Here is a 57,434-nt window from a genome sequence, read left to right as displayed (position 1 = left end):
CGCAATTATCTCTCATATGTAATTGATTGCGTGATTGAATAGATAACGGGAGCTTAATGGTTCCCGTTATTTTATTATAACGATCGATATGGTTATCAAAACCTATCAAATTTTGTGCACTTCAAACTTATTTTTTAGCTGATAGTTTTGGGCTTATGCAATGCGAACTTTTTAGAAGAAGCCATCCAAAGTAAAGGTCAAGATGGCTTCTATTTTCATTCACTAAGATTTTTTTCTGAAGTTTTCGTCATTCTTTGCGTACTCGAACGAATCCAAAACAATCCCTGTAACACGTAAAATGTCTTCTGGAACTTCAATAAAAATTCGTGATCCATTAACTTCTAATCCAGCTCTACATATTTCATTGATGAGTATATCTGTTAATTCTATTGGTGTTTGAATATACGATTTATTTTTCTTATCAAAATATCTAACAATCCATCTATTAGATTTACCTTGATAAAGTATCCCAAAATAAGACTCAGTATCTTTATATTGTAAATCAATATCTTCACCTATGATTGATTTAACTTTTTCGAATAGAGATAACTCATTTTTTGTTGTTATTATATTTGGATTATCTGGGTCTACGATTGCATCTGCCTCGAAATTTTCTGTGGAAATTTCCTTATTGTTAGGAATTTCATCAATTGGAGTATGTTTGTTTGATAATCCTGACACAACCATTGCACTAACTGATTTTTCAACCGCCTGCTTCACCAATGGTGTTATTGACTCTATAAATCTCTGATTAAGCTGTCTTTCTACATTAGATCTATTTGCAACATACCTGACGAATTCGCTATCCACTTCCCGTAAACTTGAACTGATGGTTTTTGTAAATGCAGAAAGATATACACTTTCTTCTGCAAGAGTACGCAATGCTTCCGGTTTAAACTTATCGTGTCTAAATCTGTACAGTTGGCTGGCATCTGCATCGCTGGTTTCGTCCATTCTAATACGTAAGAATGGAGTAGGATCCATAACATTTTTTTGTTTTAAATCTGTAAAAAAACGCCATTCTTGCCCGTTAGTTATAGCAGAGATTGTCACTTCTGGTGTTGAGTTAAAATAACGGGATAATTGAGGACAATGATTTTCTATTTTTTCTTTATATCCCTTGGCTTCTATAAACATGACCGGTACACCTTGACAGAATAGGGCGTAATCAACCCGCTCATTAGCTTTTGCGCCGGGGAAATCTGCGCCATATTCAGCTTTCACTTTTTGTGGGTCGTATGGACTAAAACCAAGTATATCTAAAAATGGCAATATCAGAGCTTGCTTGGTTGTTTCTTCAGTAGAACAATGTTCCCCTACATTTTTGACATGTTCAACGTGATGCTTAAGTTTTTGTTTAAAATTTTCCATTTCAAGACCTTAATAATCTATCATTGAATACCAAAACATTTTACCTATGACATTAGCGCCACTTTCGTGGGCTATTTAATCTTCATATTCTTTTCGATTATGACTCCTTATAAGTAATTTGATTTTTCTTTTAGCGTCATACACGCTTCCGAGGATAGACGATAAACATTTTGTGAATCGACGCAATCATCTTGCTGTTAACCTTATTCAATATTTCCATATACATCAAATATACTTAATACACAAAGAGTTTTTTATGAGGCAATTATAGACACTATTATAAAAAATTGTTGATGTTGTAGGAGGCAAGAAATCTTGGCGGAAATTTACTGAGAATGAAAATTGTTGAGTTTCTGAGGGTTACTGGTTTGCCATTAGAAGTTCTTTACCTTGAGGAATAGTTGACCACCAAGCAGAAGAAGTGCTGTAGGAACCAAAATTGGCATTTTTTCTGATACTCAATAAACTGAGAAATCGCATAAATTTAAGCTTTCCCATGAGTATATTCCCCGCTGAGAAAAAAAGTTACAGCTAATGGTACTAGAAGAGATGTTCAACAAATGGCGAGAGCATTGCATCGTGTAAGAGAGATATTGATTAGCGATAAAGTGAAAACAATCAAGTGGCAATGGTTTTATAATCATGAACGATCTAATATGGCATTAGGAGGTTATACACCCAAACAACATGCATAACGAACTACCTGAACTCTATTACTGGCCTCCGTTAAAAGCGGAGGATTACCTCCTTTAATACGTGAAACGTAATATTATACTAAGCAATGAGGGAAAGATGAGAAAAATAATAATGTTTTCTGCGTTATTACTAGTATTAGTTAATGTTAGCGCCCAAGTGTTAAATGATAATAATCCAGATAAGTATAAAAATTTTAGATTAGGTTATGCGGAGATGGTAGAACTTGCTAACCCACAAAGATTGCCCCATCGAGTTTTTTATGAAAAACCATCAACAGGGGAAAACAGTAAATGGTTTGATGCGGTTAAACGAGGGGATTTAGATACTGTAAAAAAAATGGTTGAGAGTGGTCAAGATATCGAAGTTAAAGACACAGGAAGTTTGGAACAAACTGCATTAGGCTGGGCGGCTTTTATTGGCTATGAAGATATTGTGGATTATTTAATATCAGAGAAAGCTAATTTGTGGGCTACGGATAAAGCCGATGTTAATCATGTGTTGAAATCAGCAGTTTTGGGTAAAAACACTAATATAGTGAAGAAAATACATAATCTGATGAAAGATGAGCTTGATTTAAATGATCAAACTATTGAGGCTGATGGTGAAACACCAGTGATGATTGCGGCAAGTAATAATCGTATTGATACCGTAAATTATTTGATTGGGCAGGGTGCAAATCTGAATTTATTTACGGTAACAAATGACGTAAATATGCCATCTTATGATCAAAGTGCATTATCATATGCTTGTCATCGTAATTTAAAAGAGATGCAAAAATTATTGATTGATAACGGAGCTGTACATCATAAGACTCAGAAGCCATCATGTGATTAATGTCGTAAATCTCATAAATTAATTATTCACGCTAGTGCTAATGTACTGGAGCCAATCTGGAATTGGTATTCAATAATAGGTTATACTGCTTAATAAATCATCTGATTATGGTGTACTTATGTGGAATAGCTATCCCCAAAGAGGAAATATGCAGTTATTGGCAAATTTTCTATCACCGATAGATGCTCACATTATCTTAGGCAGAATGCTATCAGAAGGTATTTATGCAGTAGTGATAGATGAAGGGATTGTGTGGAACAACTACATGTATTCTCAAGCATTTGGCGGCGTGAAACTCCTTGTTCATCGTGCTGATATAGAACGGGCAAAAGAAATACTTTGCCAAATTGAAGATAATCAGTATTCATTGGATTTGGGTAAATCAGCCTCCAATTTAGAAAATCTGAAACCATCTCTATCCCAATATCGTTTTAATGCGTTTATAAATACTTTTTTAGTGCTTTTATTATTTTTAGCAACCGGTATAGCATTACCGTTAAAAATTGACTTTCACTCTTCGCTGTAATTCAGATTTTGGTTCCATTTACCTCTTTTTATAGTGAACTAAAAAATATTTAGCGGTATGAAAGAGCAGGCTCTCATGGTGTTCAAGTTTCTCAGTATCATGTGGTTACTTTATATATATCAGGGGCTAAAGTAATATTTCAATTAATCACAAATTGTAATTAAAAACAAAGGCAATTAAAACATCTTCGGATGGTTTAATAAATATAAATAAAATACTGGCAATGATCATAAAACTTGAAGTATGATGCAGCGCCTGCGAAATGCAGCTATTCACTAAACCCCACTAACGACTGAAAAGGAGAAATTCATCATGATGACAATAACAATGACTCTTTTCAGGCCAGCCCAAAGCTAATTACTAAATCAAATTTTTCAGTATTGCTTGGCTAGGAAGGCCTGACCACACCTTTATTTTTTCATTGATCATAAGGTTGATCTATGGGCAATACTTTGTATTCGGTTGCACCGAACGTACAGCTTATCGTAACAGAAAATACTTGGCTGGAAGGCAAGGCCATCCAGCAACTTGAAATAACAGCACAGCTTCCTGACATGGTACGTACTGTTGGGCTGCCTGATCTCCATCCTGGCAGAGGATATCCAGTTGGTGCTGCATTTTTCTCACAGTCACGTTTCTATCCGGCTCTTATTGGCAATGATATTGGTTGCGGTATGGCATTATGGCGGACAGATTGAGCATTAAATAAATGGTTATTGGATAAGCTGGAAAAACGGCTTGGCTCCATTGATGCCCCTTTGGAAGCAGGGGATTTACCTAGTGATATACCTGAGCATTTTTGTTATCCGCCGGGAACGATTGGCGGTGGCAACCATTTTGCTGAATTACAGCAATTGGATGAAATTTATCAACCGGATATGCTTGAAGCGTGGCAATTGAATAAACAGCAGCTTTTGCTGTTGGTACACAGTGGTTCACGTGGCATGGGACAAATGATTCTTGAACAGCATGTTTGTGAACATGGGCATCATGGATTGATAGCCTCCAGTCTAGAGGCACAGGATTATCTTCAGCAGCATCAACAAGCATTGGATTATGCTTGTTTCAATCGTCAATTAATTGCAGAAAGGATGCTAAGACGCTGGCGAGTCAATGGAGATCGTCTGCTTGATGTCTCACATAATTTGCTCGCCCCTTGTACTATTGACGGTATTGATGGTTGGTTGCACCGTAAGGGGGCAACTCCCGCGGATCAAGGGCCAGTGATTATTCCGGGATCTCGTGGAGATTACAGCTATTTGGTTCAACCGCTGGCCAGTGAACGCAGTCTGTTTTCCCTTGCTCATGGTGCGGGAAGGAAGTGGATTCGTGGTGAGTGCAAGGAGCGTTTGAGCGGACGTTACAACACTGTACAACTTTCTCGCACAGCATTGGGCAGTCGAGTCATTTGCTTAGATAAGCAATTGATTTTTCAAGAGGCTCCAGAAGCTTACAAGCCTATTGGTGGCGTGATGGATGCTATGTTACAGGCGGGTTTGGTGAAGTTGATAGCACGACTTAAACCTGTTTTGACATATAAGACACGAGGAGGCAATGAATGATACTGTTGCAGATCTCCTCGGCTCAGGGGCCTGAAGAATGTACGCTAGCTGTCAAAAAAGCGCTGGAGCGATTGATTCAAGAAGCCGAAGAATTGAGCGTGATAGCAGATATTTTGGAAGAAGAGCGAGGGCAACGTTCCGGTACATTGCGCTCTGTGTTAGTTGCCATTCAAGGGGAAAATGAACAGCAACTATTTGAGCGCTGGAACGGTACTATTAAATGGATTTGCGAGAGCCCGTGGCGAAAAGGAGTTGGCCGCAAAAACTGGTTTATTGGTATTGCACAATTTGAACCGATACAGGAAATGATGGAAAGCGAAATTCGGTTTGAAACATTGAAAGCTTCCGGGCCTGGTGGGCAGCATGTCAATAAAACAGAATCAGCGGTGCGGGCAGTGCATATTGCCAGTGGTATCAGTATCAAAGTACAGACAGAACGCAGCCAACATGCCAATCGCCGACTTGCCTGTTTGTTGATGGGGCATCGGCTTAGACAGCAGCAAAATATGCATCAGGCACAGTTCAAGGCCGAACGGCGTTTATTTCATTGTCAGCTTGAAAGAGGGAATGCGGTGCGCATTTTTATCGGAATGAAATTTATTCCACAGAATTGATATTAGAGCGATGACGTTAGCCAGTCGCTCTACAGGAATTTATTTCGTACCTTGAGATAAGGCATGCTTTGTTTGCACTTTGCATGCCTTAACAGATTTATCCAATGATTCGTCAAAATGACGGTGACTTGGGAATGATTGTTTATTTTTTCTGACTTCTGTGACGGTCTGTTTGATAGATGTAATAAATTCATCCTTGTTGCTATGGATTTCTTTAAGATCGAATCCCTTACTACTTAATTCACTGAAAACTTTTTTGGCTATGGCATCGGGTGAATCATTAGTTTTGAATGCTTCTACGGAGGCTTTTCCAAACAAATCACAATAGGCTTCCGCTGTTTTGTCTACATTCGCATGTGCGGCATAAGAGAAGAGTGGGGCAAGGAAAATTGGCAGTAAAAGACGTTTCATAATTTCCTCTTGATCGATTACACCATGATAGTGGTGACAGCATGAACAGTAATAACAACATTAACAATAGTACATAATTCTCCCGTTTGCGCTGGATCGCAATGGAATGGGAATGCCTTATTGAAGATGAGATTATTGGTGTTTCTGCTCTACACACTGGCCTCGTTTGCATAGTGCTCGAAGTAACTTAACGGGATCATGTTTACTGTTTGTATTGATGCGGGTAAGAAGTTTGACGTTTCTGTCAGTAATTTTGAGCGCATCAACTTCAAGATAATTTCCAGAACCTGCTGTGAGTTTGTAGACAATTAATTCTTTGGAACCGTCACCGTTAATGTCGGCAAATGTAATCCTCGGTTTATGGTTATCTTCGAACACTGAACCGTCACGAGAAAAGACTGCCCCAGTTTCAAATTCTATGAGCTCTTTATCCTTGAAAATGGCAATGGAATAGCTGCCAATTGAAGAACTTTCCAAATCTCCGACTGATATAACGGCGAATCTTTTATCAGGTAAATGAATCAATTTTCCATCTCTTGCGATGGCAGGTGTTGATAACAATAGGGTGATTAGCGTGGGAATGACAATAGTTTTCATGATCTTACTTATACACATAAGCAATACTCCACTGTTTACTATCTTATTCAACATACTCACAGGATGAGATTTATAGAGTAGCACGAATTTTGGAAGACCATGTTTCTAATAGCAGGCGCAATTCAAAATTTATTCGGTATTGGTTATATCGTGTTTAATTTTCTTCAAAATAAAACATTAGTATATCTTATTATTTTTTGAATTTCTTAAAGTGGCATTCTTTACTCTAAAAAATAGAAAAATATTTTGTGATATAGATTATTTTTGATGTATTTACTGAATTTTAATCTAGCAACGACACATTATTAGAATCAACGGGAGTGGTGACTCCCGCTTTTTTATTAATTTCAACATATTAAGCTCTATGTGCTGTTTTTTTCTATTTTTTCGACAATCTTATTGTACTCTTTCCAAACAACGGATAACGGTGAATTTAAACAGCAGATAGAGATTGAGCCACCTGTTGGAGGATGATACTCGTACTTTGATTTTCCTCTATAAACTCGCTTGGGCAGTATGTTGTCTGCGGGATTCTTTCTTTTTCGCTCTAACATCAATTATAACCTCACTTGCAGATTATCTGATGGCCAGATAGTGGAACATTAACATCTTACTAACCTGTTATTGTTGTTTCCTATCGTAAAAATAACAATCAAAAATTTTAATATGGGATGGTAGCTTTTTCCAACTATCACAGTATTAAAATTTAATAATCTCATTTGAAGAAAGATATTGCTATATGTTTTTGTAAATATTGGAAACTTCAATATTAAATTTTGTAACTATTTTCCTGTTCTTAATGAATTAGGTTATTGCCACTAAAGTGATATAGCAGAACGTCACTAATCTAAATTTGTTCTGTGTATTTTATATGGCATGACATCAATAACTTTCAATTAACACATGTTTTTTATATGGTTATTGTATTGGTGTTGTTTTCTATTGGTTATATTTTGGTTATTAACTGGTTTTTTGTTTTTATGGTAATTGTTAATTTGTTTATGTTTCTTGCTTATGTATAGGAAAGGAATTAACTCGTATCTGTTGTTCGTGAAATGCGCTTAATAGGCTTGGGATGGGGAATGAAGCGTTTATTGATATCAATATGAATGTTCAACAACGCTAAAGTAAATGTAAAAAATTCATTAAAAGTTACCCATTGAAATCGATATTGTGTTACATTCTTTTCGTTTTACTGGCTAGTATCTCTGTGTTTTTTGTATACAGAATTGTGTTACTTGTTACTTGTTACTTGTTACTTGTTAATTATAAAGGAAATTAAGCACAATAAAATTTCGCAGGATACTGCATTATAGTCAGCTAACGTTTGCTAATTAGTAAGGGGAAAATATCTTGACGGATCTGATTAACTTCATTAATAACATTCTTTGGGACTACGTACTAATATATCTGCTTCTTGGCGTTGGCCTTTACTTCACACTGCGTTCTGGTCTTATACAGATTTGTCATTTTGGTCACATGTTTTCAGTTCTGAAAAATAGTAAGAAATCAGATGACTCTGGCATTTCATCTTTTCAGGCTTTATGTACCAGCCTTGCTGCTCGTGTAGGAACTGGTAACTTAGCAGGGGTTGCCATTGCAATTACTGCTGGTGGGCCTGGAGCTATTTTCTGGATGTGGGTAGTGGCATTTATTGGTATGGCAACTTCCTTTGTGGAAAGCACGCTTGCCCAGTTGTACAAGACGAAAGACGATCAAGGAAATTATCGCGGTGGCCCTGCCTACTATATGGAGAAAGGGTTGAAGAAGCGATGGATGGGGGTGCTATTTTCATTCTTCCTTATTATCGCGTTTGGTCTTGTATTTAATGCTGTTCAGGCAAACTCAATTGCGAAAGCGGCTGCCGTTGCCTTTGATATCAAACCAATTTATGTCGGTATTGTATTAGTCATTATTAGTGGCACGATTATTTTCGGCGGGTTACGTTCTATCGCTCGGGTTGCCGAATTGGTTGTACCATTTATGGCGGCTGCTTATCTGATACTGGCATTTTGGGTAGTTGGTCATAATATTGAACGTATTCCAGAAGTATTTGCATTAATTATCAAGAGTGCCTTCGGTCTTCAGGAAGCAATAGCAGGAACGTTAGGCTATGGTATTTCTCAGGCGATGACTCAGGGTGTTCAACGCGGATTGTTTTCGAATGAAGCGGGGATGGGGTCTGCACCAAACGCAGCAGCTTCAGCTTCTCCATATCCACCGCATCCAGCCTCTCAGGGTTATGTACAGATGTTGGGGGTATTTATGGATACAATCGTTATCTGTAGTGCAACGGCTGTTATCATCCTCTCTTCTGGAATTCTCAACGAAAATGTCACTGCCATCAGCGGAATTGAATTGACTCAACGAGCATTGTCATCGGCTGTTGGGCATTGGGGAGCGACATTCATTGCAATTGCTATCTTCTTCTTCGCCTTTACATCGATCATAGCCAATTACGCTTATGCTGAAAGTAATATGATATTCCTGGAACGTAACCACACAGCGGGCTTATTTATCCTGCGTTTGGCTGCGTTGGGCATGGTGATGTTTGGTACATTGGCAGAAGTACCTCTGGTTTGGAATATGGCTAATTTATCAATGGCATGTATGGCCATTGTTAACTTGATTGCCATACTTATGTTGTCGGGTATCGCAATGAAGCTGGCGAAAGACTATAATCAACAGAGAAAATCGGGGCAGTTGCCGACATTCAATATCAACAATTACCCAGAGATCCAACAGCAAGTTGAAAAAGGCATCTGGGATAATGATGCTTCGTATAACAGAAAAAAGAGTAATCGCTGATACTGAGGGTTAAACTCCTACTTATATAGGGTATATCAGTAACAGAATCTTACTCATATGATATGATATGATCAGCCGGACACTCGACCATTCTGCGAATGTCCGGCTTTTATTTGTTCTTAAGAGCATGCTTAAAAGTAAAAAACATCACATCTATTTTAGTTTCATCTACTATATAGTCATTACCATGTTATCTTTTCCTTTAAATTAGCTGACCGATCATGACAAGAAGATTACTAGTATGCGTGTTTATCACACTGTTGATTGGTTGTTCTTATTCCCCTAAGCGAGAAGATAGAAACGGTTATATTATTGACCATTCCTATCCTTATTCGACTAAGCAGGATATTGACTCGGTTAGGTTCCTTGTTTTGCATTACACTGCGCTAGATGACAGAAGATCTTTACGGGCATTAACGGGAGGTCATGTCAGCGCTCATTACCTCATTCCCTCGCAACTAAAATATGAAAATAAAGAACCGATTATTTTTCAATTGGTTTCGGAAAAGGAAAGGGCATGGCATGCGGGAAAGAGTGAATGGCATGGATACCAAAGCTTAAATCGTTATTCTATTGGGATTGAAATTGTTAATTGTGGATTTAAACGACATTTTATCAAAAAAGAATGGTGCTTATATCATCCGTCACAAATTGATGCAGTGATTCGATTGGCAAAAGACATTATTCAGCGATATCAAATTAAGGCTGTAAATGTTGTTGGTCATAGCGATATAGCACCGCTTAGAAAAGAAGACCCAGGGTCTTTTTTTCCGTGGCAAGCGCTTTATGAACAAGGAATCGGAGCTTGGCCTGATCATTTGACAGTTAATAAATATTTGGCTGGCAGGGCTCTTGATATGCCCGCATCAGTGATTTCAATACAGAAAGCACTGGCTCTTTACGGTTATAGTATTCCTCAAACAGGTTTGCTGGATCATGCGACTCGTAAGACCATTCAAGCATTTCAAATGCATTTCCGCCCGTCAAATATTAGTGGTATTCCCGATGCGGAAACAGAAGCGATTGCTTTGGCGTTGGTCGAAAAATACCAATAATAACTTATGATTAATATATAGAAATAGAATGCTGTCATTCAGTGGGATAAGAGGGATATATGGTGAGGCATGGCGGCCGCGATGAATGGCCGCTGATGATGCCAAGCTTTATGGTTCGCAGTTGTAAGTCAGATGCAATGGAAGTTTAACTTCAAGTTCAATGTCTATACTCTGGCGAAAATCATAAGGTGTAATGCCATATTCTTTACGGAACATGTATGTGAAATGAGATTGAGAGCCGAAGCCGAAATCCAAAGCAATGTCAAAAATAGGCAAAGAACTGTTCCTCAGAAGAGAAACAGCACCAGCCAGGCGTCGCTGGCGGATGTACTTTCCAAGTGATATCCCTGTGACTTCTTTGAATATTTTCTGCATGTGCCAAAGCGAATAGCCAGAGTAAGCAGCAAGCTCTTCAAGATGAATGACACGGCCAAGATGGTTTTCTATCCATTTACTCAGTGCGCATACAAGTGCTAAGTGGTTATCTAGTGGCATTACAATTTTAAATTGGTTGAAGGTTGGGGAAGTATACACAACTTCTTTTCAAGATGACAAAACCCATTATTATAGGAGCCGATAATGATTAAACAGAAAATCTCAGTGTTTTTCCATATAAAACTCACCATAATATTTTATTATAATGTCAACTACAATGAAATTATTCTGAGGTAACCTAATTGGATACTAAAAAAATGCTCTTTACTTTGTGCTTGATATTGCTAAGTCTGTTTTTGTATTTGCTGGCATTGGATGTACAGTGCGGTCAAGGTAATGCAGAATTCGAATTAGGTGTTTGTTCCATTACCCGATACTTACGTTTTTGATATTCACCTCAATCATTATCCTGCTTGTATGTGTGTTAACATACATTCGTGGTATTCATTCTCTGGAAATGATGTTTTAATATCCACTTGATTCGAATCAACAGACTAAATATCGCGTAAAATCAGAACATAACCCAATCCCTACAATAGTTGAGATAAGTTGAGCTCGACAAATTTTGTGAAAATTGGGAGAGTAGGGAGGTTTCTCGCATTATTCAGGTTTAAAACAACACTCAGGTTTAAAATAACAAATAGAATAGCTTTTAATGAGACGGATTCTAAGCATCGTAAGAAGAGGACTAGATGGCAGGACAACAAGAACAACAATCTACGCTTAAGCGTGGTTTAAAGAATAGGCATATTCAGCTTATTGCCCTCGGTGGTGCAGTAGGAACAGGATTATTTTTGGGCATTGCTCAAACCATTAAAATGGCTGGGCCTTCTGTGCTTCTCGGATATGCGATTGGTGGGTTTATTGCATTTTTGATTATGCGCCAATTGGGTGAGATGGTTGTTGAGGAGCCAGTAGCAGGGTCATTTAGCCACTTTGCTTATAAATATTGGGGAAGTTTTGCCGGTTTTCTATCAGGATGGAATTACTGGGCAATGTTCATTTTGGTCGGAATGGCAGAGTTAACGGCTGTTGGTATGTATATCCAATATTGGTGGCCGGAAGTTCCAACATGGGTTTCTGCTGCAATATTCTTTGTACTGATCAATCTTGTTAATCTGATCAATGTTCGGTTATATGGTGAAACCGAATTTTGGTTCTCTATCATTAAAGTTACTGCGATCATCGGCATGATTATCTTTGGGTGCTATTTACTGATTAGCGGTAATGGTGGTCCACAGGCAAGCATCACCAATTTATGGCAGCAGGGTGGCTTTATGCCAAATGGGATCTCCGGCCTGATTATGGCGATGGCGGTGATCATGTTTTCATTTGGTGGGTTGGAAACAGTCGGTATCACCGCAGCAGAAGCAGAAAACCCTGAAAAAAATATCCCCAAAGCAACCAACCAAGTTGTTTATCGAATCCTGCTATTTTACATCGGTTCGTTGGCTATCCTGCTTTCGCTTTATCCGTGGATAAATGTGGTAGAAGGCGGTAGCCCTTTTGTTCTGATTTTCCATAATCTAGATAGTTTCTGGGTGGCGAACGCCCTGAATGTAGTAGTATTAACGGCGGCATTGTCTGTTTACAACAGTGGTGTGTATTGCAATAGCCGGATGCTGTATGGTTTAGCTAAACAAGGTAACGCGCCTCAAATCCTGACAAAAGTAAATAAGCGTAGTGTACCTGTCTTGTCTATTGGGTTATCGGCACTGGCAACATCGGTTGGTGTGTTGATTAACTATGTTATGCCTGGTAAAGCATTTGAACTGTTGATGGCATTGGTTGTGACAACCCTGGTCATTAACTGGATTATGATTTGTTTAGCTCACCTGAAATTCCGTGCTGTTAAAAATAAAGAAGGCGTTAAGACAAAGTTCCAGGCATTGTGGTATCCATTTGGAAACTATTTATGCTTGGTATTTCTGGCGTTCATTCTCGTCATTATTCTGATGATGCCACCAATTCGTATTTCAGTTATCCTGATGCCATTCTGGATTGGCGTATTATGGATGGGTTATTTAGTTGCCAAAGCAAAAAAGCAAAAAAGCAAAAAAGCAAATAAACAAATAGACTAGTTGTTAATCCATGCAGCTCTTTTTTTCAGCCGGGCATAATACCCGGCTGATTATTATTGTTAATACCAATTCCAACCCCAATCCCGTTAACACTTTAGCATACGATAACCAACCGCATACATCGTTTTTATTCATGGGGGTTTGATTGGATAATTACCATTGCCAGCGTAGCCAACTGAACAGCACATTGCCATTATTGTATGTGCCAGGAATATAGGTTGTTTGAAAAGAGAATCGATTATATTCGACGGAAAAAATCGGTAATGGTAAAGGTACGGGAATATAATGATAATCATGGCGTGCTGTAACGCTGAATGTAAATCCACCACCCATTCTGAAACCATTAAGATCATTAGGTACCCACATTTTTTGAAACCCGTAGCCAATAATAGGTTCAAGACGATTATGTGAGTCCATAAAAATCATCGCATAAAGTGAATGCCAATCGTTATCCTTATCGTAACGATGCTTACCGTAACCCAACCCCCAAGGCATTTCGTTATACCTATCTGTTTTTTCTTTATCATAGGTCAAACGGTTATGCCATGTGATTACGGGTAAATAAAGGTCATTATCTGGTGAATTCCATGTTAATAAAATATTACTCTTAAAATTTCCCCATAATCCAGCATAAGAGTATTTGTAATCCATTTTTGATTTTTCTGACAGCGTAATCTCATTCGTTTGAATAGCCTCCGCGTAGACCAGCTTCGATAATATAAATAGTGTCATTGGTAGAACACATGATATGGCTAAATGAAACTTCATTTTAAACTCCAACTACTCTAATACCATAAGCTTTATGGAATCAGTTTATCGTATAGATAGAATAGTAGACGTTAGGCTGGTAATATTATAATTGAACAATATTTAATAAATGATAAACAAAAAGTAAGCTGGTTATATACAAAATAACTATATTGTATATTAAGAAAAGCTGGGCGAAATTAGTTATAAAATTATAGTTATCCAAAATCCATTTTGGATAACTATAATTCTCTGAACCACCCCATAATAGGCGTGGGAAACAGCATTATATATTAGATTGGTTAAAGTTGTTTCTTTGGGTTAAAATTTCATTTTTGTATTAATTTAGATGGTTATGTGAATAAAATATTATTTATTAATTTAAAATAGGAATGGATATTAAGTATTATAAATATGTGCGTTGGCTCCAGCACCTGAAAAAAATGGCTTGCGATTATATAAAGAGTATGTGATAAAACACATGGGTAAACGAAGTACTGTTCTGTTGATAAATAACAGCAACGAATACGGGTCTGTTTATTTTTATGTCAATCGGCTAATAAAGTGATTCAAAGGAAATTTTTGAAATGGCAAAAATCACTGGTACTGTGAAGTGGTTCAATGAGTCTAAAGGTTTTGGTTTTATTACTCCAGCTGATGGTAGCAAAGATGTATTTGTACATTTTTCTGCAATTACGAAAGATGGGTTTAAAACATTGTCTGAAGGCCAACAAGTTGAGTTTGAAATTCAGGATGGTCCTAAAGGCCCTGCTGCTGCAAACGTCACAGCTTTATAGTAATAAATTTATTTTGGCTGGTTTTTGATTACTAGCTAAATATATATATCGTTAGTCTAGTTTTATTATCTGATGATAACCTATTGCAAAAGTCACTCTATTGGGATACTAATAGAGTGATTTTTATTTTGACTCGGGGCGTTCTTTACTGAACTGAGAAGTACCCGTAATACCTGATCTGGATAATGCCAGCGTAGGGAAGTCATGGTATCTCCTATTTTGATACCCGCTTTTCTTTGGCTGGTGGTAGGAGTGACCATCATGAGAATTAACGCACTGACTATCGCAGGAACAGATCCTAGCGGTGGTGCCGGCATTCAAGCCGATTTAAAAACTTTCTCCGCACTTGGTGCTTATGGTACGACCGTCATAACCGCGCTGGTTGCCCAAAATACAACGGGCGTACAATCGGTTTATGATCTTGATCCCCTCTTTGTTACTGCTCAACTAGAATCCGTGCTTTCAGATGTCAGAATAGATAGCGCCAAAATTGGCATGTTATCGAATGCTGCCAATATTGCTGTAATTGCAGAATCACTGCATCGTTATCCTATCTCTCACATTGTCTTGGATACTGTCATGGTAGCAAAAAGTGGCGACCCCTTGTTATTACCGGAAGCCATTACGGCAATGATAGAGCAGCTATTGCCAATCGTTTCTTTGATCACGCCAAATTTGCCGGAAGCGGCCGCTATACTGAAATGTGCTCTTGCCAGGACAGAAGATGAGATGTTGCAGCAGGGACGTGAATTACTTTCAATGGGATGTCAGGCGGTTTTATTGAAAGGAGGGCATTTGATCGATGAGGAAAGCCCTGATTGGCTTTTTACCCTTGAAGGTGAGTGGCGTTTTACTGCACCCAGAGTAAATACGCAAAATACGCATGGAACCGGTTGTACTTTATCTGCTGCACTTGCAGCATTACGTCCGCGTTATTCTGATTGGCAAAGCACGCTGTCTGTTGCAAAAACATATTTGCAAAATGCGTTGGCACAGGCGGATACCCTTGAAGTTGGTCAGGGAATTGGGCCAGTGCATCATTTTCATCAATGGTGGTAATTAATCGTGGTGAATTAGGATGATAGTCTGTCATTGAACACTGTCGTCATTGGATAATGGGGATACGTGTATCCCCATCTTGAAAAATGGTGAGTTAAATAAGTTTGATTAAGCGATGGTGATTTTCTTGTCGAGATAAACATCCTGAACGGAATGGATTAACTCAACCCCTTCTTTCATTGACTTCTTGAACGCTTTGCGACCAAGAATCAATCCCATCCCACCGGCACGCTTGTTGATGACAGCAGTGCGGACTGAATCACTCAAGTCGTTGTTTCCAGAAGCGCCACCAGAATTGATTAACCCAGCGCGACCCATGTAACAGTTGGCAAGTTGATAGCGAACCAAATCAATCGGATGTTCAGTGGTCAAATTGCTATAGACACGTTTATCAGTATGTCCAAATCCAATAGCAGTATAGCCACCATTAGTTTCAGCCATCTTCTGCTTAACAATATCGGCACCGATCGTTGCTGCTAAATGATTTGCCTGACCTGTTAAGTCGGCACTGGCATGGTAATCAACCCCATCTTTCTTGAAAGCTGAATTACGCAGATAGGCCCATAGTACAGTAACCATGCCCAGCTCGTGTGCTCGTTCGAAGGCGGCTGAAATTTCTTCTATTTGGCGGTGAGATTCGGGAGAGCCGTAATAGATTGTCGCACCAACCGCAACTGCCCCCATGTTAAATGCTTGCTCGACGCTGGCATACAAAGTTTGGTCATATTGGGCTGGATAGGTCAAAGTTTCATTATGATTGAGCTTCATTAGAAACGGAATCTTATGGGCATAACGACGAGAAACCGATGCCAAAACACCGTAAGTCGAAGCAACACAGTTACAACCCGCTTCGATCGCTAATTCAACGATATTTTTGGGATCAAAATAGAGGGGGTTGGCGGAAAAAGAAGCACTGGCGGAATGTTCGACACCCTGATCTACCGGCAAAATTGATAGGTAACCTGTACCTGCCAGACGGCCATGATTCAGCAAGGTTTGCATGGAACGCAGGACATTATTGGGGCGGTTATTTTCGATCATTACTCTATCGACGAAATCCGTACCAGGGAGATAGAGATTTTCATGTGGAATGGTACTGCATTGATGTTGCAATAAATTCTCTGCGTCTTTTCCTAATAAATTAGCGATATCAGTCATGATTAACTCCAGTTTGCAAAAGGCGCTATTGATTGTTGTTGATATTCATCTTGATCACAAGGCAAGTAGAGAGGGAAGCAGCAGTGGATCGCTTCAGTTAATACAAAGGTTGTTAAAATCTGACCAATTTGGATGATGGTAAAGTGAAATAATATTTATCTGGAATGGTGATAAATAAATATTGAGTCATTCTATAATTGAATAATTAACGTGGTGTTTTCTTAAAATTTCCTTCATTAAACTGAATGAATCCTAATGATATTTATTTTGATATGGTTCTCTTATGTATAATAAATATAGTTACTAATTTATGGTCAAGATATATCCAGCATGGAATCGCTAATCATTAAATTAGTTTATCCTTTTTGAGTGGTGTGGTTATTTTTAACACTTTGAATTTATTGTTATTTTTATTTTAAAGTATAAAAGAAAAGGCCAGCCCAAGGGAGATTGAGCTAGCCAAGGAGGTGGTTCCTAGTCTTACAGTAAAACTTTTTTAGTTCTTCATTTTTCAGGGATGATAATACGAGAAATAAAATAGCATTGATGTGATCTGTTTCTAAAAAAACAGAACAATTTCTTTAAAATCTTATTTCGAATTATTTCACTTGTAATTTTTGTGAATGGGGTGCTCTGGTATTGCTTCCCTTTAATTTTCGGACAAGTAAGGCATAATTCAGATCAATTTCCTCAGGAATAGGGAGATAAACGATATGCCCATCACCCGGTGCAACTTCCACTGCCTGACCCTTTTTATTTGTCATGGATTCTAACGTAAAGTTAATATTACCTGATGGTGTCATAAGTTCCAGATGATCCCCAACAAGAAATTTATTCTTCACAGCAACTTCAGCCAGGCCATTGACTCGGTTGCCAGTAAGCTCCCCAACGAATTGTTGAGTGTCTGACACCGAATAACCGTACTCATAAGTTTGGTAGGCATCGTGAGTATGGCGGCGTAAGAAGCCTTCTGTATAACCACGGTGTGCCAGACCTTCCAGTGTCGTCAGCAGGGTCGGGTCGAAAGGTTTTCCGGCAACAGTGTCATCAATGGCACGGCGATATACCTGAGCAGTACGGGCACAATAATAGAAAGATTTTGTACGGCCTTCAATTTTCAGTGAATGAACACCCATTTCTGTTAATTTTTCCACATGCTCAATCGCACGTAAATCTTTGGAGTTCATGATGTACGTGCCATGCTCATCTTCAAATGCTGACATATATTCGCCAGGGCGTTTGGCTTCTTCAATCATGAATACCTTATCTGTTGGAGCGCCTTGACCCAATGTTGGCTCAACGTTTTTAACAGGAATGGGATCGTGCATATGGACGATATTACCGACAGCATCTTCCTTACCTTCCTGCACATTGTATTCCCAGCGGCAGGCATTAGTGCATGTTCCCTGATTGGGGTCGCGTTTATTGATATAACCCGATAACAGGCAGCGACCAGAATAAGCCATACAGAGTGCACCGTGGACAAAAACCTCAAGTTCCATATCAGGTACTTGCTGGCGGATCTCAGCAATTTCTTCCAATGAGAGTTCACGGGAGAGAATGACGCGAGTCAGTCCCATTTGCTTCCAGAATTTGACAGTAGCCCAGTTAACCGCATTGGCTTGAACGGAAAGGTGAATATCTATTTCAGGAAATGCTTCACGCACCATCATAATCAAGCCCGGATCGGACATAATCAGTGCATCAGGCCCCATTTCCACGACAGGTTTTAAGTCACGGATAAACGTTTTCAGTTTTGCATTATGTGGTGCGATATTGACGACCACATAAAAACGCTTACCTAACTCATGTGCTTCCTTAATGCCCTGAGCCAGCGTCTCATGGTTAAATTCATTGTTACGGACACGCAGGCTATAGCGGGGCTGTCCAGCATAGATGGCATCTGCGCCGTAAGCGAATGCGTAACGCATGTTTTTCAAGGAGCCGGCAGGAGAAAGTAATTCTGGAGTAAACATATTCTTAACGTTCTCGGTCTGAGTTCAAATCAGCCCTTACCCTCTCATCGTTATCATTACTAAGGGTAAGGTTAAAGGGAGGGGGATTTTAGCGCTTATTCCATCATTAGCACAAATATATTATTGTCGCCGGAAGAAAGCGCGCCGTTGATGTGGCGCGCATCATTTCATTAATTATGCTTGGTCAAATCACGAATACTTTCTGTCGGGCCGATTTTCATGACAGATTGCATACACTTCTTCATGCTTGTTTCATTGGCATAAGATTCACTGACACCAATAATCTGATGATTGCGGGCTTTCAGGATAAAATAAGACTTACCTGACTTATTTTTCCTCACCTCATGGCGGGCTTTGTCGGGAGAATTGACCCGTACTGAATGGATGCCTTTATTGGCAGCGGCTTTGGTGGTGTACATTTCGCTGTTCAAAATAATGTCACCGTTTGCTGCCACCAGATTGAAATAAAATTGCCCGTTCTTTGCTTTCTTAAGATCATAATGCCCAGTAGACATAAGAAATTCTCCTGATTGGGTAATTATCAGCTTAAGTTTAGCTTGAATTTTGTACAGTGAAGTAATTTGGTAAAAAAATTTATCCGTAGCGTCGTAAAACTCTGTACTTCAGGGCACAAATATTTACACATTTCTAAATTGACCCAAAGTATGCCCAGTAAGCTTTCCAGACTCTATTTTATAGAGCACTATTACTATTTTGTGTTTATCCGATTAATTTAAAATCACTTTCAAGTTGGGTTCTGTACGAATATATTACAATAGAGTATTATCCAGAGATAAATACACTCTGTTTCAATAAGATAATAGCCTGATTAATTTACCCTCTCATTAGGAACTCCACCATGCCAGCAGCTATTTGGGCTCTAGCCATAGCAACATTTGGGATCGCTACAACCGAATTCATTGTCGCTGGTTTACTCCCTGAAATTGCAACCGAATTTAGTATTTCAATACCAACAGCAGGGTATATGGTAACCAGTTATGCGCTTGGTGTATTTGTTGGAGCACCTGTTTTAATTATATTGGGGGGGCGTATCGAGAGAAAAAAGATGCTTTCTATGCTAATGATATTATTTATCATCGGAAATGCTCTGACCACTTTTTCTCCGACATTTTATCTGGCAATTATGGGTCGCATCGTTGCCTCTCTTACCCACGGTGCTTTTATGGGAATAGGCGCTATTATTGCCTCTGAGCTGGTGCCAAAAAATAAAAAAACAACGGCAATCGCATTTATGTTTAGTGGAATGACGCTTGCCAATTTGGTCGGAATACCTCTTGGGACATGGATAGGGAAAGAGATTTCCTGGCGTGTTACTTTTGCAATAATTACTGTTATTGGCATTATCGCATTATTTGGGATTTTAAAATTATTACCTAAATTTAATCAGGAAACGCCTGCCAGTATCAGAAAGGAATTGTTGGCTTTTACAAATATCCATGTCTTGCTGGCTATGGGGATCACAGTCCTAGGCCCTGCTGCATTTTTTACGACTATTACCTATATTGCTCCATTCATGATCAATATTGCAGGATTCTCTGAGAGCGCAATCACATGGATTCTTCTGGTTTTGGGGCTAGGGTTTTTCTTTGGCAATATCGTTGGTGGAAAACTGGCAGATAAGGCAATGATGCTATTGCTATATTGGACTTTGGGATTACAAGCCTTAGTTCTGTTTATTTTTTGGCTTTATGGCGATAATCCAGTCATTGCCTGTTTGAGTTTATTTTTAATGGCTGCGTTTGGCTTTGCCACAGTCTCGCCAATCCAGCGTCTGGTGATGGATAAAGCTCAAGAAGCCAGCGCACCTAATCTTGTTTCCTCAGTCAATATTGGATTTTTTAATTTGGGCAATGCCATCGGCGCATGGTTAGGTGGTGTGATTATCGCCTCTAATTATGGTTACTCTTCCCTCAATCTGGCTGGCGGTTTATTAGCCTCTATGGCACTGCTATTAGCTGTAATTTCAGGTCGCCTCGATCATAAAAGAACTCGTGTAAGGACGTTGAAAAAAGGACTTCACGATGTGTGACGACAGTTCCGTTTTTTGAAGTGTATTGAATTTTCATGTTACTCAACATGATCTTTTTCTGTGTTGTGGATGTTGTCACATCAAACGACAGATCTCCGCTTCCCAACGATAACCCAGCCCATAAATTGAACGGATAAAAGATTTATCCTCATCCAATTGTTCCAGCTTTCTACGTAAATTCTTGATATGGCTATCGATAGTGCGATCATTCACAATGCGATGGTCATTATAGAGATTATTCAGTAATTGATCGCGGGAAAAAACACGTCCCGGCTGGCTGGACATAATCTTGAGCAGACGAAATTCAACAGGCGTCAGTTCAAGTACTCGTTCAAGATAACGCGCCTGAAAGTGGTTTTCATCAATGGTTAGTGCCCCTTGTTCGCTGACGATATCTTGTGGACGGTAGCAACGGCGCAAAATTGTCTTTACTCTGGCTACCATTTCCCTTGGGCTATAAGGCTTGCAGATATAATCGTCAGCACCGATTTCCAAGCCGAGTAGCCGATCAATTTCTTCTGTTTTCGCGGTCATCATCACGATAGGAATATCAGAAAACTTACGGATTTCCCGACAGACCGATAATCCATCAAGACCAGGTAGCATCAGGTCAAGTAAGATAATATGGGGTTGGTATTTTTGGACATACTCAATGACTTCATCACCGCGTTTCAGCCATTGGGTCTGGTAATCTGCGGATTGCAGATAATCAACCAGCAGCCGTCCTAACTTTGGCTCATCTTCAACGATTAGAACAGAATATTGCGTAGAATGTGTACTCATTGTGTTTCAAGTTCAGAGGATTTAATCAGCGGGAATTCTACGTGAATTTGCATACCACCTAAAGGTGATCTTTCCGCACGAATGCTGCCATAATGCGCTTCGACGATATTATAACAAATTGCCAGCCCTAACCCTGAGCCACCGCTTGCACGGTTGCGGGAAGATTCACCGCGGTAAAAGCGTTCAAAAACATGCTGGCATTGCTCGACTGTCAATCCTGGGGCACTGTCCTGCAAATCCAACATCCATTTCTGCTGATCTGAATATTCTCGAATAATCACTTTTCCGGGCTCATTGGTATAGCGCAGGCTATTTTCCAGCAAATTTTGAAATAATTGTGTCAGTCGGCCGGGGTCTGCAAACAGTGTCATATTTTCTTTTAACCTCAATGCCAACGTGATTTGTTTATCCGCAAAGCGGCCCTGATAACTCGCTACGGAGATTTGCAGTAATTCGCTGACATTAATGGGTTCTTTTCTATAAGTCAGCGAACCACGATCGGAAAGGGATAATAAATGCAAATCGTCGACCAGCTTTGTCAGGGTAGTTACTTCCGTGAGTAGAGAATGGATAGTCTCCTGTGTTGGCTGTCGTACACCGTCTTGCAAGGCTTCCAGCTCACCACGCAGCACAGAAAGCGGGGTGCGTAATTCATGGGAGATATCCGCCATGTAATCACGGCGCATCTGTTCATTTTTTTCCAGTGTGCTGGCAAGCTGGTTAAAATTTGACGCCAATGTACCGATTTCATCTTTACTGGATGGAATGACACGGACACTGAAATCACCGGCAGCAAGTTTATGTGTGCCTTCTACTAAACGTTTGACGGGTCTTAAAAGGCCACGGGAGAGAAGAAAAGTCACAATCAGTGCCAATAAGGTTGAAAAGCCTGCAATAACCCAACTGGTGAATTGCTGCTGGTGGGCGAAACTGATATCAGCTTGGCGGGTAATTTTGTCTGATGCGCTGACAATCACCCAACCAACAATATTATTTTGATAGGTGACGGGATTGCGATAGCTCTCTGCGGGAATATTACCGGCATGACCCACTAGGCGATTCATCTGAGTGTCTACAACCCAGAATTGAGTACGCCAGCCACGGGGGGAAGGCCCTTGATGACTATCGCTATTTTGTTCAATAGTACGGATAATTTGAAAGATCACGCGATCATTTTGGGTTAAAAACCCCCAATTGCCATATTGCTGGTATTGTTCCGTCAATGCTTCTGCCAGCATACGCGCACGCATTTGGCTATTTTGTTTGATATAGCCAATAAAACCGTGCTGGAAACTGAGGCGAATGCCCCAGTGCATAATGATCAATACCAGCATACAAGTGGCAAAAATCGCCAGAAACAGTTTACTGCTGATGCCTGTTTTTATCATGAACTTCATGGTGATTCAGCTACCTGAGGCTGTGCCGCCCGACGACGACGCCATTTTTCCCGCAGCCGATCAAAGAACAGGTACACAACAGGGGTAGTATACAGTGTGAGAAGCTGACTCATCACCAAACCGCCAACAATGGTGATACCCAATGGGAAACGCAACTCTGCGCCATCCCCATTGCTCAGTACCAAAGGCAAAGCACCGAATAAAGCAGAAAGAGTTGTCATCATAATTGGCCGGAATCGCAATAAACAGGCCTGGAAGATCGCCTCCTGAGCACTGAGTTTCCCATTCCGTTGCGCTTCAAGGGCAAAATCCACCATGATAATGGCGTTTTTCTTGACAATACCCACCAGCAGCATAATTCCAATCATGGAGATCAGGCTAAAGGGGGTATTGAATAATTCCAGTGCCAGCAGAGCACCCACTCCCGCAGAGGGCAGGGTGGAAAGGATCGTCAGTGGATGAATATAACTTTCATACAATACTCCTAAAACCAGATAAACAGTCACGATGGCCGCGAGGATCACGAATAATTGGGAACGTTCACTCTCCTGAAAATCCTGTGCGGTGCCTGCGAAAGAGCTGCGAACTGATGAAGGAACACTCAGCTCTGTCATTGTTCTTTCTATCGCACTGATGGCATCGGACAGTGTATAACCTGGCGCAACATCAAACGCAATGGTAGAGGAAGCGGAAAGCCCTTGATGGTAAACATCCAACGGTGCATTGGCGGGACGCCAGTGGGCAAAATAGGAAAGCGGAATGCGTTCCCCCTTGGCATTAATGACAAACATTTTCTCCAATGCGCTGGGATCTTGGGTATATTGCGGTGCAACTTCCATGACCACCTTATACTGATTTAAAGGTTGATAAATCGTGGAGATCTGCCGTTGTCCAAAAGCATTGTGGAGCAAATTATTCGCATCAGAGACATTGATTCCCAAACGTGCCATAACATCACGATCATAGGTAATGGCTATTTCCGCCCCTTTATCGTCCTCGCCTTCATCGGAGTTGACATCCACCAATTGAGGCAGTTTTTCCAATGCTTTCTTGATGATAGGGCCCCATTTACGTAGCTCACCAAAATCATCGGACAGCAAACTAAACTGATAAAGGGACTTGGCCCCGCGTCCCCCAGATCTGAGATCTTGAACCGGAATTAAATATAGACGTGCTCCTGCTTCATTATTTAGCTTGCTTCTTAAACGAGTTATAACTTGCTGGATACTTTCAGAACGCTCTTCCAGTGGTTGCAGGGAAATAAACATAAAACCTGTGTTGATGCTGTCACCACCAGTAAATCCCACGACATTATCCACTGTTGGGTCGGAATCGACGGCCTGCATAAAGCGTTTCATTTTTTCACGCATAGCCTGAAATGAAATGCTTTGGTCAGCAACCACAAAGCCCAGCATTTTCCCTGTATCTTGCTGAGGAAAAAAGGTTTTTGGAATGTTGATATAGAGCCAGATATTCAGGGCAATAATGCCGACCAATGTTAGCAGTACCCAGCGAGTATGATTGAGTATCCATTTTAGTGAACGGCCATAGCTTTGCTGAATTTTTAACAGTACCTTACCGAAGCCCCGTGTCTGTTCCTGCGCTTTTATTGGTGGTGATTTGAGTAAATACGCGCACATCATTGGGGTCAGGGTCAGTGAAACAAAGAGCGAAATCCCAATGGCGGTTGCGAGTGTCACAGCAAAATCTCGGAATAACCTACCAAGTAATTCATCGATCAGTACAAGGGGGATAAACACGGCAACGAGTGACAGACTCATGGCAAGCACCGTGAATCCTACCTCTCTGACCCCTTTCAGGGCAGCTTGCATCGGTTTTAACCCGGCATTCAGATGACGGGAAATATTTTCCAGTACGACAATGGCATCATCGACAACAAATCCCGTTGCAATAGTCAGTGCCATCAACGAAAGATTGTTCAAACTGAAACCACACAAGTACATGGCGGTAAAGGTACCAATAAGTGATACCGGAACTGCAACTGCCGGAATCAGCGTGGCTCGGCCCGAACGTAAAAACAGGAACACCACCAGAATCACCAAGGCAACGGCAATAGCAAGTGCCCGTTCTACTTCTTGCAGGGAAGCCTGGATGGTCGGTGAGCGATCCTGTGCGATGTTTAGCTGAATACTGGCAGGCAGCGATGTTTTCAGGGCAGGGAGCTGGGCACGAATACGTTGAACGGTTGAGATGATATTCGCACCTGCTTCACGGCGAATAATGAGAATAATCGCCGACTTGCTGCCGGATATACCTGCTGCCCGAATATCTTCGACAGAATTCTTAACATTCGCGACATCCTGTAAACGAACAGGAGCGCCATTATTATAATGCACAATAATGGAGCGATAGCTGTCTGCTGTTTTCAGTTCGTCATTGGTGTGCAGTTGCCAACTCTGTTTATCGGAATCAACATAACCTGTTGGGTGTCGAACATTGGCATCGCTGATGGCGTTGTTGACATCGTTGAGAGAAACACCTTGATTGAAGAGGGCATTGGGATTCAATTCAACGCGTATTGCCGGCAATGAACTACCGCCAACACTGACTTTGCTGACGCCTTCTACCTGAGAAAGCTTTTGGGCCAGTCTGGTGGACGCAAGATCATACAATTGCCCTTCACTATAACTATCTGAAGTGAGGTTCAAAATCATGATCGGAGCGTCTGACAGATTGGCTTTATAATATCCCGGTTTGCTTGGCATACCGGAAGGCAATAGGCTTTGCGCGGCATTGATGGCAGCTTGGACATCCCTTGCTGCACCATTGATATCCCGATTGAGATCGAATTCTAGATTAATAAAAGAGGTTCCCAGCGAACTGCCGGACGTCATCTCTTTTACCCCTGCAATCCTACCTAATGCGCGTTCCAAAGGCGTCGTGACGGAGGACGCCATGGTTTCTGGTGACGCACCGGGCATGGAGGCATGGACTGTAATCACGGGAAAATCGACTTGTGGCAGCGGCGACACTGGCAGCAAGATAAAACTGAGCGCACCACACAGGGTGATGGCTAAACTCAGCAATGTTGTGGCAACCGGCCGCTGGATAAATAGTGCGAAAAATTTCACAGCGGCTCCTGATGATTAGCAGAGGATTTATCAAGTTTTATTTGATTAGGATGCTCGTTCTGACCATTTTCCTTATTTTTTCGGTAATCTTGTTTGGTTTTTCGGTAATAATGTGCTAACTGGTCGAACAGCAGATAAATAACAGGAGTGGTGAACAGCGTTAGGATCTGGCTCATGATCAGGCCTCCCACCATACTAACACCCAAGGGGCGGCGCAATTCTGCACCAATGCCGGTACTTAGCATCAGTGGCAATGCTCCCAATAGTGCAGCCATTGTCGTCATCAATATCGGCCGGAAACGTAACAAACAGGCTTGATAAATGGCTTCATAAGGGGACATACCCTGTTCACGCTCTGCTGCCAGTGCGAAATCGATCATCATGATGGCATTTTTCTTCACAATGCCGATCAGAAGAATGATCCCAATGATGGCGATAATATCCAATTCATACCCGCCGATCATCAAAGCCAGTAATGCGCCAACCCCCGCCGTAGGCAAGGTAGACAAGATTGTGACTGGATGAATAAAACTTTCATACAGTATACCGAGCACGATATACATAGCGACGACAGCAGCCAAAATCAGCCAAAGAGTATTACTGAGCGCATCTTGGAATGCCAGCGTTGCTCCTTGAAATTGCGTGATGATGTCTTTTGGCATTTGGATCGTCCGTTCCGTGTCCTTGACCGCATTGACTGCTTGTTCAAGGGATGAATTTTTCGCAACATTGAACGAAAAAGTGACGGAAGGAAATTGTTGCAGGTGATTGATAGACAAATGCCCCAGCCGCTGTTCGACGGTAGCGATGGTATTAAATGGCACCATCTTGCCATCATTTCCAGTCAGATAAAGATTGTTAAGCGCTTCCAGTCCTGATGCGCTTTCCGCATCTTGCTCAATAATAACTCGATACTGATTTGCCTGTGTGTAAATGGTCGAAATTAAGCGTTGGCCGAACGCGTTATACAACGCATTATCCACGGCAGACATGGAGATCCCAAACCGACTGGCCATATCTCGATTCACATTGAGATAAGCCACTAGCCCCTGATCTTGCCAATTGTTGCCGATATCTGCCAACTCTGATCGCTGTTTCAGGGCACTCTGTAATTTAGGCACCCAGACACTGAGTTCATCAAGGGACATTGCCTGCAATGTAAATTGGTATTGTGTGCGGGATACTTGGGTATCAATTGTCAAATCCTGCGTCGGTTGCAGATACAATTTGACGTCAGGTACGTTGGTAATGCGGGCTTGTAAACGTGGAATAACTTCGTCAATGTGGTTATCACGCTGACTGAGTGGTTTCAACGTGATTTGGAGACGCGCGTTATTCAGTGTTGAGTTGTTACCATCAACACCAATAAATGTTGTGACATTATCCACGGCAGGATCTTGTAATAACAAAGTGGTGACTTGTCGCTGTTTATCCGCCATTGCATTGAATGAAATGGATTGTGGTGCTTCCAATGTACCCTGAATCAGCCCGTTGTCTTGCAAGGGAAAAAATCCTTTTGGGATCATGATATAGAGCAGGGCGGTCAGAGCCATCGTACCGAATGCAACGCCAAGCGTAATCCAAGGATGATTCAAGACTCGTTTCAGAAAGACAGCATATATTGCAATCATGCCTTCAAAGAAACGTTCGCAGGCTTGTTCGAAACGATTGTGTTTAATTTCGGCTTCAGATTTCAACATCCTTGCGCACATCATTGGTGTTAGCGTCAATGACACAACAGCAGAAATTAAAATGGCGACAGCAAGGGTAATGGCGAATTCCCGGAATAGGCGACCGACGATATCTCCCATAAACAGCAATGGGATCAATACGGCAATTAATGAAAACGTCAGAGAGATAATGGTAAAGCCGATTTCTCCCGCCCCTTTTAGCGCAGCCGCCAGGGGTTTTTCTCCCCGTTCAATATAACGGGAAATATTTTCTATAACGACAATGGCATCATCCACCACAAAGCCGGTTGCGATGGTTAAAGCCATTAAGGTGAGGTTATTGACGGAAAAGCCGCAAAAATACATAACGGCGAACGTACCCACCAGAGAAAGTGGTACAGCAATACTTGGGATCAAGGTTGCGGTGGCATTGCGCAAAAACAGGTAAATCACCATGACGACCAGCGCGATAGCCAACAACAGTTCAAATTGAACATCCTTGACCGAACTACGGATCGTAATAGTACGGTCTGTCAGAACCTCTACATTGACGGATTTGGGGAGGCTACTGATCAGTTCTGGCAGCATGGTACGAATATTATCCGTAGTCTCAATCACATTCGCACCGGGCTGGCGCTGAACGTTGATGACAATGGCGGGCTTTTCATTGGCCCATGCGCCCAATTTGTTATTTTCCGCACCTTGCTCAATGGTAGCGACATCACGCAGGCGAATCGGGGCACCATTTTTATAGGCCACGATTAAATTGCGGTAATCGTCGATAGACTTCATCTGATCGTTGGAAGAGATAGTGATTGAGCGTGTCGGCCCATCGAAACTGCCTTTTGCCGAATTCACATTGGCTTTCATGATGGCAGAACGAATCACATCGCTGTCTAATCCTTGCGTCGCGATGGCCTGAGCATTCAATTTCACCCGCACAGCGGGACGTTGTCCGCCAGCCAAAGTCACCAAACCAACACCGCTGACCTGAGAAATACGTTGGGCCACACGGGTTTCCACCATATCTTGCACCTGTGTCATAGGCAGGGCATCAGAGGTCACAGCGAGCGTCAAGATCGGGGGATCAGCCGGATTGACTTTGCTGTAAATTGGTGGATAAGGTAAATCATCAGGCAATAGATTGCTGGCGGAATTAATCGCCGCCTGTACATCCTGCTCCGCCACATCCAATGGCAATGAAAGCTGGAATACCAGTGTGATAACAGAAGCGCCACCAGAACTTCTGGATGACATTTGCTTCAAGCCGGATATTTGCCCAAATTGGCGTTCCAATGGCGCTGTTACGGCTGACGTCATAACATCGGGATTGGCTCCGGGATAAAGCGTTACCACTTGAATAGTCGGATAATCCACTTGCGGCAACGCCGAAACGGGCAGCATCCGATAACCAATAAGCCCAGCCAGCAATATCGCAACCATAAACAGCGTCGTAGCAACAGGACGCAGGATAAACAGGCGAGATGGCCCCCCGCCTGTCATTGGAGAATCAGATTGCATTACGGATTCTCCACTTCATCATTTGACTGGCTGTTTGATTGAGTTAAATTTTTCTTATCGTTTCCGATATCAAGTGACTCGATTGTCAAAGGTTTGACAATCTCGACTTTGGCACCTTCGGTCAGTTGATCAATACCATCTGTGACAACTCTCTCGCTTGCCGACAATCCGCTGTTGATAACCACAAATTGACTGTTTTGCAGCCCCGCAATGACCTTATGTTTACTGACTTTATTTTCTTTACCTATTTTCCAGACAAAATTACCGGCATTTCCCATTTGTAATCCGGCAATTGGGATCACAACGACATTATTCAGCGTATCGACTTTCATCTGAATATTGACGAATTGATTAGGAAATAGCACGTTGTCTTGATTATTGAACTGAGCCTTCATCTTGATCGTGCCAGTGGTGACATCAATCTGATTATCGATACTGAGTAGCTTGCCTTGTATCAATTGCTGTTGATTATTGCGATCCCATGCGCTGACAATGATATCTTCATGGTTTTTCTGTGCCTTCAACACGGAACCAAGATCGTTTTCAGGCAGGGAAAACAGCACATCAATGGGATCGATTTGCGTAATAACCACAATAGGCGTTCCACCCGTACCGGATACGTAATTACCGACATCAATTCGCTTCAATCCGACACGACCGGAAATAGGCGCTGTGATACGGCTGTAAGTCAATTGCAGTTTTGCTTCGTCGATATCTGATTGATCAGCTTTCAGGCTGGCTTCGTTCTGACGAACCAAAGCAATTTGCTTATCCAACTCTTGTTGGGAGATAAGTTTGCTTTTCGCCAATTGCTGATAGCGGATTAAATCCTGTTTGGCATTGGTCAGTGTTGCCTGATCTTTGGCATATTGCCCCTGCGCCCTTGCCAGTTTGACTTGAAGAGGGCGGGGATCGATTTCTGCCAGCAAATCTCCTTTTTTGACATATTGGCCCTCATTAAAATGCAGTGCCATTAACTGACCTTCCACAAGGCTAGTGACAGTCACTGTATTTGCCGCCTGAACCGTTCCCAATCCTCTTAAATAATGGGGGACAGATTTTATTTCAGCTGTTGCCACTTGCACGGGCGGTTGTGCTGGATTGATTACATTTTGTTGTGATTTTAAATCCTCGGTTTCATCTGACGTTGCAGGCGTGTTGAAGTATTTCCACGCAAAGAAAACTGCCACGACGATCACGGCTATAGCCGCAGCGAGTCGGAAAAAATAGGAACGGCTTTTGTTATTCATTTGCTCGACATTCTCTCAATGTTGTGGCGGTAAGCGGTCATGCGGCATCTTATGCTAAATAGATGCAAGAATATATTATTAGTGTAACTAGCGAGAATTAGTCAATAATGAAGAAAATGTGGAGGTTGTGTCAAAAAGATAATGTTTCTGGTAGTGATTTTTCATGGGATTTGTGATGGGGAGTTCGATGGCCTACAAATAATTATGTTATAGGAGATACGATTTATTCTTTTTGGCAGCTTGGCTGCGTTCATTCACCTCAGTTACATAGTTAGCGATACTCTTGGGGATTCGTTACCTTGCCGCCGTGCCACAACTCGAAATTTATTGGGTATAAAATGCACCATATTCACGGTATTGTCTGGGATCTTTGACGTAAAGTTTAGACATACCATATGTACCTCTTACTGTGCCAATGCAAAGCGCGTAAATGAAAATCAGGAAAAGTGGATGTAAATAAGGTGATATGAAAAATCGAATAATGACATGCTTTATTTTTTTCTTTTTATATGGTTCTACATGGGCATCATAAAATAATATTCCGAAAGATTTACAAGACTATATAGATAATGCGGAAAATTGTCAGTATTTTGCAAGAGAGTTGCAGAAGAAACTTAAGATGAAATACAAAAATGATACTAAAAAAATAGAAATAATGAATGATTATGATATTTAACCTGACTAATACTCCATTGACTTTTATATAAAATCATGTCGCAAAGTAAGTTTAGGTTTAGTCTCTTGTTATATAGCGATTTCTATCACATTTTTTTCTACCAAGGTCACTGTGTTTAGCGATATATTAACACTGTTTGATCGTACTTTATGAACCTTAACCACAACAGGAAATTATTATGGCAAATATGATCTATTTAACATTGCAGGGAGACAAACAGGGGTTTATTTCACAAGGTTGTTCTTCTGTTGAATCTATTGGAAATAAATATCAAGCTGGTCATGAGAATGAAATATTTATATTAAAACTCCATCATTCCATTCACAGAGAACAAAATGTTAACCATAGTCCAATTGTATTTGTAAAACCGCAAGATAAATCATCACCGCTATTGATGATGGCAATTTCAGATAATGAAACACTGAATCTGAAATTTGATTTTTATCGCACGGCTCAATCAGGGGCACAGGAGTTATATTATTCCATTGAATGCCGTGATGCGACAATTATTGAGTTATCACCAAACTACCCGCACAGTGTCAATCATGCGGAAGCACAACCAGAAGAAATTGTCTCTATAAAATATAAAGACATTATTTGCCGTCATCATATGGCGGGAACGTCTGGATATAGTGTCTGGGACGACAGAGTGTATTAATAATTGAAAAAACGCCGATGATTGAATCGGCGTTTTTTATGCGTTTCTTGTTTAATGAGGCCTATCCCCCAAAATAGTGGCGCGATGCATAATACGGCGTTGTGGCGCATAGTCTGCATTGGCGTAATGTTGTGTCACTCGGTTATCCCAAATAGCGATATCATTCGTTTGCCAACGCCAGCGCACTTGAAATTCCGGTTTTATCGCGTGTTCAAAAAGGAAATGCAAAATCGCATCGCTTTCAGTTTGACTGATATCGACAATACGGGTGGTGAACCCTGCATTCACAAACAGCGCCTTTTTTCCTGTCATAGGATGGGTGCGGATTACAGGATGTATCACGGGAGGATTTTTCGCTTTACCTGCCAGCCAATGTTGGTGGTCTTCTGCTGAATCGTGGTACTGATATTCCGGGAATGCTTTTGTGAAATCATGCTCTGCTTTAAGCCCAGAAAGCAATCCTCTGAGTGGCTCGGAAAGTGTTTCGTATGCCCTGATTCCACTGCTCCATGCGGTATCTCCGCCAAAAGGAGGGACGTGTTTGGCAGCCAGTATGGCACCCATTGGCGGTGTTTCAATAAATGTTACATCGGTATGCCAATGATCATTATTGAGTGGTTTTTTATTGTGCGAGTCCAGGACAAGAATTTCCTTACTTTCCGGCGTAGAGGGATAGATAGGATGAATATGCAGATCACCAAAACGAAGGGCTAAATTGCGTTGTTGTAGTGGAGTAATGGGTTGTTCCCGCAAGAATAGAACTTGATGTTCCAACAATGCCTGATGCAATTGCTCAAACTGTTTATCACTGAGTGATGCTATTGATGGGATGCCTTCAACTAACGCACCAATATGCGGCCCCAGAGGATTTATTGTTAACTTTTTGCTCATTGTTTTACTCCGTACCACGGAACCCAGCGTCTTTGCAGCGCACGAAGTCCCAATTCAAGTACACATGCAATAACCGCAATCACACAGATCCCGGCTATCACCATATCGGTTGACAGAAATTCTCCAGCAGATTGCACCATAAAGCCCAATCCTTGTGTGGCAGCAATCAGTTCTGCCGCGACCAAAGTAGACCAACCCACACCAAGCCCAATTCGCAACCCGATCAAAATTTCAGGTAACGCATTGGGTAAAATAATATGTGTTAACAATTGACGACGATTCGCCCCTAGAGAGCGTGCAGCTCTGATCCGGATAACATCCACATTTTGCACACCCGCGACAGTTGAAAGAATGACGGGAGCAAGCATTGATGACCAAATCAGTAATATTTTTGAAAATTCGCCAATTCCGAACCAAATCACTATCAGTGGCAAATAGGCAAGGGGAGGAACAGGGCGGTAAAGCTCAATCCATGGATCTAAAATAGCCCGCATTTTTTTGCTTATTCCCATTGTTATGCCAATAACCACAGCAGCCAGTAATGCCAGTAATATTCGTCTAAGACTCGCCCATAGGTGTTGCCAGAGCGTGACACCCATAAATCCGATATCGCTGGCAGCGCTGATAAGTTGGAGCACCACCTGTTTGGGGGAGGGAAGTATGACGGGCTCAATCCATCCTCTGTCTGTGATAAACCACCAGATAAGCAAAAGAGTTATGACAGAAATGATCCGCAATCCGAGATAGGAAGCAGATACCCATTTGATAAAACGCGGGTAGTAGTTATTTGAATTAAAGGGTGCTAAAGCCCCTTCTTGTTCTGGGTGAAAACTCATCGTCTGCCCTCCCAATTACTGAAAATCTTATCCTGAACGTATTCACGGCAGGCAATAAATTGCGGATCAGATTTTATATGACGGCTACTTTCACCCTGTATAAAGCGGCGGCTGAAATCCAGAGTCATGCGTTCAACAATTTGACCTGGCGAAGACGCCAATAAATAGAGTTCTTCCGCCATAAATATTGCTTCTTCAATATCATGGGTGATGAGCAAGCACTGTTTGCCCGCACTGTGCCATAATTTCAATAACAGTTCTTGCATCTGTGCTCGTGTATAGATGTCTAAGGCTCCAAAGGGTTCATCCAGCAGCAATATCTGTGGATTAATCGCCAATGCCCGTGCGATGCCAACTCGTTGGCGTTGTCCACCAGAAAGTTGCCAGATTTGTGCGGTTTCATATTCTGCAAGTCCCACTTGAAATAACAGTTCTCGCGCTATATTCAGCCGCCCTTGTTTAGCAATACCGGCGAATTTCAATCCTAATGCAACGTTATCAATGACATTAAGCCACGGCATTAATCCATCACCTTGAAAGATTACACCGCGCTCATGACCAGGTTCAGTTAAGGGGATGCCATTTAATAAAATTTGACCTGAAGAAGGTTGTTGGAACCCCGCGATGAGATTGAGCAAAGTGGTTTTTCCGCATCCAGAAGGCCCTTGAATCACCACAAATTTTTCAGGCTTAATATCAAAACTGATATTGTGCAATACCAGCCTGTTCTGATATTTCATACTGAGATGGTTAATAGAAAGCATGCTGAATATCCTTCTTATTCGCGTTATTGTTGTGCTGGATAAGCCTGACGAATAAAGGCATCAGTCACGTATTGGTGGTAATCATCATTTACGTCTGAAAGCTTGCCTTGTTGTTTTAAAAATTGAGCGGTATTTCTAATAACTTCAGGTATTTTTTGATTTAATAATGTTTGTTGTTCTTGAACACTAAAATAGTGATTTGCTTCAATCCAATGTGCCGCCTTTTCTATTGGTAACCCGCAGAAGTACGTCACAGCTGCAATATTTTTGGGGGTTGCCAGCCATTGTTTAGGATTGATGAGATAACGATTATTTTCATCTTGCACGGATTTAGTAAATTGAACGACCAACTCGGGATGCTTTTCTGCAAAGTCATTGCGGACAACCCAGGCATTCAGAGTGGAGTGTCCCCATTGGCTGACTTTATTGGAATCTGTCAGTATATATCCGTCAGTGGAAAGTTCATTTAGGGCAGGAGACCAAACATAAGCACCATCAATATCCCCCCTTTTCCAAGCAGCGACGATAGCAGGGGGTTGCATATTGACTATCTTTACATCTTCCGGTGCTATGCCCCAGTGTTTTAAAGCTGAAAGAAGGCTGTAATGTGCGGTAGAAATAAAAGGAACAGCAATGCGTTTTCCTTTCAGTTGATCAGGCTGGCGTATCTGGGATCTCACTATCAAGGCTTCAGATTGACCAATTTGAGAGTTAATGAGAAAGGCTTTAATCGGCAACTTGCGGCTGGCTGCTATTGCCAAAGGACTGGTGCCAATATAACCAATTTGTACATCACCAGAAGCCATTGCCTTCAATATGGAAGAACCACTGTCAAATTTACGCCATTGAACATCAGCATTAGTCGCTTTTTCAAAAGAGTGATTAAACTGTGCCACTTTTGCGGGATCTGCAATAGCTTGCCAAGCAATGGTTATCGGTATGTCTTTCGCTTGAATCTTTGTGGTAAAGAGCAGTAAAAAAGGTACCAACAATAGAAATAGGTATTGGATTTTATTCACGAAACTCTCCGAATCACATTACAGTTAGATTGTTAGTACTATTCAATATTTCTATTTATTTCGAAGAATGAGATGAATTAAAAGGAATATAAAAATATTTTTTATATTAATTTGTGATATGAAAAAATGATGAATCTGGCTGACAGAATCAGCAAGCACGGTAAGGAAAAGCGAACACTCAAATTTTAACTACGATAATATAGTGAAAAGTAATGAGTTTTAGTGGATTAAAAGGATAATTTAATTACGGATTTTTCCCCTGCGAAAAGAGGAAGAACCAATAATATTGCGATTCTTGTGAGGTATGGATGAATTTATTTCACAGGATATTTTAAACAAGAGCCTATTCCATTAGGCTCTTGTTTAAAGCAAAAATATGTAATCCAAAAGGAATTAAACCAAAAACAGCGTCGCTAATCCCAAAAAGATAAAGAACCCGCCAGTATCCGTAATTGCGGTAATCATCACGCTCGAACCAATCGCCGGATCTCTCCCCAGTTTCATCATGATAAATGGAATCAATACGCCCATCAGCGCCGCCATCAGCAGGTTTAATGTCATCGCCATTGTCATGACGCCGCCCATCGCAATGTCACTATAGAGTAGATAGGTGACGATGCCCATTATCCCGCCCCAGATAATACCGTTGATGAGGGCAACGCCAAGTTCCCTCAATAGCAGGTAAGAGAAACTGCCCGTTTGGATTTGATGGAGCGCGAGCGCACGGACGATCATGGTGATGGTCTGGTTGCCAGTATTACCGCCAATGCCTGCCACGATGGGCATTAAGGTCGCAAGGGCAACAAGCTGGGAAATGGTGTGTTCGAACAGGCCGATCACGCGTGAAGCAACAAATGCTGTACACAAGTTTATGGCGAGCCATGCCCAGCGAGTTTTGACTGCTTGCCCAACCGGAGCGAAAACATCTTCTTCACGGCTTAACCCCCCCATGCGGCGGATATTAGTATCGGTTTCTTCACTTAAGGTATCAACGATATCTTCAACGGTCAGACGTCCCATCAAACGCCCGTTATTATCCACTACGGCGGCAGAGATTAAGTCGTAACGTTCAAACGCACTGGCAGCATCTTCGCCTTTTTGCTCTGGTAAGAAAGTAACAGTATCCGTATTCATCACTTCGGAAACTAATTTATCCGGTACATTGGTCAGCAAAGTAGTGAGCGGAAGTTCTCCTTGAAGACGGTTTTTACGATCAATAACAAAGATCTTATCCGTAGTTTCGGGGATGGAGCCCCGGGAACGTAAAAAGCGCTGAACTGCGCTGAGCGTAACGTTGCCTCGTACCGTCACGAACTCAAAATCCATCATCTGACCGATGCTGTCTTTGTGGTACTGCAAGACTTCGCGGATGCGGTTACGCTGGCTCGGCTCCAGATAGGTGAGTAGGCGCCGCGTGGTATCCCGGGGAATATGTTCCGCGATGTAAGCCTGTTCATCCACATGCAGCGTACCGATGGCGCGTAACAGCTCAACGTCAGACATATCTTTGATCAAGTTATCCCAGACAGGAATAGAGGCTTCGACCAGAACTTCACCGCGCTGGTTATTATCGATCAGTCGCCATAAAGCAAGACGCTCATCATAAGGCAAGGCTTCCAAAATATCGGCAATATCGGCAGCATGCAGGCTGCCCAGCAGCGTACTGACTTCCTCTATTTTCTCCGATAACTGTTCGTCGCTGATGGCTGAAGGTTCATCAGCTTGACCCAATAATTTATCGACAAATAGTTTATCGTTAATGAACAGTGAAAGTAGACGTTGACGAATATGTGCCAGTTTTTGGGAATGCTGGCTGGCAACAGTCGTATTATTATCAGGTGTAAAGGCCGGTTGTAACATGGTGCACCTTTAAAGCAGGGAAATAGGGCAAAAAAATAGGGCGGTCACAATAATATAACCATAACATAATCTGGAGCATTGCCCTTAGGGGGCTAACATAGCAACTATTCTGCTTTTGGGCTACTAAGAGATTCCATCGATTGCTGTTGTGTTTGCTGGTGATACTCCAATGCTGCAATGAACGAATAGATAAAGCGCCCAAATAAAATTAGAAAGCTAATAAGCAATATTAATTTTGTAATTTGAACAGTTTTCTTTTTCTTCTTCATAACGCGATATCGTTAAGTCGATTCCTCTTTAATGTGTAAGTTCCAGCTGATCACATCGTTCCAGTACTCCTGCTCTTTTTCCAGATCGAGCAGCACGAGGGCATTTTGTGTTAAGTAGTTCTTTGGCAGGTAGAGCGTCCAGTGACCATGATCGGTTTCCAGCCTAAGAGTATCCGGTATTGTGGTAGATTGACGTTGGTTATTTAACAATGCTGCCAACCGCAATATCTGAAGCATAGGAAGATATTGTTTTTTCTTGAACAGATAGAAGCGGGGATGCTCATGCACTTTAACTGTTTTTCGATGATAGCGCACCAGTGTTGCCAGCAACGATTGTTGTTCCTGGTTAAATCCCGGCAGGTCGGTATTTTGCAGAATATAAGCGGAATGCCGTTGTAGCCCACTCAGATTGATGCTTAAGCCGACTTCGTGCAACATGGCAGCCCACAGCAGAATAGATTCCAGCTGTGGTTGTACCCGTTTGGGATTTTGTTCTGCCCATTGATCGTAAAGGGTTTTGGCGGTACTCCAAACGCGGTCGGCTTGTTCCCGATCGATATTATAGTGTTCGGCAAGGCTTTTGGCGGTTCGCTGGCGAATATCTTGATGACGGAAACGATCTTCCATTTCGTAAAGTACGCCTTCCCGCAGCGCTCCATGAGACAGGCGTAATTCCTGAATATGCAGGGCATCGAAAATACCACATAAGATCGAAAGGCCGGGAACAAAAGTCTGTTTGCGATCATCGGATAGCCCCGGTAGTGCTAATGAGTTGAAATTTTTGTATTTCAGGACACGTTTTACCAGCATATTGAGGCGTTCTGGCGTAATCAGACCATCTTTTTCACCTAATTCAACCAATAATTCATGTACCGCTTTAATCGTACCCGACGCTCCCAAGGCAAAATCCCAGCCTTTCGTGCGAAATTGCCAGACAAGATTTTCCAGTTTTTGGGCTGCCTGAAGCCGTGCCTTACGGAAATTATGCTCATTGATCACACCGTCAGGAAAGAATTGACGGGCAAAATTGACGCAGCCCATGCGGCGGCTTTCAATCAATAGAGGTTCGAAGTCTTCACCGATGACTAATTCTGTTGAACCACCACCGATATCAATCACCAGTTTCCGGCCTTTTTCCGGTTGCGTATGCTCAACACCCATAAAAATCAATCGAGCTTCTTCATGACCAGAAATGATTTCAATCGGATAGGGAATAACTTCTTTTGCCCGTTTCAAAAACTCTTGTGCGTTAGTGGCTTCACGTAGGCTATGAGTTCCCACCAGACAGACATTATTCGCGGAAAAACCCTGCAATCGTTCCGCAAACAGGGAAAGGCAAGTTAGGCCACGGTTTATGGCTTTTTCGTTTAATTCATTTTTGCTGTTTAAACCATCGGCAAGGTAAACCCGTTTCTTTAAACGCCCAATGACCTGTAGTGCACCGTTAACAATACGGGCGATTACCATATGAAAGCTGTTTGAACCCAGATCAATAGTGGCAATTTCTTGGGGTTTTGGCATTGGGGTGTCGTGTTTCAACGGCATAGATCAGGCTCTTGGTTCCGGTTGTTCGAGATTTTTCAGGTAATCATAAACAGCAATCTGCGCGCGGATTTTACGCTTATTTCCTCGTGGAACATAGCGATTGCTTAACTCTTTATCAATATAACGTGCCTTGACAGTATCACTGAACTGCAATTCGAGGATATTCATAACTTGTTGTTTTAACATGGGGTCAAGCAGGCAGACCGCAACTTCAATACGATAATCGATATTGCGGGTCATCCAGTCGGCTGATGAGAGGAACACTTTTTCGTTGCCTTTATTGGTGAAAACGTAAACGCGGTCGTGTTCAAGGAAACGATCCACGATACTGGTCACTTGGATATTTTCACTGAAACCGGGCTGATTGGGCACCAAAGAGCACATGCCGCGTACCAGAATACGAATTTTTACGCCAGCTTCTGAGGCATCATACAGGCGATCCACCAGTTCCTTGTCTACAAGGTTATTGATTTTCAGGGTAATGCCTGCTACTTCACCTGCCTTCGCATTCTCGATTTCCTGAGTAATCAATCGATTGAACATAGCTCGTGAATTTTGCGGCGATACCATTAAATTCTCAAATGTGACCGGACGATAAGGATTTTCAATAAAGTTAAACACCCTGCGAACTTCATTGGTGACTTCGGGGTTTGCGGTCAGCAGAGAATAATCGGTATATAAACGCGCGGTTTTTTCATTGAAATTCCCCGTACCAATATGGGCATAACGGATAATTTCATTCCTTTCAAGACGAGAAATGATAAACAACTTAGCGTGAATTTTCAGGCCAGGCGCGGAAAAAATAACGTGCACACCCGCTTCAGTTAGGCGCTTCGCCCAATGGATATTGGCTTCTTCATCAAAACGCGCCTGTAATTCCACCACGACGGTGACTTTCTTGCCGTTGTGTGCTGCATGGATCATGGATTCAATAATGCGTGAGTCTTTTGCAACGCGATAGATATTAATCTTGATAGAAAGCACGCTCGGATCAAAAGAGGCCTGACGCAGCAATTCCAGCACATGTTCGAACGTGTGATAAGGATAATAGAGTAGGACATCTTTTTCACGAATGGCATCGAAACCGTTACGGAAATTGTCAAACCAAGTATGGCGCAGCCGTGGCATGGGCTTGTTCAATAGATTTCGATTGCCTTCATTGGGAAATTTGATGAAATCTTTAAAATTATGATAACGGCCACCTGCAATTACCGAGTCATCATTGGATAACCCCAGTTTACTGCGCAGTAGTTCCACCATTTCATCAGGCATATCACGCTGATAGACAAACCGAACAGGCTCTGCCGTCAGTCTTTGTTTCAGCGTGGAAGACATCAGTTCCAGCAGATTGGATTCCATTTCTGTCGCCAGATCATATTCGGAATCACGGGTCATTTTCATGGAATAGACGTTCAAGGTATTGTAATCGAAGAATCCTTTGAAAATTTCATCCAGCGTGTAACGCAAAATATTATCAAGTAAAATCATTGACTTGCGTCTTCTCGGCATTTCTGGAGGCAGATTGACGAAACGAGGAACTTTATCTGATGGAATTTCCAACAAAGCATATTGCGTTCCCTGTCCACGGATAATTTCAACGGCCAAATAGGTATAATCATCCTTCAAAAACTCAACCAAATTGGTTTCTGGATTGATGACAATTGGCGTAATGTGTGGGCGCAAATGCTGTCGAAAATACTGTCGCAGCCAGATTTGTTGATTTGGGGATATTTGCCGTTCATTGATCAAAAAAATCTGATTACGGGCCATTTCCAGCAGCAGCTCGTTATAGAGATCATCGAATTCTTGATCGATTTTGGCGACTTTAGACTGTATTTTTTTCAATAATTGGCGGGCGCTGGTAGCTGATCCCCGCTCTTCACTGATAAGAATGCGCCGTTTTACGTCGGCAAAGCGAACTTTATAAAACTCATCCAGATTATTGGAGTAGATCCCTAAGAACCTCATTCTTTCAATCAGCGGGTTACTTTTATCAGCCGCTTCTTGAAGTACACGTTCGTTGAAAGAGAGCCAGCTGAGTTCTTTTTCGGTATAGAGACGATCGTGGGACATTACTACTCCATTTGGTTTTCCATTTAGTTTAATGGTTAGCGTTTAATGACGAGTATCTAATGGGTCAGCGTGCTGGTCTGGGTTTCACGGGCTTTATTGGCAAAATAGTGGTGTTGGAAAGTACACATCCTAATGGCCGTATGATAAGAGCCGTTTACAAAAAATTCATCGATTAATTCGCCTTCGGTATAGAATCCCAACTTATTGTATATATGAATTGCTTTCGAATTTTCTTTATCAACGATCAGGTACAGTTTGTAGAGATTCAGGACAGCAAAAGCGTACTCCATCGCAAGTTTGGCCGCTACTGTAGCATAGCCTAACCCTTGATAGGCTGGTGCAATGATAATTTGGAACTCAGAACGGCGGTGGACATAATCAATCTCGACTAATTCCACTAACCCAACTTTGGAATTCATGCTTTCGATGATAAAACGGCGCTCACTTTGGTCATGAATATGCTTGTCATAGAGATCGCACAATTCAACAAAGGCCTCATAAGGTTCTTCAAACCAATAGCGCATGACACTGGCATTATTATCGAGTTGGTGAACAAAAGGGAGATCTTCCCGTTCAAGGGGACGCAGGTTTACGGATGGACTTTCTGAACCACTGGACATTGGATACCTCAGTGCTTTTAAGGGGATGATGAATTTAGTTAAAGATATTTGATATTAAATAATGTTCGAATAAATAATTATTACAAGACAAATAATTATTGTCAGATTAATATTTTTAGATGGATAAATAACCAAACTCTTGGGATATAGACAAACAACCAATCCGAAATGACAACTTACAGCAAAGTATCACTTAAATACAGTGCATTAAAAACAGTGCATTAAAAACAGTACATTAAAAAATACGCTAACACAGAGCTGTAAGTTGAAATTTAATAGCCAAGGTTATTCTGATGCATAACCTTGTGGTGGCAGAACTTTGCCATCCAGTATTGCTGTATTTCCTTCCATCGCTAAACGCTCATCCAGTAACCAGCCAATGACCAGAGGGTAAATATTATGTTCTTGAGTTTGGATGCGCCTGATAACATCTTCTTCCTTATCTTCTTCAAAAATCGGTACCTTGGCTTGTAAAATAATGGGGCCGCCATCTAGCTCTTCGGTAACAAAATGGACGGAAGTACCATGTTCTTTATCACCATTCTCAATGGCTTTCCGGTGAGTATGCAGGCCGGGATATTTTGGTAATAGAGAAGGGTGGATATTGAGTAGACGTCCATGATAGTGCTGCACAAAATCGGGAGATAAGATTCTCATATAGCCAGCTAAAACCACTAAATCCGGCTGATATTGATCAATGGCTTTGAGCAGGGCGATATCATAACTTGTGCGATCCGCATAGACTTTCGGATTGATAAAGTGGGCGGAAATATCTGCCTGTTCAGCACGTTGCAGGCCATAGGCATCGGCATTATTGCTGAAGACCGCAGAAATACGCCCATTAATCCGGTTTTGCCGACAGGCATCTATGATGGATTGAAGGTTGCTGCCATTGCCAGAGACTAAAACGACAATTTTTTTCATGGTTTGTTTCGCTGAAGAAATTCATTTTCTGATATACCCTTGGTCTTTCAAGCCACAGCTTTATTGGCTGCAACTTGAAATCAATCGGGTAGAATACTTATTTTGCAATTTTATTTTGTAATTTTATGTCGTAATAACAACAGGTTGCTCGTCAGCGTTAAGTTCGGCAATTGTACCGATCTGCCATGCGTTTTCACCCGCTGCTTTCAGATATGAAATTGCCTGCTCTGCCTGAGATTGAGGCAGCGCGATGACCATACCGACTCCGCAGTTAAATGTACGGTACATTTCATACTCGCTGACATTACCCGCTTGCTGTAACCACGTGAAAATTGCTGGCCACTGCCAACTGTCAGCATTGATTCTGGCCTGCATATTTTCTGGCAGAACTCGAGGGATGTTTTCCCAAAAGCCACCACCTGTCAGGTGTGAAATTGCATGAACTTCAATTTTTTCAATGAGTTCAAGGACTGATTTGACGTAAATTTGAGTTGGGGCAAGCAGATGATCTGCGAGTGATTTTCCTTCAAGCTCGGTAGTTTCAGGATCTGCCTGGCTTACTTCGAGGATTTTACGGATCAGAGAATAGCCATTGGAATGTGGCCCACTGGACGCCAGCGCAATCAGTGCGTCACCAACCTGAACTTGACTGCCATCAATAATTTCTGATTTTTCAACGACACCGACGCAGAAACCAGCAACATCATAATCTTCACCGTGATACATGCCGGGCATTTCTGCTGTTTCACCGCCGACCAGCGCACAGCCTGCTTGTTTACAGCCTTCCGCTATACCCGAGATAACACTGGCGGCAGTGTCGATATCCAGTTTGCCCGTGGCATAGTAATCAAGGAAGAAAAGTGGCTCTGCTCCCTGAACAACCAGATCATTGACACACATGGCGACCAAATCAATCCCGATGGTATCATGGCGTTTCAGATCCATGGCCAGACGCAGTTTGGTGCCTACACCATCTGTACCGGAAACCAACACAGGCTCACGATATTTCTGTGGCAGGGCACATAACGCACCGAAACCACCCAATCCCCCCATCACTTCAGGGCGACGGGTCTGTTTTACGACACCTTTGATACGATTGACTAAGGCATTGCCAGCATCAATATCGACACCAGCATCTTTATAGCTAAGAGAGGTTTTGTTGGTCACTGCGTAGCTCCCAGGCGGTTGCATTTTTATGAATAAAACAGAACGGCGACAATTCTAACAGTCTAAGCAAACGTTTGCGATAGCTTTATACAGGTTTCCTGCTAGATATAAATAGAGGAAAAATACTGGAGATTGATAAAAATCAATAGATTGATAGTGGCGAGATGTTGAAAAGGGGGTATAATCCCGCGATTTTTTATCTGCCGGCTATATTATAGGAGAAACCCATGAAGATCGTTGAGGTTAAACACCCACTAGTTAGACATAAACTTGGACTGATGCGAGATCATGATATAAGCACAAAACGCTTTCGTGAACTGGCCTCAGAGGTGGGTAGTCTTCTGACATATGAAGCAACTGCTGATTTAGAAGTTGAGAAAGTGACCATAGACGGATGGTGTGGTCCGGTAGAGGTAGACCAGATTAAAGGGAAGAAAATTACGGTAGTACCTATCTTGCGCGCAGGGTTGGGCATGATGGATGGTGTACTGGAAAACATCCCAAGTGCGCGAATTAGTGTCGTTGGTGTGTATCGCGATGAAGAAACACTTGAACCTGTGCCTTATTTCCAGAAATTGGTTTCTGACATTAACGAACGTATGGCATTGGTTGTCGATCCAATGTTGGCGACAGGGGGTTCCATGATTGCCACCATTGATCTGTTGAAGAAAGCCGGATGCCCTGTGATTAAGGTCTTGGTTTTGGTTGCCGCTCCAGAAGGTGTCGATGCACTGGGAAAAGCCCACCCAGATGTCGAACTGTATACAGCCTCGATTGATGAGCGCCTCAACGAGCATGGATACATCGTCCCTGGCCTAGGGGATGCGGGCGATAAACTATTCGGTACTAAATAACATTTATAGCCGGCTTTTTTGGGTTTCTAGCAAGGTGATATAAGAGGATATCAATAATGATCCGTCGGACTATTGGGGTAGATGAAAGACCGCCTCTGGCGCAGACTATTCCATTAAGTTTACAACATCTATTTGCCATGTTTGGTGCAACCGTTTTGGTTCCCATTTTGTTTAAAGTTAATCCCGCCACGATTTTGCTGTTCAACGGTATTGGAACATTGTTGTATCTGGTGATTTGTAAAGGGAGAATTCCTGCTTACTTAGGTTCCAGTTTTGCCTTTATTTCTCCAGTTCTGTTGTTACTGCCTTTGGGATATGAATTGGCATTGGGTGGGTTTATTGTCTGTGGTTTTCTGTTCTGTCTGGTTTCTTTGATTATCAAAATTGCAGGGCGTGGCTGGATTAATGTGATATTTCCACCTGCGGCGATGGGGGCGATTGTTGCCGTGATAGGTTTGGAGCTGGCTGGTGTTGCTGCTGATATGGCAGGTTTGCGTCCAGGGGCAGGCTCTGATGTCAATATGATCAACCTGACTATATCCATGGTGACGTTGGCTGTGACGATCTTGGGTTCGGTGGTATTCCGTGGTTTTATGGCGATTATCCCGATTTTGATCGGTGTGTTGGTGGGCTATGCGCTGTCATTCTTCATGGGCGTTGTAGATTTAGCACCAGTACATGAAGCACCGTGGTTTGCATTGCCGACTTTTTATACCCCGCGTTTTGAATGGTTTGCCATCATGACTATCTTGCCAGCGGCGCTGGTGGTGATTGCTGAACATGTTGGTCATCTGGTGGTTACCGCCAATATCGTGCAGAAGGATTTGATGAAAAATCCAGGCCTGCATCGTTCGATGTTTGCGAATGGCTTCTCAACGATGATTTCGGGTTTCTTTGGTTCAACGCCTAACACGACTTATGGTGAAAATATTGGTGTTATGGCGCTTACCCGTGTCTATAGCACATGGGTGATTGGTGGCGCTGCGATATTGGCAATATTGCTTTCTTGCATCGGTAAACTGGCAGCGGCGATTCAAATGGTTCCTGTTCCAGTTATGGGCGGTGTTTCTCTGTTGCTATACGGTGTGATTGGCGCATCAGGTATTAGAGTTTTGATTGATTCGAAAGTGGATTACAGTAAAGCACAGAACTTGATCCTGACTTCCGTTATTTTGATTATTGGTGTCAGTGGGGCGAAAATTCAAATTGGTGCCGTGGAACTGAAGGGAATGGCACTTGCAACTGTTGTCGGCATTGGCCTTAGCTTGCTTTTCAAGTTAATTAGTATTATTCGTCCAGAAGAACAATATATTAGCTCTTCTGTAGAATCGATTGGAAATGATAAAAAGAGTGAAGCAGTAGAATAAATTACGTTAATAGAATCGAGAAGAAAGGGCTTTTAAAAAAGCCCTTTCTATTTTTAGAAGTAAAAATAGGTGATTTAACATTTTTTCTTAAGACTATTTTAGTTAATTCACTGTATAAACGTACTTTTTCTTTTGGTTTTTCGACTGTGATATCAGATAAGTCATTAGGTTGGACATGATTTAATGTACTATTACTCTTTATGTTGTCAAGTTCTAGACATATCGCGGAAACCCATGGAAAGAAAATCCTCATTGCTGATTTCACCAATATTATAAGCTACTTTATTATCACCTATAGATGTCTTAATATCTCCTACGCTATCAATAATAACCACTTTTAATGTATTAAATTCGGAATTATTTGCAATTACATTATATACATTTGGTCTTAAAGGGGAAAATAATGAATTGTATCTATCTATTTCAATGACGTTATATCTCCCACTATCCCTTGTCGTTATGAAAATATTGCTATTATCCCATTGTGTCATTTTAGCTTGCCATCTATAAGGGTAATCGTATCCTCTACAAATAATATCTGCCCAAGGATCACATATCCATGAGTCTGGTTGAATGCATGAAGATGTTTTTTGATCAAAGGTTGATTTAATTCTATCCGTCATGTGATATATATTGATAAAAGCGTGGTCATAAGGTTTTTGGGCTCCATAAAGGGTAATAAGTATTATATTTTCTGGATTGTGGTCTTTTTTTTGTAAAAATTTAAAATTTAAAATTTAAAATTTCAAGTGAATGATGTTTTATCAAATAATGAAAAGCATAAATACAAAGTTCTAGACAATTTCCGACGAGGTTAATTTTGAATTTACTCTCGTTAAAATATTTATATATATAAGGAAATTCTTCTTATTTATATTCTTTTGTACGTAACCTATTAATAATATTCTTTTTTTGGTTATGATGTCTGTGATTTTAAATGATATTTGGAGTTCGTTTTTACCCACTTTATCGAGATTCTTTGTTTCGCAATAGAATTTATTGTCAGAGCCTCTCATAAAAGTGTTTTGTGCCTTTTTTACCACATTAAATAATACGTCTTCTATTAACATATTAACCTACAATAAAAATAACTTAAGATGGATAATTTAAAATTTCCAGTAACGTATCGTATTTTTACCATTAGGATATAGAGCTTTCAGATGTGAAATGAATTATTTACTGTTGGATATATTAGTATAGGTCCGGTATCTGAGATGAAAATAACTTTGGTTATGTGCGAATTTTTATCATTTTTTGCTGTAAAAACAATGAGTTACCAAGTATTCTGTACCCATGTATCTAATGGAATAGCCTCAAATTTTAGAAATCTGTCTGCTTGATAGATGAAAATAAAGGCATGATGTAAAATATCTTCAATTAACATATTTTTCTCTTAAATGAAATAATGTGAATATATGATTATTTATTTAATCTTTTTGGAGTTTATGTGATTTTTTATTGAGCAATTAAAATGTCAAACGGACAATATGCCTTCTTAACTTTTTTCTATAAGTTTTCTCTTGAGTTAATTAGAATTATTGCATTGGTAATTATAAGATAATCTTCTGTTTTTATCCGTTGTCTTTTTCTTTACTTATCAAGGTTACCCTATCTATTAGTAACAATACTGTGACATAAGGTTATTTTTTGTTAGTAAAATAACCGCTCTCAGACAAAAAATATGACAATTATCGATGTTATGTTTTATAGATTTAGACATGGCAGAAACCTTTGCTATGGGATAGCTCGTCTAGGGGCTGCGGGCGAAATAGGCTTTGATACTCACTTGAATATTCACCAACAGCCTAATTAAAAAATACATTCCCGCTATATAGTTGGTTGTAAATTATCCATTTTATGGAATGATGAGCATCGGTAATAACCCCTCGTTTTAAACAAAGCATTCGTTTCATTTATAGAGACTTTTTGTGGTAGACTTAACACTGTTCGTTATCCATTCTGTTTGAGGTGCTTCTGAATACACCGTCGCAGCTTTCATTACCATTATATTTGCCCGATGATGAAACATTTGCCAGTTTCTTTGCAGGTGAGAATACTTCCTTATTAGCTGCAATAAAATTGGCCATTAGTCAGTCACACGGTAGTTATATCTATTTTTGGTCCCGCGATGGCGGGGGCAAGAGTCATTTGCTTCACGCAGCCTGTGCCGAATTATCTCAACAGGAAGAAGCGGTGGGGTATGTACCACTGGATAAACGTGCCTATTTTGTTCCCGAAGTCCTTGATGGTATGGAACATTTATCATTAGTGTGCATCGATAATATTGAGTGTATTGCTGGTGATCAGGAATGGGAGATGGCTATTTTCAATCTTTATAACCGGATTGTGGAGATTGGCCAAACTTGTCTTTTGATCACAGGTGATCGTCCCCCACGGCAGATTAACTTGACGTTACCGGATCTGGCATCTCGTCTGGATTGGGGGCAAATTTACAAATTACAGCCGTTGTCTGATGATGAAAAAATCCAAGCATTGCAATTGCGAGCAAAATTACGGGGTTTTGAATTACCTGAGGATGTCGGACGCTTTGTGTTGAAACGGCTCGATAGGGAAATGCAAACGTTGTTTAAAACTTTGGATGAGCTTGATCGGGCTTCCATTGTAGCACAACGCAAACTGACGATCCCGTTTGTGAAAGATATCCTTGAGCTTTGAGTCAATAAGGCAGGAAGACAACAAGGTTTGGATGAAAAAGTGATAGCAAATATATCCCTATCACTTTTTCATTTGGCTATCTTTTAAGGTGACTGTTTAACGGTGATTGGTTAACGGTGATTGTTTAAGGTGATTGTTCTGAAAGATGATTAGCGGAGAATCTCTTTCACTTGCTCAGGGGGACGACCCAAACGAGCCTTATCGCCGACAACAACAATCGGACGTTCTATCAATTTTGGATTTTCAGCCATCGCTTGAAGTAATGCTTCTTGAGATAACGAATCATCACCGAGATTTAATTCCTTATAGAGCTCTTCTTTGGTTCGCATCAATTGGCGAACATCTTTGAAACCGAGCTGTTTCAATATCACGGCAAGCTGTTCCACCGTAGGTGATGTATCGATATAGTGAATGATTTCTGGCGCAAAGCCGAGATCTTCAACTAGCTTGAGTGTTTCACGGCTCTTTGAGCAGCGGGGATTGTGGTAGAAAGTAACTTGTTGCATGTAAAAATCCCTCATTTTTTATATTGGTCATAACTTTGTTGCAGTTGGCGCAATTGATCAATACGGGCATCATATCGTTCTTGATCATAGCTACCCAATTTTACCAATGCACTGGCTTTACTGAGATATTCTATAGCCATGTCAAATTTACCTTGTAATGCCACGGATTCTGCATAAGCCGCCAGCTCTTCATTGTGTTTCCCTTGTTTTCCAGCAGCCTTTGTCAACAGTGTCCAACCGTTGAGATCGTCAGGATTATTGAAAGTATAACGAAACAGGAGTTGTGATGCCTGCGGATACTGCTTGGCCTGGAGATAGGCGTTTGCAAGATTGATTTGCAGTATCGGGTTGTTTTTCTGTTTCTTGAGTGCGTCCTGCAATCGAGTAATGGCGTTCGCATACTGTTTTTGTTCGATATCAATGTCAGTCATTGTATCGATAAACCAAGTATTATCCGGTTGCTTATCCAATAACGGTGACAGTATCGTTCTAGCCTCAGCATATTTTTTATCTTGAGAAAGCAAAATAGCGTGTCCATAGGCAGCAGCAAGCTGTTCTTCGGCAGTTCCTTGGCGATATTTATTCAGCAGTTGCTCAATATGAGAACGTTGTTCTTGTTCGGGCGGGTACTTTGTCAGAATACGGACACGAGCGAACAGAAAATCCTGAGATTCAGGAATGGCCTTAGTCGAATATTGATTTGCCCTATTACGGGCATCAGCTAAACGGTTGTCGGGTAATGGGTGAGTATATAGCATCTCTGGTAGTTTGGAGCTGTAGCGGGATTGATCTGCCAGCATTTGCATGAAGTTAGACATTCCATGCGGATCAAATCCTGCTCGTCTGAGAGTTTGCATCCCAATACGGTCGGCTTCTTGCTCATTCGATTGAGTAAAACTGATCATACCTTGCTGGAAACCGGCAAGTGTGCCGCTGAGTGCAGCCATACCTGCTTGTGGACTGGCCATCATAAGCAAGATAGAGCCCAGTGCGCCAGCCCAAGCTAAGGGACTTTTACGCTGTTGATCTTCCATTAATCGTGCTAAATGTCGTTGTGTCACATGGGAAATTTCATGGGCTATGACTGACGCCAGTTCGCTCTCATTACGACTGTAGCGGAATAGGGCTGAGTGAAGTACAACATTACCACCGAAAAATGCGTAAGCATTAATATTGGGGTTATCGATCAGATAGAAATGGAAAGGTGTTTTTACTGAATCGGCATGCTTGACTAATCTTTGGCCTAATTTATCAATATATTGCGTTAGCAGAGGGTCATAAATCAAAGGTGCTTGGGCTCGTATCGAACGTATATATAAATCGCCCATTGCCATTTCTTGATTGATGCTGAGAGTAGCCCCCGCCGTGGTGCCGATATCAGGCAGTGAATCTTCAGCTGGTGCGGAGAATAGAGAAGTATTTCCTAATAATAACAAGCTGATAAAGATGGCTATCAGAGATTTTTTCGGCGTTTTTTTCATAAAGTGATTCTCATAAAATGATCCTCATAAAAACACTGTACTTCAATTAGCTATCAATTTCATGAATACGTGTATGATAGCAAAGGGTATCTTAAAATCTGCCAATCGTAGTAATTTTTAGTAAAAAATACTCATTGAGTATCGCTGTCAAGGAGTTGTATTTATGCTGGATATGATCATGCAATGGTATCGCCGTCGTTTCACTGATCCACAAGTTGTTGCATTATCAGTCATCTTGCTGGTTGGGTTTGGGATCATCTATTTTTTCAATGGAATTCTGGCGCCTGTCCTTGCCGCTATTGTACTGGCCTATTTGCTGGAATGGCCAACGGTGCAATTAGGAAAATTGGGTTGCAGCCGTATGCTCTCCGTTTCCATTGTATTAACAGTTTTTATGGGGATAAGTGCATTGATTATCCTGATTGTTGCCCCAACCGTTTGGCAACAGGGATTAAATTTGTTTTCTGATTTGCCTAATATGCTCAACCGTTTTAATGAGTATGCGCATACTTTACCTGCCCGTTATCCTGCTCTGGTTGATGCTGGTATCATCGACATGATCGCCGATAATCTGCGGAGCAAACTCTCTCTGGCTGGTGAATCCGCCTTTAAGTTTTCGGTGGCATCTCTGATTGGTTTGTTGACACTCGCGATTTACCTGATCCTTGTTCCTTTGATGGTATTTTTCCTGTTGAAAGACAAAAATCAAATGGTAGCGGTATTACAGCGCGTACTGCCACGTAATCACGGTTTGGCAGGAAAAGTATGGCGCGAAATGAACCAACAGATTACCAACTATATCCGTGGTAAAGTCACAGAAATGGTTATATTGACTATCTGTACGTATGCTGTATTTGCCTTCTTTGGATTACATTACTCCTTGTTGCTTGCGGTTTTGGTCGGCTTGTCTGTGCTAATTCCTTATATTGGCACTGTACTTGTCACCATTCCGGTTATTATTGTGGCGTTGTTTCAATGGGGTCTTGGCGCTGATTTCTGGACGCTGTTTATCGCATATCTGGTTGTACAGGGATTAGATGGTAATCTCCTTGTGCCAATTTTGTTTTCGGAAGCGGTCAATCTTCATCCACTGGTCATCATCCTTTCTGTGATTATTTTTGGCGGGTTGTGGGGGTTTTGGGGTGTTTTCTTTGCTATTCCATTGGCCACGTTAATCAAGGCAGTCATTCATGTCTGGCCAGAAGACAAAATTGAAGGGGAAGAATGATAATGGCGAATCCCAATGAAGTAATGTTATTTGCAGCAATGGCAATGAAAGTAAATGTGGGGATTGTGATGTCGAGTCATATATACGCATGTCGCTGCTTCATGCTATCTGATCATATCCTTCATTATTCAAGTTGCCGCTTTGTTGGTCGCGCGGCAACTTGAAATCTATTAAGGATATTAAAACAGGTTCATGATAAATGCTGTTTCAGATAGTCCAGCACAACTTGATGATGGTTACTAGTTTTGAATTTATCAAAAACGTGTTCAATATCGCCTTGTGGGTTAATCAGGAAACTGATGCGGTGGATGCCGTCATAGATTTTCCCCATGAACTGCTTTTCTCCCCAAACACCAAATTGCTCGGCAACTTTATGATCAACATCAGAAAGCAGCGTGAAATTCAGCATCTCTTTTTCGACAAAGCGGAATAACTTTTCAGGGACATCGGTACTGATCCCCAGCACTTCCACATTGATACTTTTTAGTTCACCCATCGTGTCACGCAAGCCACATGCCTGAACTGTACAGCCGGGTGTCATGGCCTTGGGATAAAAATAAACTAAAACACGCTGACCTTTGAAGTCAGATAAATTAATGGGTTTACCATCTTGGTCAGGAAGGCTGAATTGGGGGGCCCTATCACCGGCTTTCAATGGATTCATCACGCATTCTCCGTTTAATCGTTTTGATTTAAATGATTTTGTACACTAATACTGCCTCGTGCATTTAATTCTGTACATAGACGATGGAAGGTTTCTTTAAATATAGTGCCATTATCATCTAAGGGGTGATGGCCTGTAATTTGAATTTGCAGGCGAGGGGGTCTATTTCCTTCGGCGGGATGCGTTTTTGATACCAATTCAGCGATATTAAGATTCTGGGTGGTGAACAGGCTGGTAAAACGCTCAACAATCCCCGGTGAATCATCCACATCCACTTTGACGATAATGGTCGCAGGAAATTTTTTCTGGGCACCACATCGGGTACGTTTCATCACAATGAGTAGCTCAAGCTCTGCGCCTTTCTGTGGCAGAGTGGACTCGATCAAGGTAATGGCGTTCCAGCTACCGGATAGCAACATGATAAAAGTAAATTCTTCGCCAAACATTGCTAGACGGCTGTCTTCAATATTACAGCCGCATGTGCTGGCAAGGCGGGTGATAGTATTGACGATGCCGGGACGATCTGTACCGAGGGCCGTGATCACTAAAAAATGTTGTTCTGATGTTGGCAAAGTGATTTTCCTTTAATGGTCGTAGATGTCTGCTGTGTATGCTGTGTTTTAACATAAAAAATGATCAGGAGAAGGTCAATCGCATTTGTTAGGGGAGCACGATTATAATTTCTGTTTAATCGGCTACACTTGGTATTAACAAAATTCATTGAAATCGCGCCCTTAAAGAGTTTTCTTCTGTATAACAAGAAAGTACCATGAACTTCTCATTTGCGGTTTAAGGTTTAACTAAGGGGAAATGGCAATGGTAAGCGATCATTTTGGTTTTACAGGCAGCATGGTTGCATTGATAACTCCGATGGACTCAGCTGGTCAGGTTGATAAGGTCAGTTTGCAAAAACTGGTTGATTATCATATCGCCAGTGGTACATCTGCGATTGTGTCTGTTGGGACAACTGGCGAGAGTGCAACACTTAGCCATGATGAACACGTTGCTGTCGTACTGGCAACACTGGAAGTGGCTGATGGGCGCATTCCAGTGATTGCCGGAACAGGGGCAAATGCTACGGCTGAAGCCATTTCGCTGACCAGCCGTTTCGAAAACACGGGAGTTGTGGGTTGCCTGTCGGTGACACCTTATTATAATAGGCCGTCACAGGAAGGATTATATTTGCACTATAAGGCAGTAGCCGAGAATACTGACTTACCACAAATCCTGTATAATGTGCCGTCTCGTACCGGATGTGATTTATTGCCATCGACTGCCGCTCGTTTGGCGAAATTGAAAAATATTGTTGCGTTTAAGGAAGCGACGGGGAACTTAAGTCGTGTTAGTCAGATCCAAGAATTGGTTAATGATGAAAATTTCATTCTGTTGAGTGGTGATGATATAAGTTTTGTCGATTTCATGCAGCTTGGTGGCAAAGGGGTTATTTCTGTGACGGCGAACGTTGCAGCAGCGGAAATGGCACAGATATGCGAATTGGCTGAACAGGGTGAATTTTTGAAGGCCCGTAGCCTGAACAACCGACTGATGGAATTGCATCATCAATTATTTGTTGAACCTAGCCCGACGCCAGTCAAGTGGGCTTGCCGTCAATTGGGATTGATTGCCGATGACACACTGCGTTTGCCAATGATTCCGCTAACGCAAGAAGGGCAAATTTCAGTTGATAAGGCCTTGAAAGTGGCTGGATTACTGTAAAATTTAGGGAATTTTAATGGCAACATTATTGCAAAAATCGAAGGTCATGAAGGTTGCTGGCCTGTCATTGGTAGTTTTTTTGGCAGCCTGCTCCAGCGATCAGCGCTATAAACGTCAAGTAAACGGGGATGAATCTTATCTTGAAACGCCCCCATCAAAAACATTGAACATCCCTGCGGGAATGACATTACCGTTGCAAAACGGTGAATATAGTCTTCCGTCAGCGACTTCAACAGGCGCAGTGGGTAAAGAATTGGATATTCGTCCGCCATTGCAGGCGCTTGCGTTATTGACGGGTTCCCGCGTTGAGAATAGCGCTCAAAGCAGTAAGTTGTTGCTTGAAAATACCTCGGAATACAGCAAATTATGGTCACAGGTAAATAATCTGTTGGCGAAGAAAAATTATCAGATCAGCCAGAAAGACGATGCTGCACAAACATTGACAACTGATTGGATTACTTGGCCACGGACAGATGAAAACATTCCTTATCAGGGGCGTTACCGTATTTCGGTTGCCCAACAGGATTATCAAACAATTCTGTCTGTTTCGAATGAAGGTTTGAAACATGGCGAAAAGGACACCACCGATCCGGTAGAAATCCAGCGTTACAATGTGTTGATGCTCAACGAACTGGCGGGTGGTTTAAGCCTGCAACAGGAAGAGGCGAGTCAAAACAGTACCAAAGATTCTGGTGCACTGTCCGTACAAAGTGGTAGCGATAATACTGGACTGCCACAAATTATTGTTCGTGCGCCATACAACGTAGTTTGGAACAGGTTGCCATACACGTTGGAAAGCGTAGGTATGCAAGTGACGGATCGTACCCGTTCTACGGGAGCAATAGCCGTGACTTACAAAGAACGCAGTTCTTCTGATTGGAAAGCGCTGGGTGTAGAAGCGCCTTCTATCAGCGAAGGAAATTACAAGTTACAGGTGGGTGATTTGGATAACCGAAGCAGCCTGCAATTTATCAGTGAGAAGGGCAAACCGCTGACTCAATCTGAAAATGATCAAATGGTGGCTGTGCTGGAAGCCGCATTCAGCAAATCCACAGATAAGTAAAATATAAAGGGGCCTAGGCCCCTTTATATTTTAGGTGAGTTTTTTTGTTTAATTCTTTACGTTTGAGATGTCATATTTCTGGAGTATAAAATGCAAAAAAAAGCTGAGTTGTATCGTGGAAAGGCAAAAACAGTGTATGCCACTGACAATCCTGACCTGCTTGTGCTGGAATTCCGTAATGATACATCAGCATTGGATGGTGAACGCATCGAACAGTTTGATCGCAAGGGCATGGTGAATAATAAATTCAATCATTTCATTATGAGCAAATTGGAAGAAGCGGGTATTCCGACGCAAATGGAACGGCTACTGTCAGATAATGAATCCTTGGTGAAAAAACTTGATATGGTGCCTGTTGAGTGCGTTATCCGTAACCGTGCCGCGGGCTCCCTTGTGAAGCGCTTGGGGGTGGAAGAGGGGATGGTACTTAATCCTCCACTGTTTGATCTGTTCCTGAAAGATGATGCCAAACATGATCCGATGGTGAATGAATCCTACTGCGAAACATTCGGTTGGGTGGGCAAAGAGCACTTATCTGAGATGAAAAGCCTGAGCTACAAGGCCAATGAAGTATTGAGCAAACTGTTTGATGATGCTGGCTTGATTCTGGTGGATTTCAAACTGGAGTTTGGTCTGTTCAACGGTAAGATCGTATTGGGTGATGAGTTTTCTCCGGATGGTAGCCGACTGTGGGATAAACAGACGATGGATAAAATGGATAAAGATCGTTTCCGTCAGAGCCTTGGTGGTTTGATTGAAGCGTATGAAGAAGTTGCACACCGTATTGGCGTTATTTTGGATTAATGACGCAAACGATTACTTCGGGATTTTAGTTTGAGTTAAGGATGTCCCTGCAATACAGGGCATCCTTAGCGCAAGGATGGATAGTATGGTTAATAGATGATATCAACTACCCAAACATGATTTTGCTGACTATGTGAACACTAGAACAGGTATTTAGTTTTTTGCTTCCAGCCTTTTTGTTGCATACAGTTGTAGAAATATCGGTTTCTGGAATCTTTGTTAACATCCATAACATAGCTTTCGGTTATGGGAACGCTTTGGTTGTAATAACCGTCTTTTCCGCATTCGACACCGTTTACACAGGGCTGTCGCACTGTTTTGAGTGCTGATCTTTGGGCAACTTCATTTTTTACAGGAAATAGCCTTGATGACAATTCATTGCATGCAGTAGTTGCTTCATTGAAAGGAGTCGGGCTACTTGTTGCAGGTACCCATTGAGTGGTGCAACCCGCTAATGAAATACAGGCCATGATGGAGAACGTTAATCTTCTCATATTTGTTTATACGAACGCATCCTGTTTGCAAGGCATTCCTTACAACCTTTCCGCATTCACCTTGGTAAAATTGTTGTTTTTTATCAGTAAGTTACTATTAAATTAACTTGTTACTGACGTTATGAATAAATTGCCCATGTCGTTATACCTTCCATCATCAAGAAGCAAGGTCGTATTATGATCGGGCTTGGTTATTATTTATCATTGTTATTATTTAAATCAAGAATGTTGAAAAATGTAATCCGATAAACTATTTACCCAATCTAGGTATGACACTTAAATCATAGGGAAAATCTGTTTCATGTCGTTCTTATTACCGCTTGTTTTATTTGTGAATATAGTCATTAATAAGCATTCGTCCACTGAATATAAATATTTTTGATTAAGTACAAAAATTTTAAGTTATTATTCAGTTTCTTATTAGAACGTATGTTATCTGGTGTAAAAATCATCAAATATTGTGTTGTAGGAAATAGAAATTCATGAGCCATATTGATCCCACTTTACTTATTTTGCTTGTATTGGCAGGTCTTGGCATCATCAGTCATAACATGACAGTTACGCTTGCCATGTTATTGCTACTGGTGGTTCGCATCACGCCATTGAATCAGTTTTTTCCTTGGGTGGAAAAATATGGCTTGACGATAGGTATCCTGATTCTGACTGTAGGAGTCATGGCACCTATCGCAAGTGGAAAAATCTCCGCTCAGGAAATTTTTAGTTCTTTCCTGAATTGGAAATCACTGTTGGCTATTGCTGTTGGTGTCATTGTGTCATGGCTGGGAAGTC

General features: G+C 41.5%; 48 protein-coding genes, 1 pseudogene and 1 riboswitch (1 of these 50 cut by a window edge). Of the genes and pseudogenes, 20 read left to right on the top strand and 29 right to left on the bottom strand.

What is annotated here, in order from left to right; translation table 11 throughout:
• Positions 1-222 precede the first annotated feature (222 nt).
• Positions 223-1,371: a type I restriction endonuclease gene (locus tag H8A87_RS04325; RefSeq protein ID WP_198688747.1), complete on the bottom strand. Its 1,149-nt coding sequence runs from the start codon at positions 1,369-1,371 to the stop codon at positions 223-225.
• A gap of 792 nt (positions 1,372-2,163) precedes the next feature.
• Between H8A87_RS04325 and H8A87_RS04320 the strand changes: the two genes are divergently transcribed.
• The 4 genes and pseudogenes from H8A87_RS04320 to prfH all read left to right on the top strand — a co-directional run bounded on the left by H8A87_RS04320 (position 2,164) and on the right by prfH (position 5,603).
• A complete protein-coding gene (locus tag H8A87_RS04320; RefSeq protein WP_198688746.1) occupies positions 2,164-2,901 on the top strand; it encodes an ankyrin repeat domain-containing protein in 738 nt (245 codons plus the stop codon).
• Between the two features lie 118 nt (positions 2,902-3,019).
• The gene (locus H8A87_RS04315) at positions 3,020-3,427 is read left to right on the top strand and encodes a putative signal transducing protein (RefSeq protein WP_198688745.1); all 408 of its coding nucleotides are present in this window, start codon (positions 3,020-3,022) and stop codon (positions 3,425-3,427) included.
• 440 nt (positions 3,428-3,867) lie between these two features.
• Positions 3,868-4,989: pseudogene (locus H8A87_RS04310) on the top strand (RNA ligase RtcB family protein).
• On the top strand, positions 4,986-5,603 hold the full coding sequence (prfH, locus tag H8A87_RS04305) for a peptide chain release factor H (RefSeq protein ID WP_198688744.1): 618 nt from the start codon (positions 4,986-4,988) through the stop codon (positions 5,601-5,603). Before H8A87_RS04310 ends, prfH begins: the two are co-directional and overlap by 4 nt.
• Before the next feature lie 39 nt (positions 5,604-5,642).
• Here the strand turns inward: prfH and H8A87_RS04300 are convergent, their stop codons facing one another.
• Positions 5,643-6,014, bottom strand: coding sequence for a hypothetical protein (locus H8A87_RS04300; RefSeq protein WP_198688743.1), 372 nt, complete (start codon positions 6,012-6,014; stop codon positions 5,643-5,645).
• A 132-nt stretch (positions 6,015-6,146) separates the two neighbouring features.
• The gene (locus H8A87_RS04295) at positions 6,147-6,629 is read right to left on the bottom strand and encodes a PliI family lysozyme inhibitor of I-type lysozyme (RefSeq protein WP_198688742.1); all 483 of its coding nucleotides are present in this window, start codon (positions 6,627-6,629) and stop codon (positions 6,147-6,149) included.
• 1,335 nt (positions 6,630-7,964) lie between these two features.
• Here H8A87_RS04295 and H8A87_RS04290 point away from each other — a divergent pair.
• Together H8A87_RS04290 and H8A87_RS04285 are read left to right on the top strand one after the other, a co-directional pair.
• Positions 7,965-9,419 carry an alanine/glycine:cation symporter family protein gene (locus tag H8A87_RS04290; RefSeq protein ID WP_198688741.1) on the top strand — a complete coding sequence of 485 codons (1,455 nt, stop codon included), beginning with the start codon at positions 7,965-7,967 and terminating at the stop codon, positions 9,417-9,419.
• Positions 9,420-9,640: 221 nt separating this feature from the next.
• Entirely contained in the window at positions 9,641-10,474 is an 834-nt protein-coding gene (locus tag H8A87_RS04285) for an N-acetylmuramoyl-L-alanine amidase (protein ID WP_198688740.1), read from the top strand.
• A gap of 108 nt (positions 10,475-10,582) precedes the next feature.
• Here the strand turns inward: H8A87_RS04285 and H8A87_RS04280 are convergent, their stop codons facing one another.
• Complete coding sequence (locus tag H8A87_RS04280) at positions 10,583-10,969, bottom strand: helix-turn-helix domain-containing protein (protein WP_198688770.1); 387 nt, start codon at positions 10,967-10,969, stop codon at positions 10,583-10,585.
• 197 nt (positions 10,970-11,166) lie between these two features.
• Between H8A87_RS04280 and mgrB the strand changes: the two genes are divergently transcribed.
• Both mgrB and H8A87_RS04270 read left to right on the top strand, forming a co-directional pair.
• Positions 11,167-11,298: a PhoP/PhoQ regulator MgrB gene (gene mgrB / locus H8A87_RS04275; protein ID WP_198688769.1), complete on the top strand. Its 132-nt coding sequence runs from the start codon at positions 11,167-11,169 to the stop codon at positions 11,296-11,298.
• A 303-nt stretch (positions 11,299-11,601) separates the two neighbouring features.
• Positions 11,602-12,990, top strand: coding sequence for an amino acid permease (locus H8A87_RS04270; RefSeq protein ID WP_198688739.1), 1,389 nt, complete (start codon positions 11,602-11,604; stop codon positions 12,988-12,990).
• Between the two features lie 153 nt (positions 12,991-13,143).
• On the opposite strand, the gene pagP is transcribed toward H8A87_RS04270, so the two are convergent.
• Positions 13,144-13,758, bottom strand: coding sequence for a lipid IV(A) palmitoyltransferase PagP (gene pagP, locus H8A87_RS04265; protein WP_198688738.1), 615 nt, complete (start codon positions 13,756-13,758; stop codon positions 13,144-13,146).
• Between the two features lie 566 nt (positions 13,759-14,324).
• Here pagP and cspE point away from each other — a divergent pair.
• The gene (gene cspE, locus H8A87_RS04260) at positions 14,325-14,534 is read left to right on the top strand and encodes a transcription antiterminator/RNA stability regulator CspE (RefSeq protein WP_198688737.1); all 210 of its coding nucleotides are present in this window, start codon (positions 14,325-14,327) and stop codon (positions 14,532-14,534) included.
• 124 nt (positions 14,535-14,658) lie between these two features.
• Positions 14,659-14,751: riboswitch (TPP riboswitch) on the top strand.
• 44 nt (positions 14,752-14,795) lie between these two features.
• A complete protein-coding gene (gene thiD, locus H8A87_RS04255; protein ID WP_232370059.1) occupies positions 14,796-15,593 on the top strand; it encodes a bifunctional hydroxymethylpyrimidine kinase/phosphomethylpyrimidine kinase in 798 nt (265 codons plus the stop codon).
• 108 nt (positions 15,594-15,701) lie between these two features.
• On the opposite strand, the gene fbaB is transcribed toward thiD, so the two are convergent.
• From fbaB to H8A87_RS04240, 3 genes are all read right to left on the bottom strand, one after another.
• A complete protein-coding gene (gene fbaB / locus H8A87_RS04250; RefSeq protein WP_198688736.1) occupies positions 15,702-16,751 on the bottom strand; it encodes a class I fructose-bisphosphate aldolase in 1,050 nt (349 codons plus the stop codon).
• Positions 16,752-17,350: 599 nt separating this feature from the next.
• Complete coding sequence (gene trhP, locus H8A87_RS04245; protein ID WP_198688735.1) at positions 17,351-18,727, bottom strand: prephenate-dependent tRNA uridine(34) hydroxylase TrhP; 1,377 nt, start codon at positions 18,725-18,727, stop codon at positions 17,351-17,353.
• A 170-nt stretch (positions 18,728-18,897) separates the two neighbouring features.
• Positions 18,898-19,242 (bottom strand): YegP family protein, encoded by a 345-nt coding sequence (locus H8A87_RS04240; RefSeq protein WP_198688734.1) that lies wholly within the window; start codon positions 19,240-19,242, stop codon positions 18,898-18,900.
• Between the two features lie 344 nt (positions 19,243-19,586).
• Between H8A87_RS04240 and H8A87_RS04235 the strand changes: the two genes are divergently transcribed.
• On the top strand, positions 19,587-20,777 hold the full coding sequence (locus tag H8A87_RS04235; protein WP_198688733.1) for an MFS transporter: 1,191 nt from the start codon (positions 19,587-19,589) through the stop codon (positions 20,775-20,777).
• 75 nt (positions 20,778-20,852) lie between these two features.
• On the opposite strand, the gene baeR is transcribed toward H8A87_RS04235, so the two are convergent.
• From baeR to H8A87_RS04210, 5 genes are read right to left on the bottom strand one after another with little or no spacing between them, the layout of a single operon-like run.
• A complete protein-coding gene (baeR, locus tag H8A87_RS04230) occupies positions 20,853-21,560 on the bottom strand; it encodes an envelope stress response regulator BaeR (RefSeq protein ID WP_198688732.1) in 708 nt (235 codons plus the stop codon).
• Complete coding sequence (gene baeS / locus H8A87_RS04225) at positions 21,557-22,945, bottom strand: envelope stress sensor histidine kinase BaeS (protein WP_198688767.1); 1,389 nt, start codon at positions 22,943-22,945, stop codon at positions 21,557-21,559. Before baeS ends, baeR begins: the two co-directional genes overlap by 4 nt.
• A gap of 8 nt (positions 22,946-22,953) precedes the next feature.
• Positions 22,954-26,049: a multidrug efflux RND transporter permease subunit MdtC gene (gene mdtC, locus H8A87_RS04220; protein ID WP_198688731.1), complete on the bottom strand. Its 3,096-nt coding sequence runs from the start codon at positions 26,047-26,049 to the stop codon at positions 22,954-22,956.
• Complete coding sequence (locus tag H8A87_RS04215) at positions 26,046-29,240, bottom strand: MdtB/MuxB family multidrug efflux RND transporter permease subunit (RefSeq protein ID WP_198688730.1); 3,195 nt, start codon at positions 29,238-29,240, stop codon at positions 26,046-26,048. Before H8A87_RS04215 ends, mdtC begins: the two co-directional genes overlap by 4 nt.
• The gene (locus tag H8A87_RS04210) at positions 29,240-30,490 is read right to left on the bottom strand and encodes an MdtA/MuxA family multidrug efflux RND transporter periplasmic adaptor subunit (protein ID WP_198688729.1); all 1,251 of its coding nucleotides are present in this window, start codon (positions 30,488-30,490) and stop codon (positions 29,240-29,242) included. Before H8A87_RS04210 ends, H8A87_RS04215 begins: the two co-directional genes overlap by 1 nt.
• Positions 30,491-31,344: 854 nt before the next feature.
• Between H8A87_RS04210 and H8A87_RS04205 the strand changes: the two genes are divergently transcribed.
• Positions 31,345-31,824 (top strand): Hcp family type VI secretion system effector, encoded by a 480-nt coding sequence (locus H8A87_RS04205; protein ID WP_198688728.1) that lies wholly within the window; start codon positions 31,345-31,347, stop codon positions 31,822-31,824.
• Positions 31,825-31,875: 51 nt separating this feature from the next.
• On the opposite strand, the gene tauD is transcribed toward H8A87_RS04205, so the two are convergent.
• The 10 genes from tauD to purM form a co-directional block, all read right to left on the bottom strand.
• Entirely contained in the window at positions 31,876-32,715 is an 840-nt protein-coding gene (tauD, locus tag H8A87_RS04200; protein ID WP_198688727.1) for a taurine dioxygenase, read from the bottom strand.
• Positions 32,712-33,551, bottom strand: a complete 840-nt coding sequence (gene tauC / locus H8A87_RS04195) for a taurine ABC transporter permease TauC (protein WP_198688726.1) — start codon at positions 33,549-33,551, stop codon at positions 32,712-32,714. The genes tauD and tauC overlap by 4 nt, the downstream gene beginning before the upstream one ends.
• Positions 33,548-34,315, bottom strand: a complete 768-nt coding sequence (tauB, locus tag H8A87_RS04190; protein ID WP_198688725.1) for a taurine ABC transporter ATP-binding subunit — start codon at positions 34,313-34,315, stop codon at positions 33,548-33,550. Before tauB ends, tauC begins: the two co-directional genes overlap by 4 nt.
• A 23-nt stretch (positions 34,316-34,338) precedes the next feature.
• Positions 34,339-35,334, bottom strand: coding sequence for a taurine ABC transporter substrate-binding protein (gene tauA / locus H8A87_RS04185; RefSeq protein WP_332460328.1), 996 nt, complete (start codon positions 35,332-35,334; stop codon positions 34,339-34,341).
• 393 nt (positions 35,335-35,727) lie between these two features.
• Positions 35,728-37,194, bottom strand: coding sequence for a magnesium transporter (gene mgtE / locus H8A87_RS04180; RefSeq protein ID WP_198688724.1), 1,467 nt, complete (start codon positions 37,192-37,194; stop codon positions 35,728-35,730).
• A gap of 281 nt (positions 37,195-37,475) precedes the next feature.
• The gene (gene ppx, locus H8A87_RS04175; protein WP_198688723.1) at positions 37,476-39,008 is read right to left on the bottom strand and encodes an exopolyphosphatase; all 1,533 of its coding nucleotides are present in this window, start codon (positions 39,006-39,008) and stop codon (positions 37,476-37,478) included.
• A 3-nt stretch (positions 39,009-39,011) separates the two neighbouring features.
• Positions 39,012-41,081, bottom strand: a complete 2,070-nt coding sequence (gene ppk1 / locus H8A87_RS04170) for a polyphosphate kinase 1 (protein WP_198688722.1) — start codon at positions 41,079-41,081, stop codon at positions 39,012-39,014.
• 56 nt (positions 41,082-41,137) lie between these two features.
• Complete coding sequence (gene speG / locus H8A87_RS04165; RefSeq protein WP_198688721.1) at positions 41,138-41,701, bottom strand: spermidine N1-acetyltransferase; 564 nt, start codon at positions 41,699-41,701, stop codon at positions 41,138-41,140.
• A gap of 285 nt (positions 41,702-41,986) precedes the next feature.
• Complete coding sequence (gene purN / locus H8A87_RS04160) at positions 41,987-42,625, bottom strand: phosphoribosylglycinamide formyltransferase (protein ID WP_198688720.1); 639 nt, start codon at positions 42,623-42,625, stop codon at positions 41,987-41,989.
• A 123-nt stretch (positions 42,626-42,748) separates the two neighbouring features.
• A complete protein-coding gene (gene purM, locus H8A87_RS04155) occupies positions 42,749-43,792 on the bottom strand; it encodes a phosphoribosylformylglycinamidine cyclo-ligase (RefSeq protein WP_198688719.1) in 1,044 nt (347 codons plus the stop codon).
• A 227-nt stretch (positions 43,793-44,019) separates the two neighbouring features.
• On the opposite strand from purM, the gene upp reads away from it, so the two are divergent.
• Complete coding sequence (upp, locus tag H8A87_RS04150; protein WP_198688718.1) at positions 44,020-44,646, top strand: uracil phosphoribosyltransferase; 627 nt, start codon at positions 44,020-44,022, stop codon at positions 44,644-44,646.
• A 56-nt stretch (positions 44,647-44,702) separates the two neighbouring features.
• Entirely contained in the window at positions 44,703-46,013 is a 1,311-nt protein-coding gene (gene uraA, locus H8A87_RS04145; RefSeq protein ID WP_198688717.1) for a uracil permease, read from the top strand.
• Positions 46,014-46,219: 206 nt separating this feature from the next.
• Here the strand turns inward: uraA and H8A87_RS04140 are convergent, their stop codons facing one another.
• Positions 46,220-46,636, bottom strand: coding sequence for a hypothetical protein (locus tag H8A87_RS04140; RefSeq protein WP_198688716.1), 417 nt, complete (start codon positions 46,634-46,636; stop codon positions 46,220-46,222).
• Positions 46,637-47,981: 1,345 nt separating this feature from the next.
• Here H8A87_RS04140 and hda point away from each other — a divergent pair.
• Entirely contained in the window at positions 47,982-48,689 is a 708-nt protein-coding gene (gene hda, locus H8A87_RS04135; protein ID WP_198688715.1) for a DnaA inactivator Hda, read from the top strand.
• A gap of 149 nt (positions 48,690-48,838) precedes the next feature.
• On the opposite strand, the gene arsC is transcribed toward hda, so the two are convergent.
• Both arsC and bepA read right to left on the bottom strand, forming a co-directional pair.
• On the bottom strand, positions 48,839-49,195 hold the full coding sequence (arsC, locus tag H8A87_RS04130; RefSeq protein ID WP_198688714.1) for an arsenate reductase (glutaredoxin): 357 nt from the start codon (positions 49,193-49,195) through the stop codon (positions 48,839-48,841).
• A gap of 11 nt (positions 49,196-49,206) precedes the next feature.
• Positions 49,207-50,676 carry a beta-barrel assembly-enhancing protease gene (gene bepA / locus H8A87_RS04125; protein WP_198688713.1) on the bottom strand — a complete coding sequence of 490 codons (1,470 nt, stop codon included), beginning with the start codon at positions 50,674-50,676 and terminating at the stop codon, positions 49,207-49,209.
• Positions 50,677-50,839: 163 nt separating this feature from the next.
• Here bepA and H8A87_RS04120 point away from each other — a divergent pair, with 163 nt between their 5' ends.
• The gene (locus H8A87_RS04120) at positions 50,840-51,904 is read left to right on the top strand and encodes an AI-2E family transporter (protein WP_198688712.1); all 1,065 of its coding nucleotides are present in this window, start codon (positions 50,840-50,842) and stop codon (positions 51,902-51,904) included.
• Between the two features lie 190 nt (positions 51,905-52,094).
• Here H8A87_RS04120 and bcp read toward each other — a convergent pair whose 3' ends face one another.
• Together bcp and H8A87_RS04110 are read right to left on the bottom strand one after the other, a co-directional pair.
• Entirely contained in the window at positions 52,095-52,568 is a 474-nt protein-coding gene (bcp, locus tag H8A87_RS04115) for a thioredoxin-dependent thiol peroxidase (RefSeq protein WP_198688765.1), read from the bottom strand.
• A gap of 14 nt (positions 52,569-52,582) precedes the next feature.
• Positions 52,583-53,140, bottom strand: a complete 558-nt coding sequence (locus tag H8A87_RS04110) for a glycine cleavage system transcriptional repressor (protein ID WP_198688711.1) — start codon at positions 53,138-53,140, stop codon at positions 52,583-52,585.
• Between the two features lie 244 nt (positions 53,141-53,384).
• Between H8A87_RS04110 and dapA the strand changes: the two genes are divergently transcribed.
• The 3 genes from dapA to purC all read left to right on the top strand — a co-directional run bounded on the left by dapA (position 53,385) and on the right by purC (position 56,151).
• Complete coding sequence (gene dapA / locus H8A87_RS04105) at positions 53,385-54,284, top strand: 4-hydroxy-tetrahydrodipicolinate synthase (RefSeq protein WP_198688710.1); 900 nt, start codon at positions 53,385-53,387, stop codon at positions 54,282-54,284.
• 16 nt (positions 54,285-54,300) lie between these two features.
• A complete protein-coding gene (gene bamC / locus H8A87_RS04100; protein WP_198688709.1) occupies positions 54,301-55,347 on the top strand; it encodes an outer membrane protein assembly factor BamC in 1,047 nt (348 codons plus the stop codon).
• 90 nt (positions 55,348-55,437) lie between these two features.
• Positions 55,438-56,151 carry a phosphoribosylaminoimidazolesuccinocarboxamide synthase gene (gene purC / locus H8A87_RS04095; protein WP_198688708.1) on the top strand — a complete coding sequence of 238 codons (714 nt, stop codon included), beginning with the start codon at positions 55,438-55,440 and terminating at the stop codon, positions 56,149-56,151.
• 140 nt (positions 56,152-56,291) lie between these two features.
• Here the strand turns inward: purC and H8A87_RS04090 are convergent, their stop codons facing one another.
• Positions 56,292-56,645: a hypothetical protein gene (locus tag H8A87_RS04090; protein WP_232370058.1), complete on the bottom strand. Its 354-nt coding sequence runs from the start codon at positions 56,643-56,645 to the stop codon at positions 56,292-56,294.
• A 482-nt stretch (positions 56,646-57,127) separates the two neighbouring features.
• Between H8A87_RS04090 and H8A87_RS04085 the strand changes: the two genes are divergently transcribed.
• On the top strand, positions 57,128-57,434 hold the 5' portion of the coding sequence (locus tag H8A87_RS04085; RefSeq protein ID WP_198688707.1) for a DUF441 domain-containing protein. Its footprint extends 146 nt past the window's final position; 307 of the gene's 453 nt are visible here — the first part of the coding sequence; it begins with the start codon at positions 57,128-57,130; the stop codon falls past the right edge of the window.

The organism is Xenorhabdus lircayensis, from assembly GCF_016306625.1.
Classification (GTDB): Bacteria; Pseudomonadota; Gammaproteobacteria; order Enterobacterales; family Enterobacteriaceae; genus Xenorhabdus; species Xenorhabdus lircayensis.
This window is presented reverse-complemented; position numbering and strand designations above follow the sequence as displayed.

Coding starts and splice junctions, on each gene's coding strand:
- H8A87_RS04325 (WP_198688747.1), bottom strand. CDS start 1,371: ATGGAAAATTTTAAACAAAAACTTAAGCATCACGTTGAACATGTCAAA.
- H8A87_RS04320 (WP_198688746.1), top strand. CDS start 2,164: ATGAGAAAAATAATAATGTTTTCTGCGTTATTACTAGTATTAGTTAAT.
- H8A87_RS04315 (WP_198688745.1), top strand. CDS start 3,020: ATGTGGAATAGCTATCCCCAAAGAGGAAATATGCAGTTATTGGCAAAT.
- prfH (WP_198688744.1), top strand. CDS start 4,986: ATGATACTGTTGCAGATCTCCTCGGCTCAGGGGCCTGAAGAATGTACG.
- H8A87_RS04300 (WP_198688743.1), bottom strand. CDS start 6,014: ATGAAACGTCTTTTACTGCCAATTTTCCTTGCCCCACTCTTCTCTTAT.
- H8A87_RS04295 (WP_198688742.1), bottom strand. CDS start 6,629: ATGTGTATAAGTAAGATCATGAAAACTATTGTCATTCCCACGCTAATC.
- H8A87_RS04285 (WP_198688740.1), top strand. CDS start 9,641: ATGACAAGAAGATTACTAGTATGCGTGTTTATCACACTGTTGATTGGT.
- H8A87_RS04280 (WP_198688770.1), bottom strand. CDS start 10,969: ATGCCACTAGATAACCACTTAGCACTTGTATGCGCACTGAGTAAATGG.
- mgrB (WP_198688769.1), top strand. CDS start 11,167: ATGCTCTTTACTTTGTGCTTGATATTGCTAAGTCTGTTTTTGTATTTG.
- H8A87_RS04270 (WP_198688739.1), top strand. CDS start 11,602: ATGGCAGGACAACAAGAACAACAATCTACGCTTAAGCGTGGTTTAAAG.
- pagP (WP_198688738.1), bottom strand. CDS start 13,758: ATGAAGTTTCATTTAGCCATATCATGTGTTCTACCAATGACACTATTT.
- cspE (WP_198688737.1), top strand. CDS start 14,325: ATGGCAAAAATCACTGGTACTGTGAAGTGGTTCAATGAGTCTAAAGGT.
- thiD (WP_232370059.1), top strand. CDS start 14,796: ATGAGAATTAACGCACTGACTATCGCAGGAACAGATCCTAGCGGTGGT.
- fbaB (WP_198688736.1), bottom strand. CDS start 16,751: ATGACTGATATCGCTAATTTATTAGGAAAAGACGCAGAGAATTTATTG.
- trhP (WP_198688735.1), bottom strand. CDS start 18,727: ATGTTTACTCCAGAATTACTTTCTCCTGCCGGCTCCTTGAAAAACATG.
- H8A87_RS04240 (WP_198688734.1), bottom strand. CDS start 19,242: ATGTCTACTGGGCATTATGATCTTAAGAAAGCAAAGAACGGGCAATTT.
- H8A87_RS04235 (WP_198688733.1), top strand. CDS start 19,587: ATGCCAGCAGCTATTTGGGCTCTAGCCATAGCAACATTTGGGATCGCT.
- baeR (WP_198688732.1), bottom strand. CDS start 21,560: ATGAGTACACATTCTACGCAATATTCTGTTCTAATCGTTGAAGATGAG.
- H8A87_RS04215 (WP_198688730.1), bottom strand. CDS start 29,240: ATGCAATCTGATTCTCCAATGACAGGCGGGGGGCCATCTCGCCTGTTT.
- H8A87_RS04210 (WP_198688729.1), bottom strand. CDS start 30,490: ATGAATAACAAAAGCCGTTCCTATTTTTTCCGACTCGCTGCGGCTATA.
- H8A87_RS04205 (WP_198688728.1), top strand. CDS start 31,345: ATGGCAAATATGATCTATTTAACATTGCAGGGAGACAAACAGGGGTTT.
- tauD (WP_198688727.1), bottom strand. CDS start 32,715: ATGAGCAAAAAGTTAACAATAAATCCTCTGGGGCCGCATATTGGTGCG.
- tauC (WP_198688726.1), bottom strand. CDS start 33,551: ATGAGTTTTCACCCAGAACAAGAAGGGGCTTTAGCACCCTTTAATTCA.
- tauB (WP_198688725.1), bottom strand. CDS start 34,315: ATGCTTTCTATTAACCATCTCAGTATGAAATATCAGAACAGGCTGGTA.
- mgtE (WP_198688724.1), bottom strand. CDS start 37,194: ATGTTACAACCGGCCTTTACACCTGATAATAATACGACTGTTGCCAGC.
- ppx (WP_198688723.1), bottom strand. CDS start 39,008: ATGCCGTTGAAACACGACACCCCAATGCCAAAACCCCAAGAAATTGCC.
- ppk1 (WP_198688722.1), bottom strand. CDS start 41,081: ATGTCCCACGATCGTCTCTATACCGAAAAAGAACTCAGCTGGCTCTCT.
- speG (WP_198688721.1), bottom strand. CDS start 41,701: ATGTCCAGTGGTTCAGAAAGTCCATCCGTAAACCTGCGTCCCCTTGAA.
- purN (WP_198688720.1), bottom strand. CDS start 42,625: ATGAAAAAAATTGTCGTTTTAGTCTCTGGCAATGGCAGCAACCTTCAA.
- upp (WP_198688718.1), top strand. CDS start 44,020: ATGAAGATCGTTGAGGTTAAACACCCACTAGTTAGACATAAACTTGGA.
- uraA (WP_198688717.1), top strand. CDS start 44,703: ATGATCCGTCGGACTATTGGGGTAGATGAAAGACCGCCTCTGGCGCAG.
- H8A87_RS04140 (WP_198688716.1), bottom strand. CDS start 46,636: ATGACGGATAGAATTAAATCAACCTTTGATCAAAAAACATCTTCATGC.
- arsC (WP_198688714.1), bottom strand. CDS start 49,195: ATGCAACAAGTTACTTTCTACCACAATCCCCGCTGCTCAAAGAGCCGT.
- bepA (WP_198688713.1), bottom strand. CDS start 50,676: ATGAAAAAAACGCCGAAAAAATCTCTGATAGCCATCTTTATCAGCTTG.
- H8A87_RS04120 (WP_198688712.1), top strand. CDS start 50,840: ATGCTGGATATGATCATGCAATGGTATCGCCGTCGTTTCACTGATCCA.
- bcp (WP_198688765.1), bottom strand. CDS start 52,568: ATGAATCCATTGAAAGCCGGTGATAGGGCCCCCCAATTCAGCCTTCCT.
- dapA (WP_198688710.1), top strand. CDS start 53,385: ATGGTAAGCGATCATTTTGGTTTTACAGGCAGCATGGTTGCATTGATA.
- bamC (WP_198688709.1), top strand. CDS start 54,301: ATGGCAACATTATTGCAAAAATCGAAGGTCATGAAGGTTGCTGGCCTG.
- purC (WP_198688708.1), top strand. CDS start 55,438: ATGCAAAAAAAAGCTGAGTTGTATCGTGGAAAGGCAAAAACAGTGTAT.
- H8A87_RS04090 (WP_232370058.1), bottom strand. CDS start 56,645: ATGAGAAGATTAACGTTCTCCATCATGGCCTGTATTTCATTAGCGGGT.